This window comes from Vreelandella subglaciescola (assembly GCF_900142895.1).
GTDB classification, from domain to species: domain Bacteria; phylum Pseudomonadota; class Gammaproteobacteria; order Pseudomonadales; family Halomonadaceae; genus Vreelandella; species Vreelandella subglaciescola.
The window spans coordinates 1-56554 of record NZ_LT670847.1; the positions used below are offsets into that span (position 1 = coordinate 1).

54 protein-coding genes, 2 pseudogenes and 1 riboswitch (1 of these 57 cut by a window edge) are annotated in these 56554 nt (G+C 61.6%); of the genes and pseudogenes, 35 read left to right on the forward strand and 21 right to left on the reverse strand.

Going from position 1 to position 56554, the window contains the following annotated elements; all coding sequences use genetic code 11:
- Positions 1-302: 302 nt before the first annotated feature.
- Positions 303-635 carry a YqcC family protein gene (locus B5495_RS00005; protein WP_079550222.1) on the forward strand — a complete coding sequence of 111 codons (333 nt, stop codon included), beginning with the start codon at positions 303-305 and terminating at the stop codon, positions 633-635.
- A gap of 73 nt (positions 636-708) precedes the next feature.
- Here the strand turns inward: B5495_RS00005 and B5495_RS00010 are convergent.
- Positions 709-1355, reverse strand: a pseudogene (locus tag B5495_RS00010) (OmpW/AlkL family protein).
- A gap of 229 nt (positions 1356-1584) precedes the next feature.
- Complete coding sequence (gene putP / locus B5495_RS00015; RefSeq protein WP_079550224.1) at positions 1585-3078, reverse strand: sodium/proline symporter PutP; 1494 nt, start codon at positions 3076-3078, stop codon at positions 1585-1587.
- A 189-nt stretch (positions 3079-3267) separates the two neighbouring features.
- Between putP and B5495_RS00020 the strand changes: the two are divergent.
- Positions 3268-4646, forward strand: a pseudogene (locus B5495_RS00020) (IS1380 family transposase).
- Positions 4647-4919: 273 nt separating this feature from the next.
- On the opposite strand, the gene putA reads toward B5495_RS00020, so the two are convergent.
- From putA to B5495_RS00040, 4 genes are all read right to left on the reverse strand, one after another.
- Positions 4920-8117 (reverse strand): bifunctional proline dehydrogenase/L-glutamate gamma-semialdehyde dehydrogenase PutA, encoded by a 3198-nt coding sequence (gene putA / locus B5495_RS00025; protein WP_079550226.1) that lies wholly within the window; start codon positions 8115-8117, stop codon positions 4920-4922.
- 144 nt (positions 8118-8261) lie between these two features.
- Positions 8262-9146, reverse strand: coding sequence for an AraC family transcriptional regulator (locus B5495_RS00030; protein WP_079550228.1), 885 nt, complete (start codon positions 9144-9146; stop codon positions 8262-8264).
- A 17-nt stretch (positions 9147-9163) separates the two neighbouring features.
- On the reverse strand, positions 9164-9523 hold the full coding sequence (locus B5495_RS00035) for a hypothetical protein (RefSeq protein ID WP_079550230.1): 360 nt from the start codon (positions 9521-9523) through the stop codon (positions 9164-9166).
- A 350-nt stretch (positions 9524-9873) separates the two neighbouring features.
- Positions 9874-10281, reverse strand: a complete 408-nt coding sequence (locus B5495_RS00040) for a CBS domain-containing protein (RefSeq protein ID WP_079550232.1) — start codon at positions 10279-10281, stop codon at positions 9874-9876.
- A gap of 101 nt (positions 10282-10382) precedes the next feature.
- On the opposite strand from B5495_RS00040, the gene B5495_RS00045 reads away from it, so the two are divergent.
- The 8 genes from B5495_RS00045 to B5495_RS00080 all read left to right on the forward strand — a co-directional run bounded on the left by B5495_RS00045 (position 10383) and on the right by B5495_RS00080 (position 18012).
- Positions 10383-10979 (forward strand): YqaE/Pmp3 family membrane protein, encoded by a 597-nt coding sequence (locus B5495_RS00045; RefSeq protein WP_079550234.1) that lies wholly within the window; start codon positions 10383-10385, stop codon positions 10977-10979.
- 66 nt (positions 10980-11045) lie between these two features.
- A complete protein-coding gene (locus B5495_RS00050) occupies positions 11046-11915 on the forward strand; it encodes an EamA family transporter (RefSeq protein ID WP_079550236.1) in 870 nt (289 codons plus the stop codon).
- A gap of 85 nt (positions 11916-12000) precedes the next feature.
- The gene (locus B5495_RS00055; RefSeq protein WP_079550238.1) at positions 12001-12930 is read left to right on the forward strand and encodes an NAD(+) kinase; all 930 of its coding nucleotides are present in this window, start codon (positions 12001-12003) and stop codon (positions 12928-12930) included.
- Between the two features lie 2 nt (positions 12931-12932).
- Positions 12933-13928, forward strand: coding sequence for a metallophosphoesterase (locus B5495_RS00060; protein ID WP_231897203.1), 996 nt, complete (start codon positions 12933-12935; stop codon positions 13926-13928).
- Between the two features lie 145 nt (positions 13929-14073).
- Positions 14074-15492: an IS1380 family transposase gene (locus B5495_RS00065; protein WP_079550240.1), complete on the forward strand. Its 1419-nt coding sequence runs from the start codon at positions 14074-14076 to the stop codon at positions 15490-15492.
- A gap of 322 nt (positions 15493-15814) precedes the next feature.
- A complete protein-coding gene (locus tag B5495_RS00070) occupies positions 15815-16678 on the forward strand; it encodes a rhomboid family intramembrane serine protease (RefSeq protein ID WP_079550242.1) in 864 nt (287 codons plus the stop codon).
- A gap of 220 nt (positions 16679-16898) precedes the next feature.
- Positions 16899-17186 carry a YeaC family protein gene (locus tag B5495_RS00075; RefSeq protein ID WP_079550244.1) on the forward strand — a complete coding sequence of 96 codons (288 nt, stop codon included), beginning with the start codon at positions 16899-16901 and terminating at the stop codon, positions 17184-17186.
- Complete coding sequence (locus B5495_RS00080) at positions 17167-18012, forward strand: DUF2797 domain-containing protein (RefSeq protein ID WP_422822005.1); 846 nt, start codon at positions 17167-17169, stop codon at positions 18010-18012. The genes B5495_RS00075 and B5495_RS00080 overlap by 20 nt, the downstream gene beginning before the upstream one ends.
- A gap of 18 nt (positions 18013-18030) precedes the next feature.
- Here B5495_RS00080 and B5495_RS00085 read toward each other — a convergent pair whose 3' ends face one another.
- Positions 18031-18510, reverse strand: a complete 480-nt coding sequence (locus B5495_RS00085; protein ID WP_079550246.1) for a methylglyoxal synthase — start codon at positions 18508-18510, stop codon at positions 18031-18033.
- 67 nt (positions 18511-18577) lie between these two features.
- Between B5495_RS00085 and gap the strand changes: the two genes are divergently transcribed.
- The 4 genes from gap (at position 18578) to B5495_RS00105 (ending at position 22587) form a co-directional block, all read left to right on the forward strand.
- Positions 18578-19582 carry a type I glyceraldehyde-3-phosphate dehydrogenase gene (gene gap / locus B5495_RS00090; RefSeq protein WP_079550248.1) on the forward strand — a complete coding sequence of 335 codons (1005 nt, stop codon included), beginning with the start codon at positions 18578-18580 and terminating at the stop codon, positions 19580-19582.
- A 52-nt stretch (positions 19583-19634) separates the two neighbouring features.
- Positions 19635-21140, forward strand: a complete 1506-nt coding sequence (zwf, locus tag B5495_RS00095) for a glucose-6-phosphate dehydrogenase (RefSeq protein WP_079550250.1) — start codon at positions 19635-19637, stop codon at positions 21138-21140.
- 18 nt (positions 21141-21158) lie between these two features.
- A complete protein-coding gene (pgl, locus tag B5495_RS00100) occupies positions 21159-21824 on the forward strand; it encodes a 6-phosphogluconolactonase (protein WP_079550252.1) in 666 nt (221 codons plus the stop codon).
- 103 nt (positions 21825-21927) lie between these two features.
- The gene (locus B5495_RS00105; protein ID WP_079550254.1) at positions 21928-22587 is read left to right on the forward strand and encodes a bifunctional 4-hydroxy-2-oxoglutarate aldolase/2-dehydro-3-deoxy-phosphogluconate aldolase; all 660 of its coding nucleotides are present in this window, start codon (positions 21928-21930) and stop codon (positions 22585-22587) included.
- Between the two features lie 104 nt (positions 22588-22691).
- On the opposite strand, the gene B5495_RS00110 is transcribed toward B5495_RS00105, so the two are convergent.
- Positions 22692-23072 (reverse strand): hypothetical protein, encoded by a 381-nt coding sequence (locus B5495_RS00110; RefSeq protein WP_197685628.1) that lies wholly within the window; start codon positions 23070-23072, stop codon positions 22692-22694.
- A gap of 72 nt (positions 23073-23144) precedes the next feature.
- Between B5495_RS00110 and B5495_RS00115 the strand changes: the two genes are divergently transcribed.
- Positions 23145-24563 carry an IS1380 family transposase gene (locus B5495_RS00115; RefSeq protein WP_079550256.1) on the forward strand — a complete coding sequence of 473 codons (1419 nt, stop codon included), beginning with the start codon at positions 23145-23147 and terminating at the stop codon, positions 24561-24563.
- 242 nt (positions 24564-24805) lie between these two features.
- Here the strand turns inward: B5495_RS00115 and B5495_RS00120 are convergent, their stop codons facing one another.
- The gene (locus B5495_RS00120) at positions 24806-26149 is read right to left on the reverse strand and encodes a sulfite oxidase (RefSeq protein ID WP_079550258.1); all 1344 of its coding nucleotides are present in this window, start codon (positions 26147-26149) and stop codon (positions 24806-24808) included.
- 163 nt (positions 26150-26312) lie between these two features.
- Between B5495_RS00120 and B5495_RS14825 the strand changes: the two genes are divergently transcribed.
- The 7 genes from B5495_RS14825 (at position 26313) to B5495_RS00155 (ending at position 32495) form a co-directional block, all read left to right on the forward strand.
- On the forward strand, positions 26313-26612 hold the full coding sequence (locus tag B5495_RS14825) for a phosphoglycerate mutase family protein (protein WP_231897204.1): 300 nt from the start codon (positions 26313-26315) through the stop codon (positions 26610-26612).
- On the forward strand, positions 26609-26848 hold the full coding sequence (locus tag B5495_RS14830) for a hypothetical protein (RefSeq protein ID WP_231897205.1): 240 nt from the start codon (positions 26609-26611) through the stop codon (positions 26846-26848). Before B5495_RS14825 ends, B5495_RS14830 begins: the two co-directional genes overlap by 4 nt.
- A 124-nt stretch (positions 26849-26972) precedes the next feature.
- A riboswitch (cobalamin riboswitch) is annotated at positions 26973-27220 on the forward strand.
- 161 nt (positions 27221-27381) lie between these two features.
- Positions 27382-29238: a TonB-dependent receptor domain-containing protein gene (locus B5495_RS00135; RefSeq protein WP_079550260.1), complete on the forward strand. Its 1857-nt coding sequence runs from the start codon at positions 27382-27384 to the stop codon at positions 29236-29238.
- Positions 29228-30196: a cobalamin-binding protein gene (locus tag B5495_RS00140; protein ID WP_079550261.1), complete on the forward strand. Its 969-nt coding sequence runs from the start codon at positions 29228-29230 to the stop codon at positions 30194-30196. Before B5495_RS00135 ends, B5495_RS00140 begins: the two co-directional genes overlap by 11 nt.
- Before the next feature lie 47 nt (positions 30197-30243).
- Positions 30244-31197 (forward strand): FecCD family ABC transporter permease, encoded by a 954-nt coding sequence (locus B5495_RS00145; RefSeq protein ID WP_079550263.1) that lies wholly within the window; start codon positions 30244-30246, stop codon positions 31195-31197.
- Entirely contained in the window at positions 31197-31967 is a 771-nt protein-coding gene (locus B5495_RS00150) for an ABC transporter ATP-binding protein (RefSeq protein WP_079550265.1), read from the forward strand. Before B5495_RS00145 ends, B5495_RS00150 begins: the two co-directional genes overlap by 1 nt.
- A gap of 87 nt (positions 31968-32054) precedes the next feature.
- Positions 32055-32495, forward strand: a complete 441-nt coding sequence (locus B5495_RS00155) for a YtoQ family protein (RefSeq protein ID WP_079550267.1) — start codon at positions 32055-32057, stop codon at positions 32493-32495.
- 238 nt (positions 32496-32733) lie between these two features.
- Here the strand turns inward: B5495_RS00155 and B5495_RS00160 are convergent, their stop codons facing one another.
- Positions 32734-34134, reverse strand: coding sequence for an NAD(P)-binding domain-containing protein (locus B5495_RS00160; protein ID WP_079550269.1), 1401 nt, complete (start codon positions 34132-34134; stop codon positions 32734-32736).
- 597 nt (positions 34135-34731) lie between these two features.
- On the opposite strand from B5495_RS00160, the gene B5495_RS00165 reads away from it, so the two are divergent.
- The 5 genes from B5495_RS00165 to B5495_RS00175 all read left to right on the forward strand — a co-directional run bounded on the left by B5495_RS00165 (position 34732) and on the right by B5495_RS00175 (position 37366).
- Complete coding sequence (locus B5495_RS00165) at positions 34732-35214, forward strand: hypothetical protein (protein WP_079550271.1); 483 nt, start codon at positions 34732-34734, stop codon at positions 35212-35214.
- A gap of 91 nt (positions 35215-35305) precedes the next feature.
- The gene (locus B5495_RS15055) at positions 35306-35464 is read left to right on the forward strand and encodes a hypothetical protein (RefSeq protein WP_331712884.1); all 159 of its coding nucleotides are present in this window, start codon (positions 35306-35308) and stop codon (positions 35462-35464) included.
- Positions 35465-35474: 10 nt separating this feature from the next.
- Entirely contained in the window at positions 35475-35867 is a 393-nt protein-coding gene (locus tag B5495_RS15060) for a hypothetical protein (RefSeq protein ID WP_331712895.1), read from the forward strand.
- Positions 35798-35992, forward strand: coding sequence for a hypothetical protein (locus B5495_RS15065; protein ID WP_331712898.1), 195 nt, complete (start codon positions 35798-35800; stop codon positions 35990-35992). The genes B5495_RS15060 and B5495_RS15065 overlap by 70 nt, the downstream gene beginning before the upstream one ends.
- 138 nt (positions 35993-36130) lie before the next feature.
- Complete coding sequence (locus tag B5495_RS00175) at positions 36131-37366, forward strand: CynX/NimT family MFS transporter (protein ID WP_079550273.1); 1236 nt, start codon at positions 36131-36133, stop codon at positions 37364-37366.
- 104 nt (positions 37367-37470) lie between these two features.
- Here B5495_RS00175 and azu read toward each other — a convergent pair whose 3' ends face one another.
- From azu to B5495_RS00220, 9 genes are all read right to left on the reverse strand, one after another.
- Complete coding sequence (azu, locus tag B5495_RS00180) at positions 37471-37947, reverse strand: azurin (protein WP_079550275.1); 477 nt, start codon at positions 37945-37947, stop codon at positions 37471-37473.
- 339 nt (positions 37948-38286) lie between these two features.
- Positions 38287-39585 (reverse strand): Xaa-Pro dipeptidase, encoded by a 1299-nt coding sequence (gene pepQ, locus B5495_RS00185; RefSeq protein ID WP_079550277.1) that lies wholly within the window; start codon positions 39583-39585, stop codon positions 38287-38289.
- Positions 39586-39639: 54 nt separating this feature from the next.
- Positions 39640-40557 (reverse strand): LysR family transcriptional regulator, encoded by a 918-nt coding sequence (locus B5495_RS00190; RefSeq protein ID WP_079550279.1) that lies wholly within the window; start codon positions 40555-40557, stop codon positions 39640-39642.
- 49 nt (positions 40558-40606) lie between these two features.
- Positions 40607-41692, reverse strand: coding sequence for an ABC transporter ATP-binding protein (locus tag B5495_RS00195; RefSeq protein ID WP_079550281.1), 1086 nt, complete (start codon positions 41690-41692; stop codon positions 40607-40609).
- Positions 41689-42705 (reverse strand): ABC transporter ATP-binding protein, encoded by a 1017-nt coding sequence (locus B5495_RS00200; protein ID WP_079550283.1) that lies wholly within the window; start codon positions 42703-42705, stop codon positions 41689-41691. The genes B5495_RS00195 and B5495_RS00200 overlap by 4 nt, the downstream gene beginning before the upstream one ends.
- Positions 42706-42767: 62 nt before the next feature.
- Entirely contained in the window at positions 42768-43733 is a 966-nt protein-coding gene (locus tag B5495_RS00205; protein WP_079550285.1) for an ABC transporter permease, read from the reverse strand.
- Positions 43730-44776, reverse strand: coding sequence for an ABC transporter permease (locus tag B5495_RS00210; protein ID WP_079550287.1), 1047 nt, complete (start codon positions 44774-44776; stop codon positions 43730-43732). Before B5495_RS00210 ends, B5495_RS00205 begins: the two co-directional genes overlap by 4 nt.
- A 79-nt stretch (positions 44777-44855) precedes the next feature.
- Complete coding sequence (locus B5495_RS00215) at positions 44856-46460, reverse strand: ABC transporter substrate-binding protein (protein ID WP_079550289.1); 1605 nt, start codon at positions 46458-46460, stop codon at positions 44856-44858.
- Positions 46461-46730: 270 nt separating this feature from the next.
- On the reverse strand, positions 46731-47126 hold the full coding sequence (locus B5495_RS00220; RefSeq protein ID WP_079550291.1) for a glutaredoxin family protein: 396 nt from the start codon (positions 47124-47126) through the stop codon (positions 46731-46733).
- Positions 47127-47371: 245 nt separating this feature from the next.
- On the opposite strand from B5495_RS00220, the gene mpl reads away from it, so the two are divergent.
- The 3 genes from mpl to B5495_RS00235 are packed head-to-tail and all read left to right on the forward strand — an operon-like array spanning position 47372 to position 50071.
- Entirely contained in the window at positions 47372-48796 is a 1425-nt protein-coding gene (mpl, locus tag B5495_RS00225) for a UDP-N-acetylmuramate:L-alanyl-gamma-D-glutamyl-meso-diaminopimelate ligase (RefSeq protein WP_079550293.1), read from the forward strand.
- Between the two features lie 6 nt (positions 48797-48802).
- A complete protein-coding gene (locus B5495_RS00230; RefSeq protein WP_079550295.1) occupies positions 48803-49423 on the forward strand; it encodes a flavin prenyltransferase UbiX in 621 nt (206 codons plus the stop codon).
- 24 nt (positions 49424-49447) lie between these two features.
- Positions 49448-50071: a LysE family translocator gene (locus B5495_RS00235; RefSeq protein WP_172824502.1), complete on the forward strand. Its 624-nt coding sequence runs from the start codon at positions 49448-49450 to the stop codon at positions 50069-50071.
- 16 nt (positions 50072-50087) lie between these two features.
- On the opposite strand, the gene B5495_RS00240 is transcribed toward B5495_RS00235, so the two are convergent.
- Together B5495_RS00240 and B5495_RS00245 are read right to left on the reverse strand one after the other, a co-directional pair.
- The gene (locus B5495_RS00240; protein WP_079550297.1) at positions 50088-51029 is read right to left on the reverse strand and encodes a diguanylate cyclase; all 942 of its coding nucleotides are present in this window, start codon (positions 51027-51029) and stop codon (positions 50088-50090) included.
- A complete protein-coding gene (locus B5495_RS00245; protein ID WP_079550299.1) occupies positions 51026-51886 on the reverse strand; it encodes a hypothetical protein in 861 nt (286 codons plus the stop codon). The genes B5495_RS00240 and B5495_RS00245 overlap by 4 nt, the downstream gene beginning before the upstream one ends.
- A 95-nt stretch (positions 51887-51981) precedes the next feature.
- Here B5495_RS00245 and B5495_RS00250 point away from each other — a divergent pair, with 95 nt between their 5' ends.
- The 5 genes from B5495_RS00250 to mrdA all read left to right on the forward strand — a co-directional run.
- On the forward strand, positions 51982-53268 hold the full coding sequence (locus tag B5495_RS00250) for a glutamate-5-semialdehyde dehydrogenase (RefSeq protein ID WP_079550301.1): 1287 nt from the start codon (positions 51982-51984) through the stop codon (positions 53266-53268).
- Positions 53269-53276: 8 nt separating this feature from the next.
- Positions 53277-53987: a nicotinate-nucleotide adenylyltransferase gene (gene nadD, locus B5495_RS00255; RefSeq protein ID WP_154045154.1), complete on the forward strand. Its 711-nt coding sequence runs from the start codon at positions 53277-53279 to the stop codon at positions 53985-53987.
- Between the two features lie 75 nt (positions 53988-54062).
- On the forward strand, positions 54063-54446 hold the full coding sequence (gene rsfS / locus B5495_RS00260; RefSeq protein ID WP_079550305.1) for a ribosome silencing factor: 384 nt from the start codon (positions 54063-54065) through the stop codon (positions 54444-54446).
- Positions 54443-54910, forward strand: coding sequence for a 23S rRNA (pseudouridine(1915)-N(3))-methyltransferase RlmH (gene rlmH, locus B5495_RS00265; RefSeq protein ID WP_079550307.1), 468 nt, complete (start codon positions 54443-54445; stop codon positions 54908-54910). Before rsfS ends, rlmH begins: the two co-directional genes overlap by 4 nt.
- 76 nt (positions 54911-54986) lie before the next feature.
- Positions 54987-56554, forward strand: partial view of a penicillin-binding protein 2 gene (gene mrdA / locus B5495_RS00270; protein WP_079550309.1) — the 5' portion only. 334 nt of this gene lie beyond the right edge of the window; 1568 of the gene's 1902 nt are visible here — the first part of the coding sequence; it begins with the start codon at positions 54987-54989; its stop codon lies off the right edge, out of view.

The following is a 56554-nucleotide window of genomic DNA, read 5'->3' on the forward strand; positions in this document are numbered from 1 at the left end:
GTCAGCCGTCGTCACGGAAAAAATCCGGGCACAGGGCGGTTTTGGTCAAAAAATGAGCAATATTCTTACAAGCCCGTGACATCAGGCTTTGCGCGACCTTTCCAGAGTTTATCCACAGTCTCTTTCAGGTTTTCTGTGAACCGGTGAATAACGTAATGGCACCGCCGGGCTGATTATCCACAAAGTGGCGAATTGATTCACAAGGCAGCGATCCATGGGTCGGATCTGTGCGATCCACCGCTGGTGCTTGGCAAGGTCACCCCCTCACTGGGATAATACGCGGCTTTAGCCATACGGTGCCCATGACGATACATCAAGAGCTTGAACAAGCGCTGGAAGAGCTGGAAGCGACGCTTAAGGCAACCAGCCTGTGGCGCATTGAAACACCGCCGCCCGCGGCGTTTGAAAGCCGGCAACCGTTTTGCGTGGATACCATGTCGCTGCCGCAGTGGCTGCGCTTTGTGTTCGTAGCACGCCTTTATGCGCTGATTGAAGCTCGGGCGCCGCTGCCGGCGAAATGCGAAGTCGCGCCGGCCATTGCGGCCTACCTTCAGCAGCAGAGTGCCAAGGCAAGCGACCAGCTGTTGGTCGTACAGAGCGTTGAACGCATCGATGAGCTGATCACCCGGCATTAAAAAAGTGCTGCCCGCATGGCGAGCAGCGCCAAACGCTGAGGAGAATCGGTCAGTAGAAAAAGCGCAGAAACGCTTAGAAGCGATAGCTGATACCGGCCATGACGACTACCGGGTCGATTTCCACGGTGCCGGCGTTGGCACCGGCGACTTTGGTGTCGGTATCGATATCGGATATACCAGGCAGCGGCGTTCATCGCCCAGTTATCGTCAATCAGCAGGTCAATGCCGATCTGGCCGGCCGCACCCCAGGAATCTTCCAGCTCAAGCGAGGCACCGGGCACATTGACCTCTTCGCCGGAAAAGTGCGTGTAGTTGATGCCCGCGCCGATGTAAGGCTGGACGCGTGCGGCGGGTGCCGCCAAGCGGATAGTACTGAAGCGTCAGCGTGGGCGGCAGGTGTTTGGTTTTGCCAGTGACAGCGCCGTCAGCGATGCTGATGTCGTGCTCGAAGGGTAGGGCTGCGAGCAACTCCACGCCCATCTTGTCGTGGAAGCGATAGCCCACCGTAAAGGCAAAGCCGGACTCGTCGTCAACATCCACGCCAAGGCCGGTCATACCCAGCGTATTAATGTCGCCGTTATCACTTTTCGGCGCGACCTTGGCCACGCCAACGCGAGTATAAATATCGCCCGCACCGTAAGCGAAAGCCTGAGTGCTGGCGGTAACGCCGGCAGCGGCAACGCCGGCGGCAAGCAGAGCGGTCAGGGCAGTTTTGCGCATCGTTTAGTGACTCCAGAGGTTTTACATTACAGGCAAGCTAGGGCTTGTCGTTTATCAATGAAGTCAGTGTAAATGCCGTGCCTTGGCGGGTTATTGACCCAGCGCAAGGGAGTTCCGTCTTCTAATAAAAAGGCATGAAAAAGGGCTCCCGCGGGAGCCCTTTCATCTTTCATCTTTCATCTTTCATCTTTCATCTTTCATCTTTCAGCTTTTATTATGCTGAGCGGTATTATGCCCGCTCGATGGCCTGATATTCCTCCGCATCGGCCGTCACGCTGCTCACCACCATGATGGCAACGAAGGCAGCGATGAAGCCGGGAATGATCTCGTAGATACCGGGACCGCCCATGAACTCACCGTTCCAGCCCAGTGAAATCCAGATGATAACGGTGAGGGCACCTACAATCATGCCCGCAAGGGCGCCGGCACCGTTGGTGCGCGGCCACATCAGCGACAGAATGATCAGCGGGCCGAAGGCCGCGCCAAAGCCTGCCCAGGCGTTACTCACCAGACCCAGCACCTGAGAGGTTGGATCCGACGCAATGACCGCTGCCACCAGGCCAACCAGCACGACACTAATCCGGCCAACCGTGACGGCTTCTTTTTCCGACGCCTCTTTACGCAGGAACAGGCGGTAGAAATCCTCGGTCAGCGAGGAGGAGGCCACCAGCAGCTGGCTGGAAATGGTGCTCATGACGGCGGCAAGCAGTGCGGCATAAAGGAAGCCGGTGATCAGCGGGTGGAACAGCAGTTCCGAGAGGATGATAAAGATCGTTTCCGGATCGGCGACCTCGAGTCCGTTGCGGATCGCATAGGCCCGGCCGAATATCCCCATGGAGATGGCGCCGACCAGCGAGATGAACATCCAGCTCATGCCGATGTTACGGGCGACAGGAACCTCTTTCAGACTCCGGATGGCCATGAAGCGCACAATGATGTGTGGCTGCCCAAAATACCCCAGCCCCCACGTTACGGCAGATAGCCAGCCGATAAAGGTCAACCCCTCCGTCCAGGATAGAAGCGTAGGATCGGTTGCATTCAGGGTCTGTGACGCCTGATCGAAGCCGCCGCCCCCTTGGCCATAGAGGACCACGATGGGCATGATCACCAGTGCCAGCATCATGATGCAGCCCTGCACGAAGTCCGTCATGCTCACGGCCATGAAGCCGCCGATGACTGAGTAGACCAGTACCACGCCCAGCGTGATAACGATGCCTGCAGAGTAGTCGCTCATGCCGCCAATACTGATCACGCCGGAAAACGCGCTTTCGAACAGCTTGCCGCCTGCCACCAGGCCCGACGCTGTATAAACCGCGAAAAACACCACGATAACGATAGCAGATACCGTTCTCAGCGGTATGGCTTGGGTCGGGAAGCGGTTTGCCAGGAATGCCGGAATGGTGATCGCATTACCATAGTGCACCGTTTGTTCGCGAAGGCGCGGTGCAACCAGCACCCAGTTGAAGAACGCGCCCACGAACAGGCCGATACCAATCCAGGCGGAACCCAGGCCGGAGATAAACATGGCCCCGGGTAAACCCAGCAGCAGCCAGCCGCTCATGTCCGAAGCGCCCGCCGAAAGGGCTGCTACCTGTGGGCTTAGGGATCGGCCACCCAGTATGTAACCTTCAGACGTAGACGTGGATTTGCGCATCGCATAGAAGCCGATGCCAATCATGAGTGCGAAGTAGATAAAAAGGCTGATCCAAACGCCAATAGCCATAAGAACATCTCCCGTTTGTTATTGAGCCGGGTGCCACTCCGGCCGATTGTGGGTATGCGTATGCAGCAACCCGGGCTGTTGTAATCCCGCCTTATTCACCGGGCTGAGACAGAAAAGAAGATGGCGAGCAGTTTCTCTTGTAGAATCAATATGTTCCTAACCGAACTTGACTCAAGAGGACCACTCGCCATGGGTGAAAGCCTATCCCCCTGGACCCCGTCATGCAACGGGTCCATCCGCGTCGAGCTCAGCGGCCATCGCACCACCAGCGACAGCGGTGCTTTGCTGTTGCGTGAAGCCCTCGACAACAGCGGCATGATCGATGCGCTGGACGACCATCTGGTCGATCATCGCGACCCGGATCGCGTCCGCCACTCGTTAGCCAGCCAGCTGCGTACCCTGGTGCTGCAGCGTTCGATGGGCTGGATCGACCTCAGCGATACCGACACGCTCCGCCGTGACCCGCTCTGGCAGCTAGCCTGCAGTGATGCCCGCGGGACAACGCCGTTGGCTCAGGACCGGCCATCTCAAGCGACGCTGTCGCGGCTGCTGACGTGCCTGGGCCGCGACGACAATATCGATACCGTGCATGAGGGCCTGCTGCGGCTGGCGGTCTGGCGACTGACCTCGCTGGACGGCGGCGAACGCCCCGAGCATCTGACGCTGGACATCGACGGCTTGCCGATCGACGTCCACGGCCACCAGGGCGGTTCGGCGTTTCATGGACTTTACGGGGCCAGAATCTACTCGCCTTTGGTGGCCTCGCTGGCAGAGACCGGCGACATGGTGGGCGGTCTGCTGCGTGAAGGTAACGCCGGCCCAGCCGAGAATGCCGATACCTGGATCCCACATCTGGTGCGGCGACTCAACGAGAGCACCGGGGCCAAGGTCAAGGTACGCATCGACGCGGGTTTCACCGACAACGACACGCTTGAGGCGCTGGAAGATCGCGACATCGAGTATCTGGGCCGGTTGCGCAGTCATACGGGCCTGCAGACACTGGCAGCGCCACATCTGAAGCGGCCACGCGGCCGGCCCCCGAGCAACCTCGGGAATGGTGCCATGACCTGGCGTACCAAGCCGGTACCTGGCCGGCGCCGCGGCGCGTGGTGCTGGTGGTACAAGAGCGGCCCGATGATCTGCTGCTGCATGCCTTCTTTTTGGTCACCAACCTCGGCAAGTTCAACTGGCCGCCGGAAAAGGTCCTGGCGCTTTATCGCAAGCGCGGCAGCGCCGAAGCCCACATGGGCGAGGTGAAGTCGGCGCTCGACCTGCATCTCTCCTCGACTGATCGCGGTGTCTCCACCGTCCAGGACGTCATGGCCCGCAACGAGGTAAACCTGCTGCTGACTCTCTGCGCTTATCAGGTGCTACACGGGCTGCGTTGCCTGTTGGAACGACAGACCCGGCAGGGCTGGAGCCTGAAGCGGATGCGCGAGCAGGTGCTTAAGGTGGCCGCCACGCTGACAGTGCACGCCCGGCGCATCACCGTGCACCTCGGCGATGCCGCCGATAAATGGTGGCCATCTTTACTGAAAGGGTTGCCGCGGCTGACGGCATTGACCTGACACGTCGCATTACTCAGCCTTTTCCAGCAGACAAAACGGCCACTATGGAGGCCGACGACCACGGCTGCGCCGTCACTCGAAACCAATGAACTTCAGTTATAAATATCACGGCATTGATACGATAAAGCTATGTGCTAATCGGCTACTCAGCGACCGTATGACATAAAAGCCGGTCGGTCCCGGTCACCACGGGACGTAAAACGCTCGTTCGGCGTCCTGATGAATAAGGCGGGGTAATATTTATTTATCGTTGTCGAGGTTATGGCTGTGGCCTTAGCTATCCCCCATGGCCAGAAGTGAGGCGTTGCCGCCGAGGGCGGCGGTGTTGTTGGTCACGGTTTTTTCCGAGGCAAAGCGCAGCAGGTAGTTGGGCCCACCGGCCTTGGGGCCGGTGCCTGAAAGCCCCTGGCCGCCAAACGGCTGAACGCCGACCACCGCGCCGATGATATTGCGATTGATATACACGTTACCGGCGCGGATTTTCTGCGCGATTTCCGCTGCGAACGAGGCATTACGGCTGTGCACGCCAAACGTCAGCCCGTAGCCGCGACCGTTGATATCGTCGATGACCTGATCGAGCTCACTGGCTTTGTAGCGCACGATGTGGAGTATCGGCCCGAACTGTTCGCGGCTAAGCGCATCGATGTTGTCGATGGCAACGGCCGCCGGTGCGATAAAGGTGCCGTCCTGTGTCCGCTCGGCCTCCAGCGGCGTTTGTGCAATCAGGCGGCCTTCCGCGGTCAGCGTGTCGATGTGGGCCTGCAGCTGTTCGCGGGCGTCTTCGTCGATGACCGGGCCCACGTCAGTGCCCAGGTCACGCGGGTCGCCCACGCGCAGTTCCTGCATTGCCCCGGTCAGAATTTCGATGACGCGCTCGGCCACGTCTTCCTGCAGGTACAGCACGCGTAGCGCCGAACAGCGTTGGCCAGCGCTCTGAAAGGCTGACTGGATAACGTCAACCACGACCTGTTCAGGCAGGGCGGTGGAGTCCACGATCATCGCGTTCATGCCGCCGGTTTCGGCAATCAGCGTGGGCAGCGGCGCGTTTTCCCGCGCGGCCAGCGCTCGGTTGATAATTTGCGCGGTATCAGTGCCGCCGGTAAACGCCACGCCGGTAATGCGCGGGTCGGCGGTCAGCACGCTGCCCACGCTCTTGCCATCGCCGGGCAGCAGCTGTACTGCGTTGCGCGGCATGCCGGCGGCGTATAAAAGTTCGACCACGCGGTGGGCAATGAGCGAGGTTTGTTCCGCCGGCTTGGCCAGTACGGTATTGCCGGCCACCGCCGCGGCGACCATCTGGCCGCAGAAAATCGCCACGGGGAAGTTCCACGGGCTGATGGCCGCGAAGACACCCTTTCCGCCCATCTGCAGGCAGTTGGACTCGCCGGTGGGGCCGGGCAGTTCGATGGCCTCGCTGAAAATGTCTTCAGCGCGCATGGCGTAATAACGGCAGAAATCCACTGCTTCCTTGATTTCGTCAACGCCGTCGGTCAACAGCTTGCCGCCTTCCCGCGAGCACAGCGTCATCAGCTCGGGCGTGTGTGACTCGAGCAGGTCGGCAAAGCGGCGCAGTATGGCGGCGCGCTCGGCCACCGGCGTGGCGTCCCAGTCGGGAAACGCTGCCCAGGCCGCATCCAGCGCCTGAGCCGTTTGTGCCTGGGTGACCCATTGAATGCTGCCCAGACGCTGGCGCCGGTCAAAGGGGCAGGTGACGTCGTGGGTGTTGGCCGTATCGTCGTCGACCTCAAACGCCAGCAGGGGCTTGGCCGTATAGGTTTTCTCCATGAACTCGGCCATTTGTTCCATCAGCGGATAGAAATGGCTGCGAACGTTGAGATTTACGCCGCGCGAGTTGCGCCGCCGAGGGCCGTAAATATCCTGGGGCAGCGGGATGCGCGGGTTGGCAAAGGACTCGTGCGCGGCAAGGGTGTCAACGGGGTGTTCACAAAGCGATTTTACCGGCACGTCGGGATCAACGATCTGGTGGACAAACGACGAGTTGGCGCCGTTTTCCAGCAGCCTGCGCACCAGGTAGGGGAGTAGATCCTTGTGCGCACCAACCGGTGCGTAAATACGGCAATAGGTGCCCTCGGGCGCGCGCTTAAGAGCGGCGTCGTAAAGCGCTTCGCCCATCCCGTGCAGGCGCTGAAACTCAAACGGTCGGCCGTGCTGGTTGGCCTGGGCCAGAATGGCCGTCACCGTATGGGCGTTGTGGGTGGCGAACTGGGGGAAGATACGTCCCTTTGTTGCCTCGGAAAGCAGAAACTGTGTGCAGGCCAAATACGCCACGTCGGTGCAGGCTTTACGCGTAAACACCGGGTAGCCTTCAACGCCCAGCTGCTGAGATTCCTTGACCTCGGTATCCCAGTAAGCGCCTTTCACCAGCCGCAGGGGGATTTCGTCGCCCTGCTGGTCGGCCAGCCGGTTAATGTAGTGAAGCGTGGGCAGCGCGCGCTTGGCGTAGGCCTGTATCACTAGACCAAAGTGCCCCCAGCTTTTCGCGGCGTCGCTTTCGTACACGGCGCGGAAAACCTCGAGCGACAGCTCCAGACGGTCGACTTCCTCGGCGTCGATGGTGATCTCGACATCAAGCTCGCGTGCCGTTTTCACCAGCGCGGTGACGGTATCCACCAGCTCGGTCAGGATCTGCTCGCGGCGGCCAAATTCATAGCGCGGGTGCAGCGCTGACAGCTTGATCGAGATGGACGGCGCGGGCGTGGTGTCGCGCAGTTTCTGGCGCGCCTTGCCCACCTGCTCGATGGCGCTTTTATAGTCGTTGAAGTAGCTCTGGGCGTCACCCCGGGTGCGCGCGGCTTCGCCCAGCATGTCGTAGGAATAGGTGTAGCCTTTGTCGAACAGCGGCTTGGAGCGCTTGAGCGCTTCGTCGATGTCGCGCCCCAGAACAAACTGCTTGCCCATGATTTTCATGGCTTCAACCATGGCGCGGCGAATGACCGGCTCGCCCATGCGATTGACCATGCGGTTGATAAAGCTGGCCGGCTGGCCGTCTTCAGGGTGGGGGTGGTCAAGTTTGAGCACGTGGCCGGTCATCAACAGCCCCCACGTCGAGGCGTTGACCATCCATGATTCGCTTTTGCCGACGTGGGCGTTCCAGTCGGCGGGGCCGAGTTTGTCTTCGATCAGCGCATCGGCGGTGGCCTTGTCGGGAATGCGCAGCATGGCCTCGGCCAGGCACATCAACATCAGCCCTTCGTGGGTATCCAGGCTGTATTGCTGAAGCAGCTCGTCGATGGTATCGACGGCGGTATCCATGTTGCGTACTTCGCGCACCAGCGAAGCGGTGTCTTCTTCAATGCGAGCGTAGTCATCGCGGTCAACTTCCAGCAGTTTGATGAGCTCCCGGACAAAGCGGTCTTCATCGACAATATAGTGATCGCTAAGGCGCGCCATTAGCGTATCAATATCGGTTTGCCAGGTGGCAGGGTCACGCAGTGTCTTGGCATTGAGCATTGAAGCCCCCAGAGAAGAGACAGAACCAGTCAGGTATTACGCCTTACGATGCTTTCGAATGTAAGGCGCAAAGGCCCCACGTGCATGTTCGTTTCAGGGTAAAACGTGTTGGTTTCATTGTAAGCGCTTTACCACAAAGGCTTTTTAGGACTTTAGTGGAGTTTGAATCTTATCGCCAGCGAGGGGGCTCGAAGCGCATAAGACATTAGTCTGTGACGCTTTGGTTTGACGAACGGTTTGACGAACGGTTTGATGACGTAGCTGACGTGGCGATACGCCAAAGCAGCGGCGAAAAGCGTGAGACAGCGTACTTTGGCTGGCAAAACCGGTTTGCAGGGCGATGTCGGTCAGCGGCAGGGCGCTTTGCAGGATCATTTGGCGGGCTGTGCCCAAACGCTGGCGGCGCACGAACTGCCAGGGAGAAAGCCCGGTCTGGCGACGAAACTGCGTGGAAAAATGCGCCTCACTCAGGCAGGCCAGACTCGCCAGATCAGCGACGCGTAGCGGCTCGGCCAGGTGGTGTTCAATATAGCGCTGAATAGGCGCCATGTTTAAGCGTTTGGATGTCTGTCGGGTGCTCGGGCCAAGGCGTGACATCAGCGCGCCGAGAAAAGCCACGGCCAGCCGGTCGTGGTGCATGGCGTCGCTATGGTCAGGCGCCGTACGGCCAGGCTCGCTTTCTATCAGCGCCATTTCGCTTTCCATAAAGGCCATATAGTGGCGCAGGGCGTTATCGAGCGTAAAAAAGCGTGGAGCATCAAACAGCGCGGCCAACTCGCGATGATCACCGCAAAGCGCCGGGGCTTCGGGGGGAAGGTCAAGAATGAGCTGGCGGTTATCAGAATTGCCTGAATAGTAGTGCTCGCAGTTGGCCGGCACGATGCAGCCGGCGTAGGCATCCAGCCGCCCGCCGAGTCCCTCGATTTCAAAGCGTGCGGTGCCGCAGAGCGTAATCACGATCTGATGAAAAGCGTGCGCGTGATGACGGGTAGCGGTGTCCAGCGGCAGCGCGCGAATGGTGCTGAGCATGGCGACCTCCTCGAGGGTTAAGGTTGGCGCAGGGCCATGCGTGCGGCCAGGTGGTCGCGCAGCGCCTGAAGCTCGGACTGCCCGCGCGTATCCAACAGGGGCTTGCCCTGGGCAATCTGCCAGCGGCGGCCATGCTCTTCCATAAGGTGCACGGCACGGCGGCGCACGCCTTCCAGATACTCATCGTGCCGAATCGGATAGCCGATCAGCGTGTGCCATTCGCTTTCGCTGACCTGGCTTGCCAGTGCCTTGTCAAACACGTCCAGCAGGTGGTGTGATTCGGTGCGATAGCGCGGCGTACGGGTCGACAGCAGTATGATCACTGTGCTGCCGATGACCAGCAGGCAAACGCCAAACACCAGCAAATAAAGCGCCATGAAACGGCTCCGGAATTGCGTGTACGGGATGTCATGTACGTTACAGGAACGTCATATGTACAGGGACGTGTGAAGCAAACGTACATCATACGCTGACACGCAACGCGAGAAAATTTGTCGGGCAAGCGAACTTTTGTTGATAACGGTGTCTGATAGTTTACAGGCAGCATAGCGATAGCAGTGGCAAAGGCTGTTGCATTGATCACCGTGACAGGAGGATCAGCGCGAGAATTGTTGGACTGGCTTATTGTTTTCGATCCCTTGTTTACGCTGCCTACGGGCAGCGTTTTTTTATGCATGCCATATTGTTACGTCTTCAGCATGCCGAAGGACCGAGTCTCACGAATACATCAATGGCGCCGCGTATTGAGCAGGGCCATCAGGATGTCGCGCCGCGTGACAATGCCGACGAGGCGCTGCTGCTCCACGACCGGGTAAATCTTGGGCTTGGCGCCAAGCATTTCCTGAGCCAGGTCGGTAATGGATTTGTTGGGCGTAACGCTGAGCACGTCGTTGCGCATCAGTTCTTTTACCAGCGGCGCTTCACCGTCATTATAAACGCTATCCAGTACCTGACCGATCACATCCTGCTCGGAAATAAAGCCCACCAGACGATCCGCGCTATCGACGACCGGTGCGCCGGGCAGGCGATGTAGCGTCAAACCCTGGGCAAGCGTGGTGATCGAGGTCTCTGGCGATACCCGGTAGCAGTCCCGGGACATGATATCGCGAACAACATCCGGCGTTTTCTGAGCCATAATAATGCTCCTGACACGAATCGTGGTTGAAGAACGCTGCAGCGGCCATCATTTATAAAACTAGCCTATTTCATTGATTTTTACCCGCCAGGAGTACGCTGATGGATGCACGCGAATACTTGAGCCGTAAGGGCGTTGCGCTGGACCGCGACCCGGATCGTCCTAATACCCTGGAAGAGAAAGCCTGGGAACGCGCCCGTGGCGCCGGTGACCACCGGCCTATTACCGGCACGCCGCACGACTGGGAGGATTGGGAGCGCTATCACGACGAGCTGGCCGAAGATGCGGCGTCGCTGGAGCAGAAAATCGACAAGCAGGCCCACCGTCAGGCGGAACACCCGCCCGTAACGGCGCCCGCTAGCGAGTCTGAAGCGAACGCATCCGCCCCCGAGCCTGAACCTGAACCTGAACCTGAACCTGAACCTGAACCGGCGCAGGCAGCGGCCAGCGCGGCGGTGGGGCACTTTACGCCGCCAGCGCCAGGCCAGGCGGCCGAGCTGGATATGCCCGCCGCGCCCGCTGAAGATGAGCCCGCGGTGCTCAACGCCGCCTACGCCGCGCTGGCCGTGCTGTTCCCACCGCTGGCCGTCGGGTTGAGCGGCGGTGGCGGGCAGCGAGTCGCGATCAGTATCGCTCTGACCTTGCTGCTGTGGGTGCCGGGCATCATCTATGCGATCACCTGGCTGCGCCGCCGCTAATGGCGTTGGGCAGCGCACGGCAAGCCGGTATACTCGGGTAAACGTTTTTCTGTAACGAGGTTTACCGTGAGCTATCTTATTGGCGTGACGGCGCTGTGGGCATTTTCGTTCTCGCTGATTGGCGCCTATCTGGCTGGTCAGGTCGACAGCTATTTCGCCGTGCTGGTGCGGGTGTTGCTGGCGACGCTGGTCTTTTTGCCGTTTTTGCGCCCCCGCCTTTTGCAGGGCAAAAAGCGTCTTGCGCTGATGGTGATCGGCGCGCTGCAGCTAGGCGTCATGTACCTGTTTTTTTATCAGTCGTTTCTACTGCTGTCGGTGCCCGAAGTGCTGTTGTTTACCGTCTTTACGCCGGTGTATATCGCGCTGCTTGACGACCTGCTGTTTGGCCGCTTTACGCCGCTTTATTTGCTCACGGCATTGCTGGCCGTGCTGGGCGCGGCGGTAATCCGCTACGACGGCGTCAATGCCGGTTTCTGGCTGGGCTTCTTCGTGGTGCAGGGCGCCAACCTGTGTTTTGCGCTGGGGCAGGTGGGCTACCGACGGCTGGCTGTCACGCTGCCGCACTCGCTGCCGTGGCATAACGTCTTCGGCTGGTTTTTTCTCGGCGCACTCGCGGTAGCGCTGCCCGCGTTTTTACTGCTGGGCAATACGGCCGCCTTGCCCACTGCAGGCCACCAATGGCTGGTGCTGGTGTGGCTGGGGCTCGCCGCCTCGGGCGGCGGCTATTTTCTCTGGAACCGCGGCGCGGTCAAGGTAAATGCGGGCACGTTGGCGATCATGAACAACGCGCTGGTGCCTGCGGGGCTACTGGTCAATCTGGTGCTGTGGAATCGCGAGGCCGATCTTGGCCGCCTGGCGCTGGGCGGGGCGATTATCGGCCTTTCGCTGTGGCTCAACCAGCGGCTTTACCGCGGGCGCAAAGCCGCGGTGGCCTGAGCGAGCCACGTGCCACGACTTAAGCCTATTTGCCCGCCGCCGCCTGGGCCGACATAATGCAGGCCGATGTTAATGGGTTGCCTTAATGACTGACACAGCTTCTGCTACCGGCGCACCGCCTGATGATAGCGGTAAGCGGCCTTTTGCCACCATCGGCCTGATCGGCCGGCTGGGCAGCGACAAGGTCGTGGATTCTCTCAAGCGCTTGATTCGCTACTTGACCGAGCGCGACTATCACGTGGTGATCGAAGACCGCACGGCTACGGTCGTGACGGACCACGGCTTGCCGGAAACCAGCCGCCGGGCACTGGGCGAGCTGTGCGATCTGGTGATCGTCGTGGGCGGCGACGGCAGCCTGTTGGGCGCGGCGCGCACGCTGTGTGAGACCGGCACGTTGATCCTGGGCGTGAATCGCGGTCGCCTGGGGTTTCTGACCGATATTTCCCCCGACGAGCTGGAAGCCCGCGTTGGCGAGGTGCTGGCCGGCCACTTTGAGCGCGAAGAGCGCTTTCTGCTGGATGCCGAGCTTTACCGTAACGGCGTTGCCGTCGGCCACGGCGAAGCGCTCAACGAAGTCGTGGTGCATTCGGGTAAAGCCGTGCGCATGATCGAGTTTGAGCTGTTCGTCGACGGCCAGTTTGTTTATAGCCAGCGCAGCGACGGTCTGATCGTCGCCACGCCCACCGGCTCCACGGCCTACGCGCTTTCCGGCGGCGGGCCGATCATGCACCCCAAGCTTGATGTGGTAACGCTGGTGCCGATGTTTCCGCATACGCTGTCCAGCCGGCCGGTGGTGCTGGACGCGGCCAGCGAAATCCGCATTCATATTGGCGAAACCAACCTGACCTATCCGCATATCAGCTGCGACGGCCAGACTCGCGCGGTGGCCAAGCCCGACGACGTGCTGGTGGTAAAACGCAAACCTGAACGGGTGCAGCTGGTACACCCGCTCGGGCATAATTTTTACGAAGTGCTGCGCAGTAAGCTGGGCTGGAGCCATCGGCTGGGAGATTAATCATGCACAACACCCCGCAAGGCAGGCCACGGCTGGAAGGTTACGATTTAATTGGCGATGTTCACGGCTGCGGCGCGACGCTGGTTACGCTGCTGGAGAAAATGGGCTACGAGCAACGCGGCGGCGTATACCGGCATCCGCGGCGGAAAGTGATTTTTCTCGGGGATTTGATTGACCGCGGGCCGCGTATTCGTCTTTCGGTGACCATTGCCCGGCGTATGGTGGAAGAGGGCGAGGCGCACATCGTCATGGGTAACCATGAATATAACGCGCTGGCCTATTCCTATCCGGGGCCAGCCGGCAGCGGTAAGCGCTGGCTGCGCGAGCATACGCCGCGCAACAATCGTCTGATTCGTGAAACGCTGGAGCAGTATTACGACTATACCAACGAGTGGGAAGATACCCTGGCGTGGTTCAAGACCATTCCGCTGTGTCTGGAGATTGACGGTATTCGCGTGGTTCACGCCTGCTGGGATGAGACGCTGATCTCGAGGTTAAAGCAGCGCCACCCCAACGCCTGTATGGACGATGCGTTTCTGGAAGAGTCGACTGATGCCTCGACCGAGGCGTTCAGCATTCTTGACCGGCTGACGCGCGGAGCGAACATCCCGCTGCCCGGTGACGTCGAGATCCATTCCGGCGACGGCTTTACGCGCCGGAGTTTCCGCGCGCATTTCTGGAGCAAAGATCCGTTGGTCTGGGGCGACGTGGTGTTTCAGCCGGACAACCTGCCGGGTGATCTGGAAGCCCGGCTGCTTGAGCCGGGTGAGCGCCAGCGCTTGAGCTACTACGGCAGTGATCAGCCGCCGCTGTTTATTGGCCATTACTGGTGCGAGGGCGTGCCGTCGCTGCCGACGCACAATATTGCCTGCCTGGACTACAGTGCAGTGAAGTACGGGCGCCTGGTAGCGTACCGCTGGAGCGGCGAGCAAACGCTGAACGCCGACCGTTTTGTCTGGGTGCGCGTGCCCCGTGAAGAGAGCTTGCTGTCGGGCTGATGCAGCGACACATCGCCGATTTTAGAAAAACTGACATTTTTTGCGATAGCGAGTGAACTTTGCCTGCTGCCGGCCCTCATCCCGCCTTATTCACCGGGCTGAGACAGAAAAGAAGATGGCGAGCAGTTTCTCTTGTAGAATCAATATGTTCCTAACCGAACTTGACTCAAGAGGACCACTCGCCATGGGTGAAAGCCTATCCCCCTGGACCCCGTCATGCAACGGGTCCATCCGCGTCGAGCTCAGCGGCCATCGCACCACCAGCGACAGCGGTGCTTTGCTGTTGCGTGAAGCCCTCGACAACAGCGGCATGATCGATGCGCTGGACGACCATCTGGTCGATCATCGCGACCCGGATCGCGTCCGCCACTCGTTAGCCAGCCAGCTGCGTACCCTGGTGCTGCAGCGTTCGATGGGCTGGATCGACCTCAGCGATACCGACACGCTCCGCCGTGACCCGCTCTGGCAGCTAGCCTGCAGTGATGCCCGCGGGACAACGCCGTTGGCTCAGGACCGGCCATCTCAAGCGACGCTGTCGCGGCTGCTGACGTGCCTGGGCCGCGACGACAATATCGATACCGTGCATGAGGGCCTGCTGCGGCTGGCGGTCTGGCGACTGACCTCGCTGGACGGCGGCGAACGCCCCGAGCATCTGACGCTGGACATCGACGGCTTGCCGATCGACGTCCACGGCCACCAGGGCGGTTCGGCGTTTCATGGACTTTACGGGGCCAGAATCTACTCGCCTTTGGTGGCCTCGCTGGCAGAGACCGGCGACATGGTGGGCGGTCTGCTGCGTGAAGGTAACGCCGGCCCAGCCGAGAATGCCGATACCTGGATCCCACATCTGGTGCGGCGACTCAACGAGAGCACCGGGGCCAAGGTCAAGGTACGCATCGACGCGGGTTTCACCGACAACGACACGCTTGAGGCGCTGGAAGATCGCGACATCGAGTATCTGGGCCGGTTGCGCAGTCATACGGGCCTGCAGACACTGGCAGCGCCACATCTGAAGCGGCCACGCGGCCGGCCCCCCGAGCAACCTCGGGAATGGTGCCATGACCTGGCGTACCAAGCCGGTACCTGGCCGGCGCCGCGGCGCGTGGTGCTGGTGGTACAAGAGCGGCCCGATGATCTGCTGCTGCATGCCTTCTTTTTGGTCACCAACCTCGGCAAGTTCAACTGGCCGCCGGAAAAGGTCCTGGCGCTTTATCGCAAGCGCGGCAGCGCCGAAGCCCACATGGGCGAGGTGAAGTCGGCGCTCGACCTGCATCTCTCCTCGACTGATCGCGGTGTCTCCACCGTCCAGGACGTCATGGCCCGCAACGAGGTAAACCTGCTGCTGACTCTCTGCGCTTATCAGGTGCTACACGGGCTGCGTTGCCTGTTGGAACGACAGACCCGGCAGGGCTGGAGCCTGAAGCGGATGCGCGAGCAGGTGCTTAAGGTGGCCGCCACGCTGACAGTGCACGCCCGGCGCATCACCGTGCACCTCGGCGATGCCGCCGATAAATGGTGGCCATCTTTACTGAAAGGGTTGCCGCGGCTGACGGCATTGACCTGACACGTCGCATTACTCAGCCTTTTCCAGCAGACAAAACGGCCACTATGGAGGCCGACGACCACGGCTGCGCCGTCACTCGAAACCAATGAACTTCAGTTATAAATATCACGGCATTGATACGATAAAGCTATGTGCTAATCGGCTACTCAGCGACCGTATGACATAAAAGCCGGTCGGTCCCGGTCACCACGGGACGTAAAACGCTCGTTCGGCGTCCTGATGAATAAGGCGGGCTCATAGTAAGTGTTCCCTTGAATGATCCCTTGCTTTATCCGGCGGCTTCCACCGCCGGTTTTTTTCGTCTGGACATAAAGAGAGCGCCATGCAGCCCGTTATGCTTCTGCCCCACGATGCCGATACGCGTACGCTGCGCCAGACGCTTTGGCAGCAACGCATCAGCCACCGTATTACCCAGGAGGCTGACGGTCAGCTTCTGTGGCTGGCCAACCCGGCTCAGTATGATGCGCTGCAAGAGGTAGTGGGGCGCTGGCAGCGCGGCGAGCCGCTGGATACGCCTGACCACCCGCGCCCTCAGCCCCGGGGCATGGTTAACTCGCTGTCGCTGGGGTTAATCAAGCGCGTGCCGGTCACCGCGGCGATGGTGGCCCTGAGCGTTGCGGTGTTTGCGCTGATCAGCGTGTTTGGCGACTGGCTGATTGTCAGTTTGACCATCGTGCCGGTCGGCATCTCCGGCGACGAGCTGGTGTTTGGCTCGCTAAGCCAGACGCTGGCCAGCGGCCAGATATGGCGGCTGTTATCCCCGGCGTTTTTGCACTTTGGCTGGACGCATCTGATTTTCAACCTGATGTGGGTCTGGTATTTCGGCCGCCAGGTCGAAACGCTGCAGGGCAGCCGCTGGATGCTGACGCTGCTACTGGTCGCCGGCGTGGGTGCCAATTTGGCCCAATACGCCACGGGTACGGCACTGTTTGGCGGTATGTCGGGCGTGGTTTATGCGCTGCTGGGCCACGTATGGCTGATGTCGCGCCGCGTACCACAAAGCGGTTTTTTCGTGCCGACGATGCTGGTCGTCTTCATGCTCGGCTGGATGGTGTTCACCATGACGGCGCTAGCGGGCAAGGTAGGCTTTGGCAACGTGGCCAATGAAGCGCACCTGGGCGGGCTGATGGTCGGGCTTGCTACCGGCTGGTATGCCTCCATACGGCGCCTTCGTTCGGGCTCCTAGGGTTCGCCTGAAAAGCGCCTGTGCTCACCATGTGGTGTTAACAATCGACTCAAGGTACTCATTGACTGTATGTAAACTCGTGCAACTATTCTTATTGTGTAATAACCCCCGGCCTTGGTGCCGGGGGTTTTTTTGTATAGCGCAATGGTATGCTGGGCGGGTTTACGGGCGCCGTTTTGTACGGCTGCCGACAGCGAATACCACCTCGCCGGAGCTTGCCATGAGCGATATGACCTTCGAGAAAATGATCAGCCAAATGACGCCGTCAATCTATACAAGCCTCAAGCAGGCGGTGGCATTGAGAAAGTGGCCGGACGGCAAGCTGCTGACGTCAGAGCAGACCAGACTGTGCCTGGAGGCAGTCATGCGTTACGAAGTGGAGAACAGGGTGCCCGAAGAAGACCGCGTGGGCTATTTGCAGCAGCGCACCTGCGGTGCCGGTGCCGACGGCAGCGGCGTGTCCCCGGAAATGGCCGGGCTTGGCCGGGATGCCACCGGTGGCCGCTGAAATGCTCTCGGGCGGGCTGCAAAAAATGGCCGCAGTGCCCGGCGCTGATTCGGTCGGCACCGTTGAGTACCGGCTGCGGGTCGGTGAACACGAGGTTGGGCTGAACGCGCGTATCGGTATGCCGCTTAGCCTTGAATGGCACGGTGAAATTGCGTGTACCAACTGCGGACGCAACACCCGCAAAAGCTTTGGTCAGGGCCACTGCTACCCGTGCTTCAAACGCCTGGCGCGATGCGATATGTGCATCGTCAAGCCCGAGCTTTGCCACTACTTTCAAGGCACCTGCCGCGAGCCCGAGTGGGGCGAGGCCAGCTGCTTTACGCCACACGTTGTGTATCTGGCGAACTCATCGGGGCTGAAAGTCGGAATTACCCGCAAAACCCAGCTGCCCACCCGCTGGCTGGATCAAGGCGCCATTCAGGGGCTACCCATACTCGAAGTGGCCACCCGCCAGCAGGCGGGATTTGCCGAGGTGCTGCTGAAAGAGGCGGTGTCTGATCGCACCAACTGGCGCGCCATGCTCAAGGGCGACGTGGCAATGCTTGATCTGTACGCCGAACGTGATCGTTTACTGGCACAGTTTGCACCGAGGCTGGATGCGCTGCGGGACACCCACGGTGGTGATGCCATCCGCCGGCTGGATGCCCGGGCGCAGGCCTTCACGTATCCGGTACGGACTTTCCCTACCAAAGTGGTGTCGCACAACCTGGATAAAACCCCGAAAATTGAAGGCGTGCTGTTGGGCATCAAGGGCCAGTACCTGATGCTCGATACCGGCGTGATCAACCTGCGCAAATTTACCGGCTATCAGGTCAGCGTGGCGTAAGTGTATTTGACGCTGTATTCATGTCTCGCGGCGATCGCTTGCCCAGGTATTGGCATCGGGGATCGATATCGTATAGTCCTGGGCCAGGTAGTCGGATGACAGAATGAAGTCGGCGCTGGCGGCGTTACAGGCCACCGGCACGTTCCACAGCGCGGCCAGACGCAGCAACGCCTTGACGTCGGGGTCGTGGGGCTGCGGGGCGAACGGGTCCCAGAAGAAAATCAGCACGTCCAGCGCCTGTTCGGCAATCCGCGCGCCCATTTGCTGATCGCCGCCAAGCGGGCCGCTCATCAGGCCTTCAACGTTCAGCCCCAGATGCGTTTGCAGCTTGCCGGCCGTGGTGCCGGTGCCCACCAGCTGATGCTGCTGCAGCGTTTCCTGCCAGCGGCTCGCCCATTCCAGAAGCTCGCGTTTCTTGCCGTCGTGGGCGATAAGGGCAATACGTTTGCGCGCCGGCAGTGTGCGCGTTGCCTGGCGGGTAGGGCGGGCATTGTGCATGATGTTTCTCCTGATCAATGTGTGCGAGCCTAGTAAATACCTGTCAGCCTTATTAAAGGACAAACGGATGACATTTAATATCGCCATTAACGGCTTTGGGCGGATTGGACGCAACGTGCTGCGGGCGCTGTATGAAAACGGCTATCGCGAGCGCGTTCGCGTGGTGGCGATCAACGACCTGGGTGATCCCGCGCTCAATGCGCACCTGCTGCGTCATGATAGCGTGCATGGCCACTTTAACCTGCCGGTGAGCCATGACGAACAAAGCATTAGCGTAGGCGATGATCGTATCGCGATGCTGGCCGAACGCGACCCCCGTGCGCTGCCGTGGCAGTCGCATAACGTGGACATCGTGCTGGAATGCACCGGCCTGTTTACCCGCCGCGAGGCCGCCGCCGGCCACCTTGCCGCCGGCGCACGCCGGGTGCTGATTTCAGCGCCGTGCCCCGACGCTGATGCAACCGTGGTGTTCGGGGTGAACGACGACGTGCTGCGTGCGACGCATACGGTGGTCTCCAATGCCTCCTGCACCACCAACTGTCTGGCGCCGCTGGCCCAGGCGCTGGACGCTGCGCTGGGCATTGACAGCGGGCTGATGACCACCATTCACGCCTACACCAACGACCAGCACCTGTCGGACACCTGGCACAAGGATCCGTACCGCGCACGCAGCGCTACCCAGTCGATGATTCCGACCCAAACCGGCGCCGCGGCGGCGGTCGGCAAGGTGCTGCCAGCGCTTGACGGCAAGCTCGACGGCCTCGCCGTGCGCGTGCCGGTGATCAACGTCTCGCTGGTTGACGTCACCTTTACCGTGGCGCGAGATACCAGCGTCGCGGAAGTCAATGCGATTGTGGCGCAGGCAGCGGAGCACTCAGGCGTCATGGCCGTCAACGCGCAGCCGCTGGTCTCGATCGACTTCAACCACGATGCCCATTCCTGCGTATTTGATCAGAACCACACCCGGGTCAACGGCCGCCTGGTCAAGGTCATGGCCTGGTACGACAACGAATGGGGCTTTTCCAATCGCATGCTGGATACCGCCCTTGCCATGCAGGCGTGCGACAAGTGACGATGCTTTTTTAACGCCCGGTTTTTCACTGTTTTTGGCAACAGGAGCGCCCATGAGCCAGCCCCGAAGTGCATCAACCGAACCGTTCGGCGATGTTAGTCACGCCATTGATCTGGCGCTGTTTGGCGCGCTGGGCGACCTTGCCCAGGGCAAGCTGTTGCCCGCGCTTTACCAGCTTGACCGCGAAGCGCTGCTCGCCGCTGACACGCGGATTCTCGGGCTATCGCGCCACGCCCACGATACGGCGTCGTTTCGCCAGCTGGTGGCCGAGGCCCTCGATGCGCGCCTGACAGATGACGAGCAGGATGCCGAGAGCCGCACGCGTTTTTTACGCCGGTTGGATTACAGTCCGTTGGAGTTTACCCAGGCGGCGGACTATGCCGCCGTGGGCGATTGGCGCGGCACGGCCACGCGGCCGATGGTGGTGTATTTATCCGTCGGGGCGCGGCTTTATGGCGATATTTGCGGCTATTTGCAGCAAAGCGGTAGCCTGGGTGAGCACGATCGCGTGGTGGTGGAAAAGCCCGTGGGGCATGATTTGGCGTCCTCCAACGCGGTCAACGATGCCATTGGCGAGGTTTTCCCCGAAAAGCAGATCTACCGCATCGACCACTATTTGGGCAAGGAAACGGTGCAAAACCTGATTGCGCTGCGCTTTGCCAACCCGCTGTTTGGCAACCAGTGGAACCAGAACCACATTTCCCACGTGGAAATTACCGTCGCTGAAAAAGTCGGCATCGAAGGCCGCTGGGGCTATTTTGACGACGCCGGCCAGCTGCGCGATATGGTGCAGAACCACCTGTTGCAGCTGCTCTGCCTGATTGCCATGGATCCGCCTTCCAATCTGGACGCCGACGCCATCCGCGATGAAAAGGTCAAGGTGCTCAAGGCGCTCAAACCATTGACGCCGGAAGCCCAGGAGCGCGACGTGGTGCGCGGCCAGTACATTGCCGGCACCAGCGACGGCCAGCCGGTGCCGGGCTATCTCGAGGAAGACGGCGCCAATCCGCAAAGTCATACCGAAACCTTCGTCGCGCTGAAAACCGAAGTGGCCAACTGGCGCTGGGCGGGGGTGCCGTTTTATCTGCGCACCGGCAAGCGCCTGCCGGAAAAACTCTCCCAGATTGTCATTCACTTTCGCCAGCAGCCGCACTATATCTTCGATCCCGACCAGCGCAGCCTGGCGGCCAATAAGCTGGTGATCCGCCTGCAGCCGGATGAAGGCATCGCGCTGCAGGTGCTGACCAAAGATAGCGGGCTGGATAAAGGCATGCGCCTGCGTCCCGGCCCGCTGCATCTGGATTTCAACAATGCGTATCCCAAGTCGCGCATTCCCGACGCCTACGAGCGCCTGTTGCTGGAAGTCATGAAAGGCCGGCAGTACCTGTTTGTGCGCCGCGATGAAGTCGAGTACGCCTGGCGCTGGTGCGAGCAGCTGAGCGAAAGCTGGCAGGCGCGCAGTACGCCGCCTCGGCGCTACCCCGCGGGCTCATGGGGGCCGGTGGCGTCCATCGCCATGATTACCCAGGACGGACGCAGCTGGTACGAGGATTACTGATATGAAAAGAGTGCTGACATGAGCGACCCCCGAGAAGCCCTTGCCGGGCAGCTGGCCGAAGCCGTCGCCAGCGCCCTGGCAGAAGATCTGCGCCATCAGCCGCGCGCGTTGCTGGTCGTCTCCGGTGGCTCTACGCCGGTGGCGTTTTTTCGCGCGTTGGCGGCAACGCCGTTGGAGTGGGCGCGGGTTGACGTAACGCTTGCCGACGAGCGTTGGGTGGAAGAAAGTGATTCCGATAGTAATGCCCGTTTGGTGCGCGAGGAGCTGCTGCAGCATGAAGCCGCCGCCGCACGGTTTGTGGGCCTGAAAACCGCCGCCGGCACGCCGGAAGAAGGTGCCGAGGAAGCGGCGGCACGTCTCGAGGCGCTGGCCTGGCCGGCAAGCGTCGTGGTGCTGGGCATGGGAACCGACGGCCATACCGCCTCCATATTTGCCGATAGCCCCGAGCTTGAGCTGGCGCTTGCCACCCGCGATCCACTGGTGGCGGTGCGGGCACCCAGCCAGCGCCAGCCGCGTATCACGCTCTCGGCCGACCGCTTGCACCGTGCGCGGCGGCACTTTCTGCACATTACCGGCGATGCCAAGCGCGACGTGCTGGCCCGAGCGCTGCCCGGCGATGATGCCCGCGAGCTGCCGATCCGCGCGTTTTTAGCCTGCCCGCTGGCGATTTACTGGGCGCCCTGAGGCCAACGGTGTCATGTGGGTGTGCCGCCATGCCCCGAGATCAGGCATGATGAACAGGGTTCTTACTGAATAATGATAATTTTTAATATGTTGGAGACGTTTAATGATTGATAAACAGTTGCCCTCAACGCGTACCGCCGAACTCGACAGCATCTGCCTGAAGGCCGAAGTATTGCCGGTGATTACCATCGAGCGGCTGGAAGACGCCGTGCCCATTGCCCGGGCGCTGGTGGAAGGTGGCCTGCAGGTACTGGAAATCACGCTGCGCACCGCCTGCGCGCTTGACGCCGTGGCGCGCATACGCGAAGCGCTGCCGGGTGCGAGCATTGGCGTGGGCACGGTGCTGACGCCGGCGCAGTATCGTCAGGCCGAGCAGGCGGGGGCGGATTTTGTGGTGACCCCGGGCGCGACCGAAGCGCTGTATCGCTACGGCATTGAAAGCCCGGTGCCAATGCTACCGGGCGTGGCAAGCGTCTCCGAAGTGATGACCGGCTGGCAGTACGGCTACCGCCGTTTCAAGTTCTTTCCCGCCGAGGCCAGCGGCGGCGTGGCCGCGCTCAAGGCCTTTAGCGCACCGCTTGCCGACGCGCGTTTTTGTCCCACTGGTGGCATTAACGTCGACAACGCCGGAGATTACCTGGCGCTGGACAGCGTCATGTGCGTAGGCGGCACCTGGCTGACGCCCAAGGCGCTGGTTGACGCTGAAGACTGGGACGGCATCCGCGATCTGGCCAAACAGGCCGCCGAACGCTTTCACCATTAAGCGGCGTTGAGTCTCTTTGTCGCGCTGCCGGCTGTCCTCACGGGCTTAAGTGAATGGTCACCGGCACTTGCTGCGAACAGGCCCCTTTCGGGGCCTTGGCGGCGTCAATCAGAGTCGGACACCGTCGGATAAGGGTTGTCTGGCATGAGCGCTCTGGGTAGAGGCGGGCGGCGGGCATCTTCCTTGGGCCCATAATTGCTGGCTAGATAGTCGAGAATGGTGGCTTCCATCTCGGGCTGGAACTGCCAGAGCCCTTGGGTTTTTTGCATCCAGCGGATCAGCGACTGCCAATGGTTGCGCGAGCCGCTGTTCTGGGTAACCAGCTTGGCGGAATGGCAGACGGTGCAGTTGGCCTTGGTCGCTTGCCAGCCTTCAGCCTGGATAAAACCCGTGTCGGGATCAGTTTCCTGAGCCAGAGCGCCGGCCGGCAGACCGATCAGCATGGCGATCAGCGCTGCCTTGCCCCACTGAAATGAGGTGTTCATGAATGAGCCCGCCTAATTCACCGGGCTGAGACAGAAAAGAAGATGGCGAGCAGTTTCTCTTGTAGAATCAAGATGTTCCTGAACGAACACAATTCAAGAGGACCACTCGCCATGGGTGAAAGCTTATCCCCCTGGACCCCGTCATGCAACGGGTCCATCCGCGTCGAGCTCAGCGGCCATCGCACCACCAGCGACAGCGGTGCTTTGCTGTTGCGTGAAGCCCTCGACAACAGCGGCATGATCGATGCGCTGGACGACCATCTGGTCGATCACCGCGACCCGGATCGCGTCCGCCACTCGTTAGCCAGCCAGCTGCGTACCCTGGTGCTGCAGCGTTCGATGGGCTGGATCGACCTCAGCGATACCGATACGCTTCGCCGTGACCCGCTCTGGCAGCTAGCCTGCAGTGATGCCCGCGGGACAACGCCGTTGGCTCAGGACCGGCCATCTCAAGCGACGCTGTCGCGGCTGCTGACGTGCCTGGGCCGCGACGACAATATCGATACCGTGCATGAGGGCCTGCTGCGGCTGGCGGTCTGGCGACTGACCTCGCTGAACGGCGGCGAACGCCCCGAGCATCTGACGCTGGACATCGACGGCTTGCCGATCGACGTTCACGGCCACCAGGGCGGTTCGGCGTTTCATGGACTTTACGGGGCCAGAATATACTCGCCTTTGGTGGCCTCGCTGGCAGAGACCGGCGACATGGTGGGCGGCCTGCTGCGTGAAGGTAACGCCGGCCCAGCCGAGAATGCCGATACCTGGATCCCACATCTGGTGCGGCGACTCAACGAGAGCACCGGGGCCAAGGTCAAGGTGCGCATCGACGCCGGCTTCACCGACAACGACACGCTTGAGGCGCTGGAAGATCGCGACATCGAGTATCTGGGCCGGTTGCGCAGTCATACGGGCCTGCAGACACTGGCAGCGCCACATCTGAAGCGGCCACGCGGCCGGCCCCCCGAGCAACCTCGGGAATGGTGCCATGACCTGGCGTACCAAGCCGGTACCTGGCCGGCGCCGCGGCGCGTGGTGCTGGTGGTACAAGAGCGGCCCGATGATCTGCTGCTGCATGCCTTCTTTTTGGTCACCAATCTCGGCAAGTTCGACTGGCCGCCGGAAAAGGTCCTGGCGCTTTATCGCAAGCGCGGCAGCGCCGAAGCCCACATGGGCGAGGTGAAGTCGTCGCTCGATATGCATCTCTCCTCGACTGATCGCGGTGTCTCCACCGTCCAGGACGTCATGGCCCGCAACGAGGTAAACCTGCTGCTGACTCTCTGCGCTTATCAGGTGCTACACGGGCTGCGTTGCCTGTTGGAACGACAGACCCGGCAGGGCTGGAGCCTGAAGCGGATGCGCGAGCAGGTGCTCAAGGTGGCCGCCACGCTGACAGTGCACGCCCGGCGTATCACCGTGCACCTCGGCGATGCCGCCGACAAATGGTGGCCATCCTTACTGAAGGGGTTGCCGCGGCTGACGGCATTGACCTGACACGTCGCATTACTCAGCCTTTTCCAGCAGACAAAACGGCCACTATGGAGGCCGACGACCACGGCTGCGCCGTCACTCGAAACCAATGAACTTCAGTTATAAATATCACGGCATTGATACGATAAAGCTATGTGCTAATCGGCTACTCAGCGACCGTATGACATAAAAGCCGGTCGGTCCCGGTCACCACGGGACGTAAAACGCTCGTTCGGCGTCCTGATGAATAAGGCGGGATGAGGTGTTCATGAGACCTCCTCGGCCACCTGAACCGCAATGCGATGGCAGGCGTTATTGAGATAGCCCTTGGGGTTCCAGCCCGGCACCACCATGGGCTGAGAAAGGCCGTTCTCGTCGGTGGCTCTGGCCCAGACTTCAAAGTAGCCGGGCTCGGGAAACTCGACCGAGGTGGTCCAGCGCTGCCAGGCCAAGCGGTTGGGCGGGTTTTTCAGTTCAGCGTCGTGCCACGTGGCCCCGAAGTCGATGGACACCTGCACTTTTTTCACCGCCAGATCGCCGGCCCAGGCATGGCCGCGCACCGTCATCGCTTCGCCAAGCGCCTGGTCGGCCCCGGACTGCGGAAACGTCACCAGAGATTTCACCGGCATCGACTGGATGGTCACAAAGTCTTCCAGCGGTACCTGACTGCCCGGCGCCACGGGATGTTGGGGTACGCTATAGGAAGGCGCGGCCATCTTGGTGCCGTCGTGTTTTTGATTGCGGATCACAATGCGTTTTAACCACTTTCCCGAGACCGACCCCGGCCAGCCGCCGCACACGACGCGTAGCGGATAGCCGTTGAGATAAGGTATGTCCTCGCCATTCATCGCCCAGGCGATCAGTGACTCATCTTCCAGAGCTTTCTCGATGGGCACGCCGCGTGAAATGGCGTCTTTATCGGGGTTGCCGCTGGCATGGGCGTCAGCGCCATAGTTACCGGTATAGACGGCGTCGTCGGCGATGCCGCAGGCCTCAAGCACATCGCGCAGGCGCACGCCGGTAAAGGTCGGGCAGGCCACTGCGCCGGTCGTCCACTGGTTGCCGCTGGCCGAGGGCACGAACTCGCTGCGGCCATTGCCACCACATTCCACCTGTAGCTGGTAGGTGTGGTGCTCGAACTGCTCCTTGAGCTCGGCAATGCTGAAGCTCTGCGGGTTTTTGCAGGACTCTCCGCCGATTTCGAGCTGCCAGGTATCCGCATCGATGTCTGCTATCGCCGGTGGAATGCCGTTGTTGCGCACGAACATGTGCCGGGCCGGGGTGATGTCATCGTCGAGCAGATGAGGCGGCGTTTCGGCGTTAATCGGCCGGTCATTGAGGACGGTCAGCCCTTCCTTGCCCTTCAGTTGGAAGGACTCGTTGCTCTGGGCCAACGCCGCCGGGATCAGTCCGCCGGGCATATGATTGGCAAAGGGAATCGAGCCGCCGACGGCGGCGGCCATGGCCAGTAAGCTCGAGCGTTTCAAAAAGCCGCGGCGACTGGTCGGGTCGACTTCACGATCCCAGAGCTGTTTATCGGCCATTTCAGGGTCGTCGGAATAGAGCTCGTGGATGCCACGGGCTTTGGTATCAGTGGGGCGTTTCTTCATTGTAGAACTCCTGGCTGGCCCGCAGACCGGCTGAGATATCGCCGGACGGGCCTTATTGTCATTGTTGGCTAGGACCAAACATCGTGCGCCGCTTAATCAAGCTGGGATATTGTTTGAATAGAGTCAAGTTGCATAGAAACAATCAGACGGAAGGAGGATAACGATGGCTTTTGCTGTGTCTGTGGAGCTTGTGGCAGTTCGCCACGGGATGACCGCCTGGAACCTGGAGCGCCGCTATCAGGGCCAGCGCGATATTCCGTTGGTGTTTCCCGAAGCCGAAGCGGCACTGTTGCGCCTGCGCCAAGGCCTTGAAAGCGAGCGCTTTGAGCTGATTTATACCAGCGATCTGACGCGCTGCCGCCAGACGCTCGAATGGTCGCAGGCCGCCCGCGACGGCGTGCCGGTGTTGCCCGAGCGGCGATGCAAACCGGCTCAACAGAATCGGTCAAGACAGAGCCGGTGAAAGTCCTCGCCGTGGCTCACGGCGGGGTGATCCACGAGCTACGCCGGCGCTTTGAGCGCGTGGCCTTCTGGGACTCCACCGTGAATCAGGCCGAAGGACGACGCTGGCAGCTTCGCTATCAGCCGACTCACTCCACCGATCAAACAGACCGAGCCACCGACCAAGCAGACAAGGGAGCAGGCGAATGGCAGTGCAGCTATTCATCGGCGGTGCCTGCGCCGCCTGCGCGACCTTAACGGCTGGTTCAATCAGGACGCGGCGACGCGTGCCGAGCGCGTTTGGTACGTGCGCCACGGGCTGGCCATGCCCTTGAAGGGGTAACCCCACGGTGGCGTTGCTTTCGCCGATGCAACTTGCTAGTTTACGCGCACTTTCTCAGGTGCCAGCCGCAACGTGCGGCGGTGAAACGGGAAGTCGGTGCCCATTCCGACGCTGCCCCCGCAACGGTGATCGAGACAACCGCAACGCATGCCACTGCGCCGCTTTTTTATCTACAACGTATAAAAAACGCGTGGGAAGGGCGCTGCGGAATAAAGGTGCGCATGCCGTAAACACCCAACGCCCTTTTGCTCGTCAGCCCGGAGACCGGCCTGAGAGGTCAGGTATATAAACCGGATACATAAACCCGGTACACAAGCCGTGGCGCGGTGGGCGTTGGCAGGCGGATAAGGCGCGTCTGGCGCCGGTCTCTGCTGCTCCCTTCATCTTCCCCGCCCGGTCAAAAAATGATGACTCCGTGCGGGTGAGCACGATGAGCAAGGGATCTTTCATGTCTAACCGTCTTTTCAAGTCCGGCCGTTTTCACGCCGGCAAAACGCTTGCGACTTTCAGTTTGGCCGCACTCCCGCTGGCCGTGCATGCCCAGAGCGTTAACGTACCGAGCGAACCGGATAGCGCCGGGGCGCTCAACCCGATGGTGGTTACCGCAGCTCTGGCGCCGCGCACCGCTGATGAAACGCTGTCTTCCGTCACCGTATTGGACGAAGCCACGTTGCGCCGCCAGGATCCCACCGATCTCACCGACCTGCTACGCGGCCAGCCGGGGGTCGATGTGTCGTCCAACGGCACGTTTGGCAAGGTCAGCGGCGTGTATATCCGTGGCACCAAGAATAACCAGAGCCTGCTGATGATCGACGGTATTCGTCTGCGCTCGGCGGCAACCGGCGGTGCTGCCTGGCAGTTTCTTGACCCGCGTATGTTCGAAAGCGCTGAAATTGTGCGCGGCCCCAAAGGTAGCCTCTACGGCGCCGATGCCGTGGGCGGCGTAGTGCAGCTTTTTACCCCGCAGGGGGAAGGCCGGCCGACTCCAAGCCTCTCGCTGGGCGGCGGCAGCTTCAACACCCAGCGCGCCAGTGCTTCGCTTTCGGGCAGCAGCGGCGGCACAAGCTACCACGTCGCCGCCAGCCGCTTTGATACCGACGGCTACGAAATCGTCAAAGGTGAGAGCGACAAAGGCTACGACAATACCTCTGCTTTGGTGCGCCTTGCGCATACTTTTTCCAGCGGTGTCGAGCTCGGTCTTTTGGGGCTGCGGGCCCGTGGCAACACCGAGTTCGATCAGTTTGGGCCGGCGGATACCGACTATGTGCAGCAGGTGGCCGGTATCTATGGCGAGATCCCCATCAGCAGTGGCTGGTCTAGCCGGCTGACGTTGAGCGAAGCGCGCGACGAGCAAGAAAATCATAACGACTTTGGGGGGAGCGTTTTCGAGACTCAGACGCGCACGACACGCTGGGAAAATACCTGGGATATCGGTAACCACCAGCTTATTGCCGGGGCCGAATACCAGGACGATAGCGTGGACGGCAGCGATGTTGGCTACGACGTTGAGAGCCGCTACAACCGCGCGGTTTTTACCCAGGCGCTGTTAGATTTCTCGCCCTTTACCGCCCAGGCCAGCCTACGTTTTGACGATAACCAGGCCTACAGCGACGAGGCGACCGGTGGTCTGGCGCTGGGTTACGACTTAGATGATCATCACACCCTGCGCGCCAGCTACGCCACCGCCTTTCGCGCGCCAAGCTTTGACGAACTCTACTATCCAGGTACTTTTCAAAACCCTGACCTCAAGGCGGAAACCTCGGACAATATCGAGCTGGGGGTTCGCGCGCAGCTAGCGCACGGCTTTTGGGATTTGGCGCTGTACCAAAATAATATTGATGATCTGATCACCAACGTCGATACCTCCGGTAACGGCTTTGTGGATACGCCGAAAAACGTCAGTCGTGCGCGGATTCGCGGGGCAGAGCTCTCCGCGGGCGTTGATATTGACGACTGGACACTGCGCGCGGCGCTGACTTATACCGACCCCGAGAACCGTGAGCTAGACAAGCGTCTGATCCGGCGCTCCACGCAGAGCCTGCGCTTTGACGCCGATCGCGCGCTGGGTGACTGGTCACTTGGCGGCACGCTGATTGCGCAGAACCATCGCTACGACGATGAGGCTAATCAAGATCGCATGGCAGGCGCCACGACTCTCAAGCTTCGGGCGGGCTATGCTTTTTCCCCGGGATGGTCTGCACGCCTGACCGTCGAAGACGCACTCGACCGGGAGTACAAGACGGTGAAGGGCTACGAAGCCGCCGGCCGTGCGGCCTATCTGAGCGTGAGCTTCGGTGCTCAATAAGCGCTTTCAACGCCGCTTCACGCCGCTCGCTGGAGCGGCGCTATGGCTATGTCTAGCTAATAGCGCCGTTGCCGTTGCCGTTGCCGATATCAAGGCAGAGACAGAGGCAGAGAGCGAGCGCTGCGCAGTGGATGATCTGGAGCGCGAGGTCTGCCTTGAGGCGCCGGCATCGCGGATTGCCGCGCTCTCGCCCGGTGCCACCGAGCTGGCCTTTGCCGCCGGCGCAGGAAGCAACGTCGTCGCCGTGGTGGAACACAGCGATTACCCGCCCGCTGCCAAGGCGCTGCCCTCGGTGGGCGACTATAACCGCATCGATCTGGAAGCGCTGGTGGGGCTTGAGCCCGACCTGGTGATTGGCTGGGTTACGGGTAACCCCGACGAGCAGTTGAAAACGCTGAAATCGCTGGATATGGCGGTGTTTTACATTGAGCCGCGGACAACAGAAGCTGTGGCCAGCGCCCTTGGACGGCTGGCGCATCTGGCCGGCAGCGACGCCGTCGGCCGCGAGGAAGCCGAGCGTTTTCGCGACGGCATGGCCGAGCTGAAAGCCCGCTATAGCGAGCGCGAGCCGGTCAGCGTGTTTTATCAGGTATGGGACGCCCCGCTGATGAGTATCAACAAAGAGCACCTGATCGGCCGGGCCATTGAAGACTGCGGCGGGGTCAACGTCTTCGGCGACCAGCCCCGGCTGGTGCCTCGCCTTGACGACGAGGCCGTTCTCCAGGCCAATCCCGATGTCATCATCACCGGCCGCAGCGGCGACGCTGATAGTGATGACAAGAGCAGCGCTTGGCTGGCCCACTGGCAGCAGTATCCAGGCATGACTGCGGTAGCTGAAGGCAATCTCTTTACCGTACCGGCGGACTGGCTGGTGCGGCCCACGCCGCGTTTTCTGCAGGGTGCCGAGGCGCTCTGTGAACGCCTTGACCGTGCGCGGCACGGCAACGAGCACGAATAGTGGTTGCCCGCACGGGGCTGGGTCGTACAGGATTTAGCCGTACCGGGATGCCCTTGATGGTGCTGGCGCTGTGCGCGCTGGCGGCACTGGCGCTCGCGCTGGGGATAGGCAGCGCGTCCATTTCGCTTGAGCAGCTGTGGGCGATTGCCCAAGGCGGCGGCGACGGCCTGGCGCGCACCATGGTGGTGGAGCTGCGCCTGCCTCGGGCGCTGTCGGCCTTTGCCGTGGGCGGGCTGTTGGCCGTGGCCGGCGCGCTGATGCAGGTGCTGCTGCGCAACCCGCTGGCTGATCCTTACGTACTGGGGCTTTCCGGCGGCGCGTCCATCGGCGCGCTGGGCGCCATGCTGCTGGGTGCGGGCGGGCTCTGGGCCTCGGGGTCGGCGTTTGGCGGGGCCTTTGTGTCGACGCTGTTGGTGTTCGGGCTGGCCCACGGCAAAGGCGGCTGGGCGCCCACGCGATTGCTGCTGACCGGCGTGGTGGTGGCCTCGGGCTGGGGCGCGATGATTACCCTGATGCTGTCGATGACGCCCGCCGAGCGCCTGCCCGGCATGCTCTACTGGCTGATGGGCGATCTGTCCTACGCGCGCACGCCCTGGCCGCCGCTGATACTGCTGCTGGTGACCTGCGTGGCGCTGTTGCCGCTGGGGCGCAGCCTTAACGTGCTGGCCCGTGGCCCGCAGCAGGCCGCCGCGCTGGGGGTCGATGCCCGTCCGCTGGAGTGGGGCATTTACGCCGTGGCCAGCCTGCTGACCGCGGTGGCGGTGACTACCGCTGGCAGCATCGGCTTTGTCGGACTAGTGGTGCCGCATATGCTGCGCCTGGTGTTGGGCAACGACCAGCGCCTGACGCTGCCCGCCTGCGCGCTGGCCGGCGGCACGCTGCTGCTGCTGGCCGATACCCTGGCGCGCACGGTGATTGCCCCCGAGCAGCTGCCGGTGGGCGTGATTACCGCGCTGCTCGGCGTGCCGACGTTTCTTGTCTTGCTTTACCGGAGCCGCTGATGAGCGTGCTTGCCACTCGTGATCTGGTCATCGATATCCCCAACCGCCCAAGCGGGCGCGCCCTCAGCCTGACGCTTGAACCGGGGCAGGTGTGGGGCGTGCTGGGCCCCAACGGCGCGGGAAAAACCACGCTGCTGCACACCCTTGCGGGGCTGAACGCGCCGCGCGCAGGAAGCATCGCGCTTGACGACGCGCCGCTTACGCAGCTGCGCCGCCGGAAAATTGCTCAGCGCCTGGGGCTGGTGTTTCAGGAACGGCTGGACGGCTTTCCCGCCACGGTACTGGAAACCGCGCTGATTGGCCGGCACCCGTATATGTCGGCGTGGCAACGGGAAGGCGCCGACGATCTGGCCCGCGCCGAGGCGGCGCTTGAACGGCTGGACGTGGCGCACCTGAAAGAGCGGCTGGTGAATACGCTCTCGGGCGGTGAGCGCCAGCGCGTGGCGATTGCCACGGTGCTGACTCAGGACCCCGCCGTGTGGCTGGTCGATGAGCCCACCAATCATCTGGATTTGCACCATCAAAGCTCGGTCATGGCGCTGATGGCCGAACAGGCAAAAGCGGGCAAAACGTTGATGCTGTGCCTGCACGATCTCAACCTTGCCGCCCGCTGGTGCAGTCACGTGCTGCTGTTATACCCCGACGGCGAAGCCTGCTGGGGCGAAGCACGAACGATGCTGGAGCCCGCCGCGCTGGAGCGGCTTTACCGCCAGCGCTTAACGGTCGTTGAGGTCAACGGCGCGCCGGTGTTTGTACCCATCAACGGCTAAATAGCCGGTCGTTTTTATGGAAGGATTTTCCATAAATGCGATTTGGGCTATCATGGGTCGTTTCGTGACCACTAGCAGGAGATCACCATGAGTTTTTACGTTTATCTTTCCGGCGAGATTCACACCGATTGGCGTGACGAAATCCAGCGCGGTGCCGAAGCGGCCGGGCTGGACGTGGTATTCACCGCGCCGGTGACTGATCACGACGCCAGCGACGCCGCCGGCGATCACCTCGGTGAAGAAAGCCAGAAGTTCTGGCGCGACCACAAGTCCTCCAAGGTCAACTCCATCCGTACGCGTACGCTGATCGAGCAGAGTGACTTTGTCGTGGTGCGCTTTGGCGACAAGTACAAGCAGTGGAACGCCGCCTTTGACGCCGGCTATTGCGCCGCGCTGGCCAAGCCCTACGTCACGCTGCACAACGAAGACATCGGCCACCCGCTCAAGGAAGTCGACGCCGAAGCACAAGCCTGGTGCACCAGCACCGATCAGGTAGTGGACATCCTGCGCTACGTGCTCAAGGCCTGATAAACGCCTCAGGCAGTGTTGTTGATGCAAAAAGCGCCCCGCGGGGCGCTTTTTTTGTGCGGATTTTGTGCCGCTGATAGCAAGGGCATCTGGCGATGCCGGTCGCGCAGCGTAGCTGCCCTCCTACAATGATGCGTTACACATATCGGGTTTTGTAGGAGGCCAATTTATTGGGCGATGGGAGGCCAGCGGCCTCTTGGTCGCTATGGCTTAGGCGCCTTGTGGACGGCTATATCTATCAAGCGCTCTTCGAGCTGGACGTCGCCCTGGCTTTGCGCGAGGCGGGCCGGTCTTCCCGCGGATCGTTGAGGAAGGCCTCGAGCGAGTCGTCCATGGCATCAAGCCAGCGGGTGTGGTGGGGCGGCGCCTGAGTGCCGGTCATCAGCGAGCGGTAGGAGCGGTCGCGGAAGGTCATGATGCCGTCGTGCTTGTGCTGCTCCCAGGCGAGGAACGTCTGGTTGACGCCTTCGATATCAAAGCTCGGGTAGTCGGTCTGCTCGATCAGGCGGTGGACGTAGTCGCCCTGAAAGCGAATCATCGCTTCGTCGTCGTCAAGCGCTTCTTCGCGGGCGCGCCACTCGGCGCTGTCGCGTTGCATCTCGGCTTTTTCGGGCAGGCTGATGCGGCCGAGAATCACGTCGCGCACAAACCAGGCCTGGGCGTCGAACATGTTGAAGGTGTACCACTGATCCTGCATGCCCAGATAAAACATCTGCGGGTTGTCTTCCCAGACCACGCCCTGGTAGAGGTCGAGCGGCCACAGGCGGTTGTTGGTTTTCAGCCGCAGGCTGTCGGGCAGGAAGGGGAAATGGTGCAGGTAGCCGGTACACAGGATGATGGCGTCCACGCGCTTGCGGGTACCGTCGATAAAATACGCGGTATTGCCGGACACGCGTTCGAGAAGCGGCTTTTCTTCCCAGTTATCCGGCCATTCAAAGCCCATGGGGGCGGTGCGGTAGCTGGTGGTGATGCTGCGCGCGCCGTACTTGTAGCACTGCGAGCCGATGTCTTCGGCGGAGTAGCTTGAGCCAATCAGCAGCAAATCCTTGCCGGCAAACTCCAGCGCATCGCGGAAGTCGTGGGCGTGCAGCACCCGGCCGTTGAAGTCGGTAAAGCCGTCGAACTCGGGCTTGTTGGGCGTGGAGAAGTGCCCGGACGCCACAATCACGTGATCAAAGGTGGATGATGTCACGGTGTCGGTATTGTGGTCGTGTACGGTCACGGTGAACACACCGCTGGCGTCGTCATGGCTTACGTCGCGCACAGGGCAGTTAAAGCGGATAAAACGGCGCACATTGGCTTTCTCGACGCGGCCCTTGATGTAATCCCAGAGCACGGCGCGGGGCGGGTAGGAGGCGATGGGCTTGCCGAAGTGCTCTTCAAAGCTGTAGTCGGCAAATTCCAGGCATTCCTTGGGGCCGTTGGACCACAGATAGCGGTACATGCTGCTGTGTACGGGTTCGCCGTTTTCATCAAGGCCGGTCTGCCAGGTGTAGTTCCACTGGCCGCCCCAGTCGCTCTGCTTTTCAAAGCACGTCAGCTCGACGTCTTCAGCGCCTTTTTCGGCGGCGGACTGGAAGGCACGCAGTTGGGCCAGGCCGCTGGGGCCTGCGCCAATAATGGCAACGCGTTTAGTCATATCATCATGCTCCGGTCTGGCTGATGCCGCGCTGGCTGGCTCAACGTACCGCGCGTGCGTGTCAGCATTGGCTGGATGTCATGGACGCCCGCCTTAATGCAAAACACAAACGAACGCTGTGGCCTGAACGGTGCAGGCAGACCCGGCCATATAACGTTAACGAGGCAAATAGCCTGTGCGGGTTGGAGCGGACATGCGCTTTGTGCGCGTGTCGTTTGCGGGAAGGGATCACGCGGCGATGGTGTCAGCCGGCATGATCTGTCGTCTAATAAACTATCGTTTCCAGAGCTTTCGTCTCGTGAACGATCGGCTATTGTCCGCTAACCACAGAATGCTGAGGGTGACAAGATACAATAGTCGGAGCCGTTGCGGCATCCATAACTTTTCCTTATTAAGATACGACTTTTTGCCCTAACGGGTCAAACCGGTGTGGCTAAATGCCCCGGATTCGCCTTGGGCAAAGGACCGGCCCGAAAAAGAAGGCCGAGCCTGGAAAGTTAGCAGGCAATAAGAATTTCGCCGCTATCGCGGTCAGGCGCAAGTGTCATCGCTTAACATAGTGACCGATGTGTTAATCAGCAAAAATGGAGTCTGAACATGCGAGGACTACGCGAAACGTTAGTGCATACAAGCCTGGGGGTCGCGAGCGCGGTGGCGCTTGCCGTGTTACTGAGCGTGGGCAGCGCTCAGGCTGACCGCCGTCACGATGGCTACAGCGGCGCTACCGACAGCTATTCGGGTGCTACCGACGGCTACAGCGGTGCCACGCAGAAAAACGGCGACTGGAACCGGCACGATCGCAAGCTGGACCGCCAGCAGCGCCGTGCGTTGGAGCGCTTCAATCGCCAGCGCTCGCGGGATTACCGTGAGCTTGGCCAGCGCCGTTTCCGCTCTGACTGGGCGCGCGAACGCGCTTACCGCGATCTCGATGAACAGCACGAAGCGCGGCTGCGCGATATTCTCGGCGACTCGCGCTATCGCGAGGAGCAGCGGCGTTACGATGACTATGACCAGCGCGGCTACGACAACCCCGAACAAGCGGTGATCAACCTGATTTTACGCGAGCTGCTGAACCGTTAAGCTACGTGGCTTTATCATCAATCGCTTTCGCGGCGATATAGCACTGCTGACGCCGGGGCTGGAGTGGCTGGAAACGCGCACCGACAAGCCGGTGCTGGGCACTTTGCCGTATCTACAGGGGTTGCTGCTCGATGCCGAAGACGGCATAGCGCTGACTCAGCTACCCAAGCGGGCGCATACGCTCCACGTGGCCGTGGTGGCGCTGCCGCGCATCAGCAATCACACCGATTTTGACCCGCCCGCAGGTTAACGTCACCTTTGTGGGCCCCGGCCGGTCGATACCGCCGGCTGACGTGATTGTTTTGCCCGGCAGCCAAAGCGTGATCAGCGACCTTGCGTGGCTTAAACAGCAAGGGTTTTCCGGCGCAATTCAACGCCACCTGCGCTATGGCGGCAAGGTGCTGGGGATTGGCGGCGGCCAGCAGATGCTGGGCGAGTGGATTGACGACCCTGACGGGGTAGAGGGCACGCCATCTCGCACGCGGGGCCTTGGGCTGCTGGCTCTCACCACGCGGTTGGCGGCGGCGCCTCCGGTGTTTATTCGGCCTTTGCTTCAGAAGGCGCGATCAGCGCTGACGGCCAGGTGCTGGGCACCGGCCTGCACGGCCTGTTTGAGCATCCGGATACCTGTTCCGCACTGCTTGGGCGTTTAGGGCTTGAACATGCCGAGCACGTCGATTATCGCGCCCACCGTGAACGCGAGCTTGAGCGCCTGGCCGATACGCTGGAACAGCAGCTGGATATGGATGCCGTGATGGCGTTGCTGGACCATTCATAGCGCGTACCCGCTATACGCCTGAATGGTGTGACGATTTTTGCGGTGTTCACGTCTTGTATACAAAATCGTTCGTTAGCGTGTTAAAAATGTGGGTCTTTTTTCCGGGTATCATCTCTGAACCACCACCATGAGGCGACGATGACGACACAGAGCGGCGCGGTCGGCGACAAAGCGGCACATTCAGAAACGCTACAGTTTATAGGCGGGCTGTTGCTCATCATGGCGCTGGGGCTGAACCTGCGCCCGCTGCTGGCCTCGGCCAGCCCGCTGATGGAAGACATCCGCATGGCCACGGGGCTTGGCTACGGCGTGCTGGCGTGGCTGACCACGCTGCCTTTTTTGTGCATGGGCGCGGTGGCGCTGGCCAGTGGGCGGCTGCAGCGCCTGCTGGGTGAAAGCCGCGGCATTATGCTCTCGCTTGCCGCCATCGGGGCGGCCTGTGCGCTGCGTCAGGTAAGCGGCACGGGCATGACGCTTTTATCCACTGCGCTGCTGGGCGGCGCCGGTATTGCCTTGATACAGGCGCTGGTGCCGGGGTTGGTCAAGCGCCGTTTTGGCGCGCGCATGCCGCTGGTGATGGGGCTTTATTCGGCCTCGCTGATGTCTGGCGGCGGTCTCTCGGCCTGGATCAGCCCGCGGCTGGCCGAGCTTGGCGGCTGGCAGCTGGGCGTGGGCATCTGGTGGGTGCCGGCGGTCATTACGCTGGTCGGCTGGTTTCTGATTTTTCGCCGTCGCGCCGCGCCACCGGCAAGCGTAGCGGCCATTGAGGGCGTGCGCCCCTGGCGGTTGAAGCGTGCGTGGCTGCTGGCGCTGTACTTCGGCGTGATCAACGCGGGCTATTCAAGCGTGGTGACCTGGCTACCCGTGTACTATCAAGAGCTTGGTTGGAGTGCGGTAGCCGGTGGGCAGCTGCTGGCGTGGATGACCATCTTTCAGGTGCTTGCCGCATTGACAATGCCCGCACTGGCGCAGCGTCAGAAAAACGCCGACCGCCGCTGGCTGCTGGCCGCCAGCCTGACCGCGCAGCTGGTGGGCTATCTGGGCTTTATTTTTATGCCGCAGTCGTTGGCGCTGCTATGGAACGCCATTGGCGGTTTCGGGCTGGGGGCGAGTTTCTCGCTGGGGCTGATCCTCGCGCTCGACCACCTGCCCGATGCCCGGGCGGCAGGGCGTCTGGCGGCTTTCATGCAGGGCTTTGGTTTCATGCTCAATGCCATGTCGCCGTGGATCAGCGGCACCCTGCGCGAAATGACCGGCAGCTTTATCAGCGCCTGGGCACTGCTGGCCGTGGGCATTGCGGCCATGCTGGTGGTCACGCTGCGCTTTAATCCGAAGCGCTACGCGCGTGTGATGCAGGGCCAAGCCGGTTATTAATCAGCCATAAAAAAGCGCGCCGCAATTCGAATGCGGCGCGCTTTTTTCATCTGGCACGTTCAATACATGCCGTGACGGTCAGGCGATTAGCCTTACCTTTTTCTTTACTCTTCTTCTTTGGTCACGGTGAAGCTGCCGTTCATCGCGGCGTAGTGACCCGGGAAGGAGCAGAAGAACGTCAGGTCGCGGTCTTCAAGGCCTTCGGTAGAGAAGGTAACGCTGGTGCTTTCACCGCCGCCGACGATGTCGGTGTGGGCAATGATGCGCTCGTCGTCCTCGGGCAGGTAGTTGTTGTCCAGCCCTTCGCTCATGCCGGCTTTAGCAACGTCTTCATAGACGTCGGAGTCGGACAGTACCCAGTTGTGACCCATGGCGCTGGCGGCCATTTCGCCGGTGTGCTCAAGCGTTATCGTGACTTCGTCGCAGCTTGCCGGAACGCTCATTTCGTCCTTGTTGAACTGCATCGCGTCGTTGCCTTCGATGGTCAGCTCGCAGGCGCCGTCTTCAGCGGCCATTGTCGGAGAAGCAAACGCCATGGCAGCAAAGGCAGCGGCGGGAATCAGCATCCAGGAAGTTTTCATGTAAAGATCCTTACGATTATCAGGGATGAATTATTTTTTCATATTACGATTAACCAGATGCCTGTTTGCCATTGTCTATGTTTCATCTGACGGGCTACGGCGCATCTGGCTAATAGTGATACGCATTCCATTTTTGTGCTTGCGGCGTCCTGCTGTCAAGCGGTGCTTGTGCAGGCTTGCCGCTGCTCGTCCCTGCGCTGCGCGTACCTGTTGTGACGCGGTGATGCGCTGAAAGTTCCTGCTTTGTGTTAATAGCCCGTGTTAATAGCCCGTGTTAATAGCTCGTGTTGGTGTGGCGGGCGGCGGGCTTCGCCGCCCAGGGAAATTTTACTCTGGCGTTCAGGGGGTGAGGTTGTCAAAGCCCTGTTCGGTAACGGCGATGTTGTCTTCAATGCGGATGCCGCCGCAGGGCATGAGCTGGTCGACCAGCGCCCAGTTGATGGGGGCGTCGGTATCGCGCAGCGGGCTCAGTAGCATGGGGATGAAATACAGCCCCGGCTCGATGGTGACCACCATGCCCGGCGTCAGCGTGCGGGTGAGGCGCAGCGCCGGGTGTGTCTCGGGCGCGGGGGCGGGCTCGCCGCTTGGTGTTTGCAGGCCGGCCACATCGTGAACCTGAATGCCCAGCGAATGGCCCAGGCCGTGGGGGCAAAACGCGCGGGTCACGCCGCTTTCCACGCAGGCCTCAGCGGTGCCGCGGTACAGGTCGTGGCTGACCAGAATCTCGCCCAGTTGGCGGTGCATTGTCTGGTGCAGGCCGAGGTAGTCAACGCCCGGGGCAATGTCGGCAATCAGGCGGTCCTTGAGCGCGTGCATGGCGTCAATCAGATCGCCAAACGTCGCCGGTGCATCGGGGCCCGCCCAGGTGCGGGTAATATCGGCGCAGTAGCCGCGAAAACGCCGCCCGGCGTCGACCAGCAGGCTGTAACGCTTGCCGGGTGAATGCAGGTCGTAATGCTGGTAGTGCAGTACGCCGGCGTGCTGGTTAAGCCCGACGATGTTGTCGTAGGGCACGTGGGACTCGCGTTGGCGGCTGGCGCCGAGGTAGGCCAGTTGAATATCAAGCTCCGCGCTGGCGCCGGCAAAAGCGGCCTGGGCGGCTTCGTGGCCGGCCTTGGCCAGGCGGTTGGCTTCGCGCAGGCAGGTGATTTCATAGGTGCTTTTGTGCATGCGCAGCTCGTCAAGTGCGCTCACCAGTGTCGGCGGGTTGGCTTCGCCGTGGGGCGGGGCGACGGGGCTGCCTTGCAGGGCCTCCACGTTGCCAATCAGCGCGACCTTGCCGGAAAGCGACGGCGCGGCGGCTTCGCTGACAAGCTCGATGTCAAACTCGCTGACCCACGGCTCGTCGGGCAGCTCGGGCGAGAGGTGCCAGAAGTCCGTGGGCGCGTGGAGCATCAGGCGCGGGCGATCAACGGGGGTGATAATCAGCCAGCTGTGCTGCGCTTCAAGCAGCGGCACCCAGTGAAGAAAATGCCCCGCGGCCTGAAACTCGGGGAACTGATCGTCGCCGTAGTGGGGCGCGGCATGGCCGCTGTAAAGGGCGATGGCGTCAAGGCCGTGCTGCTGCATCAGCGTGCGATAGGTGTCCAGCAGCTGGTTGATGTGTGCCTGCTGCAGGCGGTTGAGCGTCTCGGACATGCCGGATGTCTCCCTGTGAAAACCGGTGTAAAACCGTGGGTATGATGTGCGTGGCTAAGCTGGACTGCGCAGTGAAGACAGCTCGCTCCAGAGCGCGTCCAGCTCGGCGTGGTGATGCTGCTGGTGACGGTAAAGACGCAGCGCCAGGGGTACGTCCCAGCGCGAGTCACCGGCGCGGGTGAGCGTGCCGTTCTCCAGCTCGGTGCGCACCGTGCGCTCGGGTAGCCAGCTCATGCCGTAGCCGAGAAGTACCAGCTCCTTGATGCTGGCGGCGTACAGGTTCTCGCTTTTAACCGAGAGGCAGGTGTTGTGTGACATGCGCGCCAGATGCGTTTCCAGGGCGGCGCCCAGCAGGCCGAGTTTGGGGTAGGCAAGCCAGGGTGCCGGCGCCTGTCGGCTGGCGGGGAGCGTGGTCAGCGGTGCACCCTGTGCGGTGGTGGCGGTCACGGGAATCAGGCGTTCGTGGCCCACGGTGCGGTAGCTGCAGGCGCTGGTGTCCAGCTCCAGATCGCAGCGTTCCAGCGGCCAGTAGCACAGGGCGAGATCACACTCGCCGCGGTTGAGCGCCTTGAAATAGTCCGCCGCGACCCAGCCGGTGGCGCGCAGGTAAGGCTGCATGCGCCCCTCAAAGCCCATGCTGCCCAGCCATTCGGGAAGAAAGCGCGCCAGCAGGCTTTGCGGCGCGGCAACGCTGATGCGCCGTTTGTGCCCGGCGCTGATGTCGCGCATGCGGTCCCGGGTCAGGCGCACGCCTTCGGTGATGGTTTCGCACAGCGCGAGAAACTCATCGCCCTCGGACGTCAGCGACAGCGGCAGCGTTTGCCGGTTGATCAGCGTGACGCCCATTTCTTCTTCCAACAGCTTGATGCGCCGGGAAAAAGTGGGCTGGGTAACGTGCTGTTCGTCGGCCGCGCGGGAGAAATGCCGCGTTCTGGCCAGGGCTATAAAGTCTTCCAGCCAGCGAATTTCCATAGCTTATTTTGCCCGCCTCATGGCTGCCCCGTGGTGGAAAGCGCCGCCATTATAGTCGGCCCTCCTCAACAGCGTGACACGCCACGCGAACGCCGTCATCCTGGGTTGTTAATGCCGGTATTTCCTGCTTGCAGCGGGCGTTGGCGTACGGGCAGCGGCCGTGAAACACGCAGCCAGTGGGCAGGTTGACCGGCGTGGGCACTTCGCCTTCCAGGCGGATATGCTGCGGGCCGTCGTCATCAAGGCGCGGGATCGCCGAGAGCAGCGCCTGTGTATAAGGGTGGCGCGGCTTGGCAAACAGCGTCGCGGTGTCGGCAATTTCGCACACCGTACCCAGATACATGACCGCCACGCGAGTCCCGAAATGCTCTACCACGGCCAGATCGTGGGTGATGAACAGGTACGTCAGGTTGCGTTCGCGCCGGGCGTCCATCAGCAGGTTGAGCACCTGCGCCTGAATCGAGACGTCCAGCGCCGAGATCGGTTCGTCAGCGACGATGAACTCGGGGTCTACCGCCAGTGCTCGGGCAATGGCAATACGCTGGCGCTGGCCGCCAGAAAACTCGTGGCCAAAGCGTTTGCCCCAGTCCGGGTCGATGCCTACCGAGGCCATGACCTGTTCGACCTGCGCGACGACCTGCTGGCGGTTCCAGTCCGGATGGTGCAGGCGCAGCGGTTCTTCCAGCGTTTGCTGGATGGTCATGCGCGGGTTGAGCGACGCATAGGGGTTTTGAAAGATCATCTGCATGCGCTTGCGAAACGGCAACAGCTGACGGCTGCTGCGGTTGTCGATGCGCGTGCCGTCGTAATGAATTTCACCCGCCGAGGGCGACAAAAGCCCCATGACGAGGCGCGCCACGGTAGATTTGCCGCAGCCGGATTCGCCCACTACGCACAGCGCTTCGCCGCGGTTGATGTTGAGGTCAACACCGTTGATGGCGTGGACGTATTCCTGATGACGTATCAGCTTGCCGCCCTTGAAGCGCAGCTGATCGAGAAAGTCGCCGGACAGCGAGAAACGCTTTTCCAGACCGCGGATTTCCAGCAGCGTTTCCGCGTCCTGTGTCTTGTCGGCCGCGTGCGTTTGATCGGTCCGGGCTTCGGTGACGGGAATGCGGGTGGCGGTGGCGCTCATTGGCCTTCCTCCTTCAAACGGCGGTCTTCCTGCATTTCAGCGACCATGTGGCAGGCGACCTGACAGTTGCCCGAGGTGACAAAACCGGGCACCTGTTCAACGCAGGCAGGGCGCGTCTGGCCATCGGCGCGCTTGATGAAATCGCAGCGCGGGTGAAACGCGCAGCCGCCCGGCAGGTTGGACAGCGAGGGCATGCTGCCACGAATCTGGTTGAGCTGCTCGCCGGGCGTGGCCATCTGCGGCAGGGCGTTGATCAGCCCCTGGGTGTAAGGGTGCTGGGGGTCGTTGATGATTTCCCGGGTGGGGCCCTGTTCGATCACGCGGCCGGCGTACATCACCAGCATGCGCTGGGTCACCTGGCTGACCACGCCCAGATCGTGGGTGATCAGTATCAGCCCGACGTTGTGCTGCTCGCAGAGATTGAGCAGCAGCGCCATGATTTCGGCCTGAATGGTGACGTCAAGCGCGGTGGTGGGCTCGTCGGCGATGATGATGTCGGGGTCCAGCAGCAGGGCGATGGCGATAATAACGCGCTGGCGCATACCGCCGGACAGCTCGTGGGGGTACTGAGCCAGCCGGGTTTCCGGCGAGGGAAGCTGCACCTGTTGCAGCTTGTCCAGCGCAATGGCCCGGGCGCGTTTGGTGCTGATGCGGCGGTGGGCTTTGAGGCATTCGATCATCTGCTCGCCGATGGACAACACCGGGTTGAGCGTCATCATCGGATCCTGGAAGATCATCGACATACGGTTGCCGCGCACCTTGCGCAGGCGGCGCTCGCTCATCGTATTGAGCGTTTTGCCCTCGAAATTGACCTCGCCGCCGGCGATAAAACCGGGCTTGGCGATCAGGTTCAACAGCGCGAACGCGGCGACGGATTTTCCCGCGCCGGACTCGCCGACAATCCCCAGCCGCTCGCCGCGTTCCAGAGTGAAGTTGATATCGCGCAGGGCGTGGACATCGCCCTTGCGCAGGGCGAAATGAACATCGAGATGATTGACTTCCAGCAGTGCCATAGTGTTTTGCCCTTGTTCTCGGCCTTTTTGTTTAGCTTGTATGGTTTGGCCCTGTGAGAGTGCTAACCCTTGTACAGCCGGGGATTCATGACATCGCGCAGCCAATCGCCCAGCAGGTTGATCGACAGCACCAGTATCACCAGCACCGCGCCGGGGATCAGGGTGATCCACCAGGAGCCGGACTGGATATAGTCAAAGCCGGCCTTGATCAGCGAGCCCAGCGAGGGGTGGGTTTCCGGCATACCCAGCCCCAGAAAGGACAGCGCTGCTTCGGAAATGATGGCGTTGGCGATTTGCACCGTCGAGATAACGAAAATCGGCGACAGCGTGTTGGGCAGCACGTGGCGGAACATGATGCGCTTGCTGCGCAGCCCCATGACGCGAGCGGCATCGACGTATTCCTTGCTGCGTTCAGCGAGGACCGAGGCGCGTACGGTGCGCGCGTACTGGGGCCATTCGGCCAGGCCGATAATCACCACCAGCAGCGGCACGGCGTAGGTGCTGAAGGTTGCGCCGCCAAAAATGGCCTTGACCAGCGCGCCGACGATAATCGCCACCATCAGCGTGGAAAACGACAGCTGGATATCCGCCAGGCGCATGAGAAAAGCGTCAACGCGCCCGCCCAGATAGCCGGCCATCAGGCCGAAACTCACCCCGATGATGGCCTGCAGCGCCACGGCGCCAAAGCCGATGATCAGCGACACGCGTGCGCCATAGAGAATGGTCGAGAGCATATCTCGCCCCTGGGCATCGGTGCCCAGCAGGTAGGCGGGGTCGCTGCCATCCACCCAGAACGGCGGCAGTTCCGAGGCGAGAATATCAATCTGCGCCAGGTCGTAAGGGTTCATGGGCGAAAGCCAGGGCGCGAGTACGGCAATGGCCACCAGCGCGATAAACACCAACAGGCTCAGCTGGGCGATAATGTCGCGCTTGAAGCTGTACAGCAGGTAAGAGTCGCGAAAGCGCTCCCAGCGGCCGGGCAGCGGAGGGGCTGCCGCCGTGGCGCTTGTCTGTGAAGAATCAGTCATGCGGGTTTTCCTGTCAGTTTGACGGTGGGGTTAACCAGACCGTAAATCAGGTCTACCAGGGTGTTGGTGATCACAAAGATCAGCCCCACGATCATCAGATAGGTGACGATCAGCGGAATGTCGGAGCGCTCGATGGCGTTGAGGAACATCAGCCCCATGCCGGGCCACTGGAACACCGTCTCGGTGAGGATGGTGTAGGCCACCAGCGTGCCGATTTGCACCCCACCTACGGTAATCACCGGCAGCATGGTGTTTTTCAGTGCGTGCAGAAAATACACGCGGCGCATGGAGATGCCCTTGGCGCGGGCAAACTTGACGTATTCGGACTGCAATACCTCAAGCATTTCAGCGCGGATCAGGCGGATAAACAGCGGCAGCATGATCGAGGCCAGCGAAATCGCCGGCAGCACCAGATACGTCAGCCCTTCAAGGCTGGCAAAGTTGGTGTCCCAGGTGCCAAATACGTGAACCGGGTCGCCGCGGCCATAGGCCGGCATGCCGCCTTCGGTGGACAGCACATCGTTCAGCCACGCGCCCCAGCCGGTTTCCGCGGGGAAGGGTGAGACGCTCACGCCAATGGCAAAAATCTGGATCAGCACGATGGCGGTGAGGAACACCGGTATCGAGATGCCGACGATGGACACGCTCATGAAAAAGCGCGTCAGCCAGGCGCGGGGCTTGATGGCGCTGTATACGCCGATGGGAATCGACAGCGCGATAATCAGGAAGGTGGAGGCCGCGACCAGCTCGAGCGTGGCCGGCAGGTGGCGCGCGATGACCGAGGTGGTGGGCTGGTTGAACACGTAGGAATAGCCGAAATCGAATTGCGCGGCGTTGCCGGCAAAACGCAGATACTGGGTCAGCATCGGATCATTCAGCCCCAGCTCTTCGCGCAGCTCGGCGCGCTCGCTTTCCGGCACCGACTGACCCACCATCTGTTGAATCGGGTCGCCGAGGTTATCCTGTATGGCGAAGGCGATCACGCTGATGACAAACATAACCAGCAGCGCGTGAAAAAGACGCTTGATCAAAAAAGCGATCATGGGGAAGTATCCTGTGGCAGCAACAGGGAAGCGACGCGCCCGTGGGACGCGTCGTTAAACCAAACGGCAGGTGAAGGGGTTATTCAGCGTCTTCGGCGTCGATCACCAGATCGCCCAGGTAGGGGAAGTTCATCACGTTAAGCACGGGTTCGATGTCGGCGTTGCTGGCCGATGCCCACGCCAGATCCTGCCAGTGCAGCGGCACGAAGGCGGCGTCGTCATAAAGCGTTTGCTCAACCTGCTGGAGCATCTCGGCGCGTTTCTCCAGATCGATTTCCTCGTTGGCTGCGGCCACCAGCTTGTCGAGCTCGGGGTTGCAGTAGTTGCCGGCGTTGTACTGGCCGGCGCCGGTGTCGGCATCGCCGCAGGCGGTGAGGTATTCGTGGAAGTTGGCGCTGTCTTCGGTGTCGGCATGCCAGCCAATCAGCATCATATCAGCGGCGCGATCGTCAAACTCGCCCCAGTACTGGGCTTTGGGCAGCGTTTTCAAATCCACGTCGACGTTGATGCGCGCGAGCATGGCCGCGACCGCCTGGGCTATCTGGGCATCGTTAACGTAGCGGTTGTTGGGCGCCATCATGGTGATGTCAAAGCCGTCGGCGTAGCCCGCTTCTTCCATCAGCTCTTTGGCTTTGGCGACGTCGTAGCGCGGCGTGAGCGAGTCCACGTGGCCCACATAACCGTCAGGCGACATCTGCGCGGCCGGCGTGGCGAAGCCTTTCATCAGACGGTCGGCGATGCCTTCCTGATTTACCGCGTAGGCGAAGGCCTTGCGTACGCGCGGGTCTTCAAAGGCTTCGACGCGCTTCTGGTTCATGTGCAGCATGATGATGCGCGTACCGGACATGGTGACCAGCTTGGCATCGTCGCTTTCGCGCACGCGCTCCAGATCGTTGGGCGGTACCGGGGCGATGAAGTCCACGTCGCCCGAGAGCAGGGCGGCGACGCGGGTGGCGTTTTCGCTGATCGGCGTCAGCACGAGCTTGTCGACGTTGCCCGGGGAGCTTTCATCCCAATAGTCGGGGTTACGTTTGAACTCGGTACGCACGCCCTGCTGACGTTCGGTCACGGTGTAGGGGCCGGTGCCGGAAACGTGGGCTGAGGCGTAGGAGTTGCCGTTCTTGACGATTTCATCCTTGGGGTCGCCGTCGGGGGCGTCGCCCGAATAAAACTCGCTGTCCATCGGGAAGATGTAGGTGGCAAGGTTCAGCAGCAGCGGGTAGGGCTTGACGGTGTTGATCTCGACGGTGTGCTCGTCTACCGCGGTGGCGCTTTCAATCGGCGCAAAAATCGCCTTGAAGTCCGGGCTGCGCTTCAAGCGCTCGATGGTCCAGACCACATCTTTAGCGGTAAACGCGTTGCCGCTAGTGAACGTTACTCCTTCGCGCAGCGTCATGCGCATGGTGGTGTCGTCTACCTGCTCCCATTCGGTGGCCAGGCGCGGCTCGAAATCGAGCGACTGATCCCAGCGTACCAGCGGGTCGTAGATGAGGTGCGACAGCTGCATGATGCCGCCGGAAAGCTGTTCGTGAATATCCAGCGATACCGGGTCGGCATCGTAGGCCATGCGCAAGGTGTTTTCGGCCTGGGCGGCGGTGGACACCAGTGCGCCGCCGGCAAGCGTAGCGGCAATGGCAGAAGCGAGTAGCGTCTTTTTAACGGTTGGTGTGCGAGTCACGGTCATGGCGGTGTAAATCCCCGATGTTATTGTTTGTTGGTAGCCACGGTTAATCGCCAATGCTGCTGAATGGATGCTGACGTTGATACAAAGGCTTTTCAGTCAGCCTTGTACAGCGCTCCGTCACAAATCGTTCGTAAAAAAACAGTCTGGCGAAAAACGGCTTACTCACAACATAGTGAGTTAGCATCGTGTTACACAATCGAAATAATGACTGGGGATATTCATCCACTGAATGACCGCACGCCCCGACGGGCTTGGAGCGGCGTTGGTGGTTCAGGCAGCAGTGCCAAAGCGGCGGTGTAAATAGGCGTTGATATCGTCGGATTCGTACAGCCACTCGACGCTTTTGTCGTCGTTTTCAATTTTCAGGCACGGCACCTTTGCCCGGCCGCCGCCTTCCAGCAGGGCTTGTTTGTGATCGGGATCGCGCTGGGTGTCGCGCAGCTCGATGGTCAGGCCCAGCCGCGCGATTTCCTTACGTACCTTGATGCAGAACGGGCAGGTGCGAAACTGGTACAGCGCAAGCGCTTCGCAGGCCTTGTCGGTCTCAGCCTGTTTGGCCTCGGAGCGCTCTACCGCCTGGGGTGTGGAGAGCTTTTCGGAAATGATCATCACCGGCGTGAGCACGAGGCGTAGGCCGCGGAAAAAGTAACGAATGAGGATGCGCATGAAGCTTCCTTAACAGCGGGGTTGATATAATCGCCGGCCATCGTGCAATAAGCCGCGGCGTTTGTCACATCGGCCGTGAGCTATACCGGGCGGCGTGCTAGGCTTTCCGGTCGTTTTTCGTGTGTGCCCTGGAGTGCACGTATTGAGCATTGTTCTCAATAGATTCGTTCTCAATGGATTCGTTCTGAATGAATTCGTTGCTGATGAATTCGTTGTTGAACGCATCGTTAAGGGACGTTACGGCCATGCATCTGCATATTATCGGGATTTGCGGCACTTTTATGGGCAGCCTGGCGCTGCTGGCGCGCGAGCTTGGCTACCGGGTCAGCGGCTCGGACGCCAACGTTTACCCGCCGATGAGCACCCAGCTGGCGGAGGCCGGCATTGCCCTGCAGGACGGCTTTGGCGCCGCCAACCTGCGCGACGCCTCGGGCGCAACGCCGGATCTGGTGGTGGTGGGCAACGCGCTGTCGCGCGGCAATCCTGAAGTCGAGGCGCTGTTGAACAGCGGCTTGCCGTACACTTCCGGCGCCCAGTGGCTCTGCGAGCACGTGCTGGCGGGGCGCAAGGTGATCGCCATCGCCGGCACCCACGGCAAGACCACCACGGCGAGCCTGTTGGCGTGGCTGCTGGAAAGCGCCGGCCAGGCGCCGGGCTTTCTGATTGGCGGGGTGCCGCGCAATTTCGGCATCTCAGCGCGGCTGGGCGAGCCGGACGCCCCCTTTGTGGTGGAAGCCGACGAATACGACACGGCGTTTTTCGACAAGCGCTCCAAGTTTGTTCATTACCGTCCGCAAATCGCCGTGCTCAACAATCTGGAGTTCGATCACGCCGACATCTTCCCCGACCTGGCCGCCATTGAGCGCCAGTTTCATCATCTGGTGCGCACCGTGCCGGGCAACGGCCAGCTGCTGGTGGCTGATGATCAGCCGGCGCTTGAGCGCGTGCTGGCGCAGGGTGCATGGACGCCGGTGGCGCGGTTGGGCAAGGCGCCTGCGGCGGGGGTGGATAATGCCCCCGGCAGCGAGTGGCAGTTTCGTTTGGAGCACGCCGATGCCAGCCGCTTTCAGGTGATTCACCTGGCCGCGCAGGAAGGTGAGACGGAAGACGCGGTGGTGGAGTGGTCGCTGACCGGCGAGTACAACGCGCGCAACGCGCTGGCGGCCCTGGCCGCGGCGCATGCCTGCGGGGTGGATCTCTCGCGCAGCTGTGCGGCACTGGCCCGTTTTGAAAGCCCGCGGCGGCGTCAGGAAGTGCGCGGCGAGATCGGCGGCATTCAGGTGATCGACGATTTTGCTCATCATCCCACGGCGATTGCCGCGACTCTTGGCGGGCTGCGGGCGGCCACGCCGACCGGCCGGCTGCTGGCGGTGATTGAGCCGCGCTCCAACACCATGCGTCAGGGGGCGCTCAAGGCGCGGCTGAACGACAGCGTAGCCGATGCCGACCACGCCTTCTGGTATCAGCCGCCGGCGCTGGACTGGTCGCTGGATGCACTGATTGCCCCACAGGGCGAGCGCGCCAGCCTGTATCACGACCTCGACGCGCTGGTCGCCGCCGTGGTCAATAAAGCGTCACCCAGAGACCGTATCGTGGTGATGTCCAACGGCGGCTTTGGCGGTATTCACGAGCGCCTGCTGGCAGCGCTTGAAACGGCGCATCAGGAGTAACTCGCTATGACAACGTTCAAACCGCCGGTGACCGTGGCGCTGACCGGTGCGTCCGGCGTGCAGTACGCGCTGCGCCTGATTGACGTGCTGGTCAACGCCGGCCACGAGGTCTGGGTGATGGTTTCCAAGGCGGCGCACATGGTGATTGCCACCGAAACGGACACCACCTTGCCGGCAGCGCCGGCACGGCTGGAAAAGGCACTAATGGCGCGTAGCGGGGCGGCCAGCGGCCAGATCCGCTGCTTTGGCCGCGAAGACTGGATGGCGCCGGTGGCCTCGGGCTCCGGCGCGCCGTCGGCGATGGTGATCTGCCCGTGCTCCACCGGCACGCTGTCGGCGGTGGCTACCGGCGCCAGCAACAACCTGATCGAGCGCGCGGCGGATGTGGCCATCAAGGAGCGCCGCACGCTGGTCATGGTGCCACGGGAAAGCCCGTTTTCACCCATTCATCTTGAGCACATGCTTACGCTCAGCCGCCTGGGTGTGGTGATACTGCCGGCGGCGCCGGGGTTTTATCATCGTCCCGCGTCGATCGACGATCTGATCGACTTTATCGTTGCGCGCATCCTCAATCAGCTGGGCATTGAGCACGCACTGATGCCGCGTTGGGGTGAGGGCGGCGAGTAGTCATCCATTGATAAGGAACGCTCTATGCTGTCTGTTGCGACGCTTTCGGTGTTTGCGCCCATGTTTCTGCTGGTCTCGCTGACGCCGGGCATGTGTATGACGCTGGCCATGGTGCTGGGCATGACCCAGGGCGTGAAACGCACGCTGTGGATGATGATCGGCGAGCTGCTGGGCGTCGGGCTGGTGGCGGTGGCGGCAGGGGCCGGTGTGGCCGCGCTGATGCTGAAAAGTCCCGAAGTCTTTATGTTGTTCAAATGGGTGGGCGGGGCGTATCTGGTGTATCTGGGCGTGATGATGTGGCGTTCGCGCGGGCGCATGGCGATTCCCGGGGGAGTTGATCGGGGCGCGCCGGCCTCGCGGGGGCAGCTTTTTGTGCAGGGGTTCATGACGGCGATTGCCAATCCCAAGGGCTGGGCGTTTTTCATGGTGCTGCTGCCGCCGTTTCTGGACGATGCCCGGGCGCTGGCGCCCCAGTTGGCAAGCCTGGTGGCGGTTATTCTGGTTATCGAGTTTACCAGCCTGATGATCTATACCACCGGCGGCAAGACGCTGCGCCGGCTGCTTTCCAGAGGAGCCGGCGTGCGGCTGATGAACCGTATTTCCGGCACGCTGATGGTGGGCGTGGGGCTGTGGCTGGCGCTGGGGTAGGCCGCGTAGAAGAAAGTCAGGCTGCTTCAAGCGGCGCCGCCAGCGCCTCGGCACGTGCTTCAAGGCGCTGAATAAACGGGTTGATGTCTTCGCGATGACGCGGCAGGGAAACCGCAATACGCACTTCTATCTGGCCGGTTTCGACCAGCACACGACGGGAGAGCGCCCGTGTCAGGCGCTCGCGCACCAGCAGCGCACCGCTTTCGCTGGTGGTGGGCAGTACCAGCCAGAACGTGGTGCTCGTTGCGCGCCCCAGCACATCGTAATCGCGGCACTGGTGGCTGACTTCCTGACACAGGGCGTCCAGCAGCGCGAGCTGCGCGCGATGGCCAAACTGTTCACCGGCCATATCCAGCTGCGGCAGGTGAATGACCAGCACCGCGAGGTGCCGGTTGAGCACGGCGGCGCGCTGGTATTCGCTTTGCAGGCGCTCGTGCAGGGCGTCGATATGATAGGCGCTGCATTCACTGTCGTGGGAGTCAGTGGCGCGCAGCAGTGCCTGGCGGCGTGCCTGTTCCCAGCGTGGCAGTGCAAGCAGTAGCGCGGTGGCAAAAAAACCGACCACCCAGCTGGGCGGCGCGCTGTGCAGCGGTGTGAACCACCAGATGGGCGCGAGCAGGACGTTAATGGTGAGCGCGCTCCATAGTGGCAGCAGTAAAAAGGTCGCTGCCAGTGGCAGGCCAAGCCACACCAGCGATATCTCCGGCGGTTGCCAGATGGCGGCCAGCATCGTCACATAGGTGGCCACCAGCAGAATCATGCGCGGCAGATACACTGAAGGCGAGCGGAAGAGGTGCAGCAATAACGCGGCGAGCAGTACCAGCACCAGGAATAGCGGAGTAAACAGGGTAACGTAGTCCCCCGTGGCGTAGCGCCAGGCGGCATAGCCGGCCATCAGCAGCGGCGCGGCGATGTAGACGAGCGTCATCAAGCGGTGCGAAAACTGATGTTCGTTCAAGACGCCTCCTTTAGTGCCGCGCGGTTGCCGGCGCTCTGCTTCAGCTGCTCCACGTCGGTCAGAGCGTGTTCAACGGCGGCCAGGCTGACGTACTGGCTGTCTACCCTGGCGGGTAGCGCGTCAAGCAGGCGCTGGCGGCGCTGGGCGGCGTCTGTCTCTGAGCGTGACAGCAACAGCGTTGCCAGCGTCGTGGCATCCAGCCGATAGGCGTGTTCAAAGCGGTAGGTCAGCTGGCAAAGCGTTTGGGCAAACGGCCAGAGCTGGCGGCGCTTGACGTAAAAGATGACCAGCTCGCCATAGAGGCCGTCGCGCTCGCAGCGCAGCCGCTCGCGGGTAATGTCGCGCAGCAGCTGCTCTTGCGCCCAGAGGTTAACGCCCGGAATGAGGCGCAGGCGCTGCAGGATAGCCCCGTTAATATGGATAAACTGGCGCGCCCGGGACACGGCCAGCAGGCACAGCAGGCATAGCGTTACCAGCATCAGCCCCCAGGCGGGCGTGCTCAGCTGGGGGGCCAGCAGCACCCAGCTGAGCAGCGCACCGCTGATGTTGAACGCCGCAACCCAATGAATTTGTGGCAGCATGAACAGTGCGCACCATGCCCAGATCAACAGGGCGTGGCGCTCCGGGGCAGCCGCAATCAGGCCGATCAGCAGCGTGCCGGGCAATAATTGCCACGGCAGCCCGCGAGCACGCCGGTGGTTGAATTCCAGCAGCAGGGCGGTGATGAACAGCCAGCTGACCGACACCCACAGCACCAGTGCGGCGGCCGGCGGTGCGGCCGGCGTCCACAGCGCCAGAACAACGGCGGCTGCCAGCAGATTGGCGCGCAGCAGGCGGACTTTGTATTTACTTTGCATAGTGGCTTATTGACGTGTTTTTTGATATTGGTCGCTACTTTATATTAATAGCTTAATCTTGATAGCTTAACCGACCACCGTACACGGAGTAAGGCATGAGCGTTTCATCCTCGCGAGCTGACACAACGGATATTCCCGCTTATATGCAGGCGCTGGGCCGCGCTGCCCGTGAGGCCGCACGAGGCCTGCGCCGCGCCGATAGCGGGCGCAAAAACCGCGCACTGCTGGCCATGGCCGAGCGGATTGACGCTTCGCGCGAGGCGGTGCTGGCGGCCAACGCCGAAGACATGCAGCGCGGCCGTGACGCCGGGCTGGACGCCGCGCTGCTCGACCGGCTGGCGCTTGACCAGGCGCGCATCAACGCCATGATCGAAGGGCTGCATCAGGTAGCGGCACTGCCCGACCCGGTGGGTGAGATCGACGGCCTGCGTGCTCGCCCCAGCGGTATTCAGGTGGGGCAGATGCGCGTACCGCTGGGCGTGATCGGGATTATTTTCGAGTCGCGTCCCAACGTTACCGTCGAGGCCGCCAGCCTGTGTCTCAAGTCCGGCAACGCCTGCATTCTGCGCGGCGGCTCTGAAGCGAGCGCCTCCAACGCCGCGCTGAGCGAATGCCTCAAGGCCGGCTTGGAAGATGTCGACTTGCCGGCGGGCAGCGTGCAGGTCGTCGCTACGACCGACCGCGCCGCCGTGGGCGAGCTGATCACCAGCCCCGAGTTTGTCGACGTGATTATTCCGCGCGGGGGCAAATCGCTCATCGAGCGCATTTCGCGGGAAGCCAAAGTGCCGGTGATCAAGCACCTTGACGGCGTGTGCCACGTTTACGTTGACGCCACGGCGGATCACGAGAAAGCGCTGGCGATTGCGGTCAACGCCAAAACCCAGCGCTACGGCACCTGCAATACGCTGGAAACGCTGCTGCTTGATGCGCCCATTGCCGAGGCGCTGCTGCCCGAGCTTGCCCGGCGCTTTGCCGAGCACGAGGTCGAGCTGCGCGGCTGCGAACGCACCCGGGCAGTGCTGCCCCAGGTGATCGCGGCCAGCGAAAGCGACTGGGGCGAGGAATATCTGGCACCGGTGCTGGCCATCAAGGTCGTTGACGGCGTGGATGACGCCATGGCACACATCGAGCGTTACGGCTCGCAGCATACCGATGCCATCGTTACCCAGGATTACAGCCTGGCGCGGCGTTTCATGGCCGAGGTGGACTCAAGCTCGGTGATGGTCAACGCCTCCACGCGCTTTGCCGACGGCTTTGAGTACGGACTGGGCGCGGAAATCGGCATTTCCACCGACAAGCTGCACGCCCGGGGGCCGGTGGGTCTTGAAGGGCTGACCACGCGCAAATACGTGGTGCTGGGCGAAGGCCATATCCGCCAATGACCCGCAGTATGATTGGACCTGCGGAAACGGAGGCAGCCACGGCGCCGCGCATCGGCATGCTGGGCGGCACTTTTGATCCGGTGCATCTGGGGCATTTGCGCAGCGCCGTGGAGCTTTACGAGCATCTGGCGCTTGACCGGCTGCACATGATACCCGCCCCTCAGCCGCCGCTGCGCGGACGGCCTCAGGTTGCCGCCGAAGCGCGCTTATCGCTGCTTGAAGCCGGCATCGGCGATACCCCGGGGCTTTACGCCGACGGGCGCGAGCTCAAGCGTGCAGGGCCTTCCTACAGCGCGGACACCCTGGCCGAGCTGCGCGCTGAATACGGTGATGATGCGCGCCTCGTCATGGCGTTGGGTGAAGATGCGTTTTCACGGCTGGCTGATTGGCACGATCCCGAGCGCCTGTTCGCACTGGCGCATATCGTAGTGATCGCGCGGCCGGGGTATCCCATTGCACAGACCCAACGACTTGGGGAACTGATTGGCCAGCGCGAGGTCGCAGACGCGTCGGCCTTGATGCAAACGCCCCACGGCGGGCTTTTACGCGTGACGCTGCCCTCGCGCATGGCGATTTCCGCCACGGAGATACGCCGCCGTTTGCAGCAGGGCGAAAGCGTGCGTTATTTATTGCCCGAAGCCGTAGAGCGCGCTGCCGTTGCCAGACAGCTTTATCAAACGAACGATTATCCAACGGATGGTTGCCAGGCAGGTGAATAGCGCTGGCAGTCACACATAAAGCCGTTACAATGGCCGGCTTTACACGCTTTCCTACGGAGTTGGCATTTACCACTCATGCATATTGATACGTTGAAAAACCTGGCGACTGACGCGCTGGAAGAATTGAAAGGCCGTGATATTACCGCGCTTGACGTGGCTAAACTCACCGACGTTACCGACGTGATGCTGATTGCCAGCGCCACCTCGACGCGCCACGTATCGGCGCTGGCGCAAAACGTGGTGGAAAAAGCCAAGGCGCAGGGGCTTAACCCGCGCGGCGCTGAAGGCGGCGGCAACGCCGACTGGATGCTGGTGGATCTGGGCGATGTGATTGTTCACGTGATGCTGCCTGACGCCCGTGAGCTTTACGACCTGGAACGCCTGTGGGCGGATTTGCCGGCCGAGGGCGGCGTTGAGCAGCTGCGCGAGCGCATGGAAGAGCAGGCCGGCTCGCGATGAAAATCCGGCTGCTGGCGGTAGGGACGCGCATGCCCGATTGGGTAGAAGAAGGCGTCGAAACCTACCGCAAGCGGTTGCCGCGAGATTTCTCGCTGGAAATAGAAGAAATCGCGCTGGGTCAGCGGGGCAAGAATACTCCTGCCGCCAAGGCGCGCGAGCAGGAAGCCCGGCGTATACGCGAGCGCTTGAAAGGCGATGAGCACTTGGTGGCGCTGGAGGTGAAAGGCCAGCCCTGGACGACGCAAAAGCTGGCGCAACAGGCCGATGACTGGCGCATGCAGGGGCGCGATGTGGCGCTGCTGGTCGGCGGGCCGGATGGCCTGGCGCCCGATCTTTCGGCCGCGGCGCATAGCGCCTGGTCACTTTCTCCGCTGACGCTGCCCCACCCGCTGGTGCGCGTCATGCTGGCCGAACAGCTGTACCGTGCATGGACGCTTCTGGTCGGGCATCCCTACCATCGTTAGCACGACATTTTTTATGTAGCACGATTCGGAGAGTCTTTTCGATTGTTTTGCCTTTGTGTAACCGTTAGCTGTCGTCATGCCGCCGCGCCTTGATACGTTAAAAAATACCGAGCAGGAGCTGCGCATATTTCGTGCCCGGGCGCTGCTGGCGCTGGTGGTGGTGATCGTGCTGACCTCGCTGCTGGTCAGCCGGCTGGTCTACCTGCAGGTTGTCGAACACGACAAGTACAGCACCCGTTCGGAAAACAACCGCGTGCGCGTGGAGCCGTTGCCACCTACGCGGGGGCTGGTTTACGACCGCAACGGCGTACTGCTGGCCGAAAACCGTCCCACCTATAATCTGACGCTGGTGCGTGAGCGGGTGGACGATCTGGATCAGACCCTTGAGCGTCTGGTCGCGCTACTCGACCTCCCCGAAGACGACATCGCGGCGTTCAAACGCCGCTCCCGCCAGCGCCAGCGCCCCTTTCAGCCGGCACTGTTGATGAGCGACCTGACCGAGGCGCAAATTGCCCGGCTGGCGGTTAACCGCCACCGGCTGCCCGGCGTTGAAGTTGAAGCTCAGCTGTTACGCTACTATCCCGATGCTCGGATCATGTCGCACGCGCTGGGCTATGTCGGGCGAATTAACGCCGACGAGCTTAAAACGCTGGATACCGGGCGCTATGCGGGGACTCACTTTATCGGCAAGACCGGCATCGAGCGTTTTTATGAAGACGCGCTGCACGGCGAGGCCGGGCTGCGCAAGGTGGAAACCAACGCCCGTGGCCGGGTGCTGCGCGAGTTGGGGCGCCAAGACCCGGTGCCCGGCAAAAACCTGACGCTGACGCTGGATAGTGGGCTTCAGCGGCTGGCGTTTGACCTGCTGGATGGCCGCCGCGGCTCTATCGTGGCGATTGAGCCGCAAAGCGGTGAAATACTTGCCATGGCCTCGGCACCCGGGTTTGACAGCAACCAGTTTGTCACCGGCATCGATGTGGCCTCTTACCGTGCGCTGCAGCAGGATATTGACCTGCCGCTGTTTAACCGCGCGATTCGTGGCCACTACCCGTCGGGCTCGACGATCAAACCGTTTGTCGCCATGGCGGGGCTGCGCGAAGGCGTCATCACGCCGGAAAAGACGATTAACGACCCGGGCTACTTTCAACTGCCCAACGATTCGCGCCGCTACCGCAACTGGCTGCGCTGGGGGCACGGGCGGGTGGATATGGAACGCTCCCTGGCGGTCTCCAACAACACGTACTACTACTCGCTGGCTCACGATCTGGGGATCGACAGACTGCAGCGCCAGCTAAGCGATTTTGGCTTTGGCCAGCGTGTGGCCCACGATGTGCAGGGCGAAAGCAGCGGGCTGCTGCCTTCCCGGGAATGGAAGCGTGAGCGCTACAACCAGCCCTGGTATCCCGGTGAAACGCTGTCGGTCGGCATCGGGCAGGGGTATCTGCAAATCACGCCGCTGCAGCTGGCGACGGCGACAGCGACGCTGGCCAATAAAGGCGACTGGGTCAAACCGCGGCTGGCGCGCACGATTGACGGCGAACCGCTGCCCCGTGAGCTACCCGATACGCCCGACGATATCGAGGTGGATAACGCCAGCGAGTGGCAGACCGTGTTCAACGGCATGGAGAAGGTGCTTAGCGGCCG

Excerpts from the sequence above, each read along its gene's own strand:
- B5495_RS00085 (WP_079550246.1), bottom strand. The coding sequence starts at position 18,510 with ATGCACAATGCCCGCCCTACCCGCCAGGCAACGCGCACACTGCCGGCG.
- B5495_RS00150 (WP_079550265.1), top strand. The coding sequence starts at position 31,197 with ATGAGCGTGCTTGCCACTCGTGATCTGGTCATCGATATCCCCAACCGC.
- B5495_RS00115 (WP_079550256.1), top strand. The coding sequence starts at position 23,145 with ATGTTCCTGAACGAACACAATTCAAGAGGACCACTCGCCATGGGTGAA.
- B5495_RS00195 (WP_079550281.1), bottom strand. The coding sequence starts at position 41,692 with ATGAGCGCCACCGCCACCCGCATTCCCGTCACCGAAGCCCGGACCGAT.
- B5495_RS00210 (WP_079550287.1), bottom strand. The coding sequence starts at position 44,776 with ATGATCGCTTTTTTGATCAAGCGTCTTTTTCACGCGCTGCTGGTTATG.
- B5495_RS00155 (WP_079550267.1), top strand. The coding sequence starts at position 32,055 with ATGAGTTTTTACGTTTATCTTTCCGGCGAGATTCACACCGATTGGCGT.
- B5495_RS00075 (WP_079550244.1), top strand. The coding sequence starts at position 16,899 with ATGAGCGATATGACCTTCGAGAAAATGATCAGCCAAATGACGCCGTCA.
- B5495_RS00045 (WP_079550234.1), top strand. The coding sequence starts at position 10,383 with ATGGATGCACGCGAATACTTGAGCCGTAAGGGCGTTGCGCTGGACCGC.
- putP (WP_079550224.1), bottom strand. The coding sequence starts at position 3,078 with ATGGCTATTGGCGTTTGGATCAGCCTTTTTATCTACTTCGCACTCATG.
- rsfS (WP_079550305.1), top strand. The coding sequence starts at position 54,063 with ATGCATATTGATACGTTGAAAAACCTGGCGACTGACGCGCTGGAAGAA.
- B5495_RS00215 (WP_079550289.1), bottom strand. The coding sequence starts at position 46,460 with ATGACCGTGACTCGCACACCAACCGTTAAAAAGACGCTACTCGCTTCT.
- B5495_RS00250 (WP_079550301.1), top strand. The coding sequence starts at position 51,982 with ATGAGCGTTTCATCCTCGCGAGCTGACACAACGGATATTCCCGCTTAT.
- B5495_RS00120 (WP_079550258.1), bottom strand. The coding sequence starts at position 26,149 with ATGAAGAAACGCCCCACTGATACCAAAGCCCGTGGCATCCACGAGCTC.
- B5495_RS00145 (WP_079550263.1), top strand. The coding sequence starts at position 30,244 with ATGCCCTTGATGGTGCTGGCGCTGTGCGCGCTGGCGGCACTGGCGCTC.
- mpl (WP_079550293.1), top strand. The coding sequence starts at position 47,372 with ATGCATCTGCATATTATCGGGATTTGCGGCACTTTTATGGGCAGCCTG.
- B5495_RS00105 (WP_079550254.1), top strand. The coding sequence starts at position 21,928 with ATGATTGATAAACAGTTGCCCTCAACGCGTACCGCCGAACTCGACAGC.
- B5495_RS00035 (WP_079550230.1), bottom strand. The coding sequence starts at position 9,523 with ATGGCGCTTTATTTGCTGGTGTTTGGCGTTTGCCTGCTGGTCATCGGC.
- B5495_RS00235 (WP_172824502.1), top strand. The coding sequence starts at position 49,448 with ATGCTGTCTGTTGCGACGCTTTCGGTGTTTGCGCCCATGTTTCTGCTG.
- zwf (WP_079550250.1), top strand. The coding sequence starts at position 19,635 with ATGAGCCAGCCCCGAAGTGCATCAACCGAACCGTTCGGCGATGTTAGT.
- pgl (WP_079550252.1), top strand. The coding sequence starts at position 21,159 with ATGAGCGACCCCCGAGAAGCCCTTGCCGGGCAGCTGGCCGAAGCCGTC.
- gap (WP_079550248.1), top strand. The coding sequence starts at position 18,578 with ATGACATTTAATATCGCCATTAACGGCTTTGGGCGGATTGGACGCAAC.
- B5495_RS00230 (WP_079550295.1), top strand. The coding sequence starts at position 48,803 with ATGACAACGTTCAAACCGCCGGTGACCGTGGCGCTGACCGGTGCGTCC.
- azu (WP_079550275.1), bottom strand. The coding sequence starts at position 37,947 with ATGAAAACTTCCTGGATGCTGATTCCCGCCGCTGCCTTTGCTGCCATG.
- B5495_RS00070 (WP_079550242.1), top strand. The coding sequence starts at position 15,815 with ATGCAGCCCGTTATGCTTCTGCCCCACGATGCCGATACGCGTACGCTG.
- B5495_RS00080 (WP_422822005.1), top strand. The coding sequence starts at position 17,167 with ATGCCACCGGTGGCCGCTGAAATGCTCTCGGGCGGGCTGCAAAAAATG.
- B5495_RS00220 (WP_079550291.1), bottom strand. The coding sequence starts at position 47,126 with ATGCGCATCCTCATTCGTTACTTTTTCCGCGGCCTACGCCTCGTGCTC.
- B5495_RS00190 (WP_079550279.1), bottom strand. The coding sequence starts at position 40,557 with ATGGAAATTCGCTGGCTGGAAGACTTTATAGCCCTGGCCAGAACGCGG.
- B5495_RS00005 (WP_079550222.1), top strand. The coding sequence starts at position 303 with ATGACGATACATCAAGAGCTTGAACAAGCGCTGGAAGAGCTGGAAGCG.
- B5495_RS00110 (WP_197685628.1), bottom strand. The coding sequence starts at position 23,072 with ATGAACACCTCATTTCAGTGGGGCAAGGCAGCGCTGATCGCCATGCTG.
- pepQ (WP_079550277.1), bottom strand. The coding sequence starts at position 39,585 with ATGTCCGAGACGCTCAACCGCCTGCAGCAGGCACACATCAACCAGCTG.
- rlmH (WP_079550307.1), top strand. The coding sequence starts at position 54,443 with ATGAAAATCCGGCTGCTGGCGGTAGGGACGCGCATGCCCGATTGGGTA.
- B5495_RS00200 (WP_079550283.1), bottom strand. The coding sequence starts at position 42,705 with ATGGCACTGCTGGAAGTCAATCATCTCGATGTTCATTTCGCCCTGCGC.
- B5495_RS00160 (WP_079550269.1), bottom strand. The coding sequence starts at position 34,134 with ATGACTAAACGCGTTGCCATTATTGGCGCAGGCCCCAGCGGCCTGGCC.
- B5495_RS00055 (WP_079550238.1), top strand. The coding sequence starts at position 12,001 with ATGACTGACACAGCTTCTGCTACCGGCGCACCGCCTGATGATAGCGGT.
- B5495_RS00040 (WP_079550232.1), bottom strand. The coding sequence starts at position 10,281 with ATGGCTCAGAAAACGCCGGATGTTGTTCGCGATATCATGTCCCGGGAC.
- nadD (WP_154045154.1), top strand. The coding sequence starts at position 53,277 with ATGATTGGACCTGCGGAAACGGAGGCAGCCACGGCGCCGCGCATCGGC.
- B5495_RS00205 (WP_079550285.1), bottom strand. The coding sequence starts at position 43,733 with ATGACTGATTCTTCACAGACAAGCGCCACGGCGGCAGCCCCTCCGCTG.
- B5495_RS14825 (WP_231897204.1), top strand. The coding sequence starts at position 26,313 with ATGGCTTTTGCTGTGTCTGTGGAGCTTGTGGCAGTTCGCCACGGGATG.
- B5495_RS00030 (WP_079550228.1), bottom strand. The coding sequence starts at position 9,146 with ATGCTCAGCACCATTCGCGCGCTGCCGCTGGACACCGCTACCCGTCAT.
- putA (WP_079550226.1), bottom strand. The coding sequence starts at position 8,117 with ATGCTCAATGCCAAGACACTGCGTGACCCTGCCACCTGGCAAACCGAT.
- B5495_RS00245 (WP_079550299.1), bottom strand. The coding sequence starts at position 51,886 with ATGCAAAGTAAATACAAAGTCCGCCTGCTGCGCGCCAATCTGCTGGCA.
- B5495_RS00135 (WP_079550260.1), top strand. The coding sequence starts at position 27,382 with ATGTCTAACCGTCTTTTCAAGTCCGGCCGTTTTCACGCCGGCAAAACG.
- B5495_RS00175 (WP_079550273.1), top strand. The coding sequence starts at position 36,131 with ATGACGACACAGAGCGGCGCGGTCGGCGACAAAGCGGCACATTCAGAA.
- B5495_RS00065 (WP_079550240.1), top strand. The coding sequence starts at position 14,074 with ATGTTCCTAACCGAACTTGACTCAAGAGGACCACTCGCCATGGGTGAA.
- B5495_RS00165 (WP_079550271.1), top strand. The coding sequence starts at position 34,732 with ATGCGAGGACTACGCGAAACGTTAGTGCATACAAGCCTGGGGGTCGCG.
- B5495_RS00060 (WP_231897203.1), top strand. The coding sequence starts at position 12,933 with ATGCACAACACCCCGCAAGGCAGGCCACGGCTGGAAGGTTACGATTTA.